Source organism: Streptomyces sp. DT224 (assembly GCF_049844595.1).
In the GTDB taxonomy this organism is placed as follows: domain Bacteria; phylum Actinomycetota; class Actinomycetes; order Streptomycetales; family Streptomycetaceae; genus Streptomyces.
The window spans coordinates 279,931-336,258 of record NZ_JBNCLI010000005.1; the positions used below are offsets into that span (position 1 = coordinate 279,931).

The window sequence follows — 56,328 nt, forward strand, 5'->3', positions numbered from 1 at the left end:
TCCGGCGGCCGTGACATCCGTACCGCCCGACCCCACTCCCCCCACCCCCGAGGATCTCCGCCGTGACCCCGCTCGACCTCGCCGGCTATCTCATAGCGGGCCTGATGACAGCCGTCGCCCTGTGGCGCATGCCGGCCGCCCTGTGGGGTGACGAGGAGGACCGGCGCCGCCGGGCGCTGTGGGGGTGTTACGCGGGATTCGCGCTGGCGCTCTGGACGAAGACCCGGTTCGTGCGCGTGGGACTCAACGACAGCCCGGTGACCGACCTGTCGGTCCTCATCAAGCACTACACCGCGACCATCGCGATTCTGGCCATTCTCAGCTACATCGTGGCGATCTACGGCCGGTACGCGGACGAGGGCGACATCCCCCGGCACGTGCGGTTCGCCCGGCTCATCCAGCAGGTCGCGGCCAAGGCGTCGGCCGCCACGCTGGTGCTGCTCACCGTGCTGTTCTTCACCGTGGTCGACCGCTCCACGCCCTCGGACCGCTTCGTCGCGGACCACGCCGGGCAGTGGGGCGCCACGCTGTACATGAGCGTCTTCTACCTCTACCTCGGCGCCGCGTCCGCCGTCTGTGCGTACCAGTGGGCGCTGGCCACCGGGAGCGCCCGGATGCGCCATCTGCGCGTCGGGCTCGGGATGATGACGTTCGCCATGTTCATCGGCGTCGGGTACACCGTCAGCCGGACGCTGTTCCTCTGGGTCAGCGTCGTGGACCGGCCGAGCGAGTCCTTCGCGCTGGACTTCGACGAGGTCACCGAGGCCGCCCAGGTCGTGCTGTTCCTCTTCTTCGCGGTCGGCGCCTCCATCCCGGCCCTGAGCAACGTCCGCCGCCGGGCCAAGCTCTGGCGGGCGCAGGCCAAGCTGCACGGCCTCTGGTACGAGCTGATGACCGCCTTCCCCGACCAGCCCTTCGAGCCCCCGCGCCCGCTGCGGCGCGAGCTGGCCCGCTTCGACACGCCCGCCGACCTGCGCGTCGACCGCTGGGCGGCGGACATCGCGGACGCGGTCGAGAAGCTGCGCCACTACGTGCCGGACACCCTGCTGCCCGCCGCCGAGGCCGCCGCCGGGGCCGGTTCCGGGTCGCCGCTCGCCGACGCGTACTGGATCAAGGCGGCGCTGACCGCCCGGGACGCCGGGGCGAGCGCCGGGGAGGCGGCGGCCGTCTCCACCCAGCACGCCACCGACCAGGACGGCGAGGTCGCCTGGCTGGTCCGGGTCGCGGCCGCCTACCGCACGGTCACCCCGGAACAGGCGCGCCGGGTCCTGGAGACCGCATCCCCGACGGGCAAGGAGCAGCCGGCATGACCACCGACACCACCGATACCACCGACACCGCCGCCGCCCCCGACCACGCCCTCGCGCGGAGGGTGACCGACGTCCTCCAGCCCCGCAACCTGCTGCTCGTCGGCATGCTCGCCATCGGCCTCGCGGCGGCCGGGGACTGGACCGGCGTGCCCTGGGGACTGCTCGGCGCGCTGTGCGCCGGAATCGTGCCCGCCGGGTACATCGAGTGGGAGCGGGGGCGCGGCACCTGGGGTGACCGCCATGTCGTGGACCGCACCAAGCGGGCGCCCATCTTCCTCGTGATCCTGGGTTCCATCGGCGCCGGTTCCGCGGTCATGGTGCTGGGCGGGGCCCCCACCGGCATCCTGGTCGCGATGCTCGCGCTGTGGGCGATGACGGTCGTGCTGCTGGCGGTCAACACGGTGTGGAAGATCTCCGTGGACGCCTCCGTGGCCTCGGCCGTGGTCGCCCTGCTCGCCGCCGTCCACTCGCCGTGGTGGCTCCTCGGATACGCGATGGCGGCCGCCGTCTCCTGGTCGCGGGTAGCGCTCGGCTACCACACGGTCGGCCAGGTCATGGCGGGGACGGCGCTGGGCGCGGCGACGGCGGGGGCGTTCCTGTTCGGGTGACGACGGGGCCTGCTCAGGGCGCCGGGTCCACGGAGTCCGCCGGGTCCTCCCGGTTCCGCGAGGCCATGACGGCGATGTCGTCCTCGGCGTTGGGTCCGAAGCGTTCGAGCACCCGGTCCAGGAAGGTCTCCAGATCGCCGTTTTCCGGCAGGGTCAGCTCCCCCAGCCGGGCGACGCAGGTGTCGATGTCCTCGCCGCGCCGTTCCACGAGCCCGTCGGTGTACATGAACAGAACCGTCCCCGGCCCGGACTCAAGCACCGTGGACCGGTAGCCGCCGAACCCGGTGCCGAGCGGCGGGGCCGCCGGTACGTCGCAGATCCGGGCGCGGTCCGCGCCCGGGTCGAGGGCCACCGGCGGCAGGTGGCCCGCGCTCGCCACCTCGCACCTCTCCCCGCTCCGGTCCACGACAGCCAGCAGGCAGGTCGCGGCCCGGTCGATCCCGGACCGCTCCACCATCCGGTCCAGCTGTTCCAGGATGCGGTGCGGGGGCAGTTCCTCGTCGGCCAGGAGGCGCAGCAGCGAGCGGTAGTGGCTCATCGCGACGGCCGCCTCCACGCCGTGCCCCATGACGTCGCCCATCGCCTTCAGGTGCCGCCCGTCGGGCAGCGGGATGACGTCGAACCAGTCGCCGCCCACCAGGACGCTGCGGTCGGCCGGCAGATAGCGGGTGGCGATCTCGATGTGCGGGTGGGGCGGCCGGGGCTCGGAGAGCAGGGAGCGCTGGAGCTCCAGGGCGATGGTGTGCTCGTGGGTGAAGCGGCGCGCGTGGTCGAGATGGACGGCGGCCCGCCCGGCGAGCTCCCGGGCCACCACCACGTCGTCGTCCGAGAAGACGGGCGAGCCGCCGGCCCTGAGCAGTCCGAGCACGCCGATCGGGGCGCCGCGCACCGCGATCGGCACGGCGACCGCCGAGTGCAGCCCGAGCTCCCGGTAGGCGGCGACGCGCTCCGGGCTGGGCGCGGCGCGGCTCAGCCGCTCGGTGTCGGTGAGGTCCTCGACGACGGGCTGGTTGGTCGCCAGGCAGCGCGGTACGGCGGCCTCCTCCTGGTAGTCGATGTAGTCGCCGGCCACCCCGAACCGGGCGACGCCCCGGCTCAGTCCGCGTACCGCCGACATGGCCGCACGGCGCAGCCGGACCACGTCGGGGGGTGCCGGGCGCACCGGCGGGGCGACGTCCGGCGGGAAGACCTCGACGGTGGCGACGTCGGCGAGGCCGGGGACGACGAGGTCGGTCAGCTCGGCGCAGGTGGTGTCCATGTCGAGGGTGGTGCCGATGCGGGTGTTCGCGCTGTCGAGGAGGGAGAGGTGGCGCTGGGCCTGGGCGAGCCGGCGCTGTTCGTCGTCGGCCATGACCTCCAGCACGATCCCGACGACGCCGGCGACCCGGCCGTCCACCTCCAGGCGGTGGTAGGCCCCGTGCCAGTAGACCCGGGCGGTCCCGGACTCGGCGGGCAGCCGGCCGCTGGAGGTGACCTCGCGGGCCCGGCCGTCCGCGAGCACGGCGCGCATCAGGTCCTCGCGGGCGTCGATGTCGGGCATGACCTCGCCGGGGCGACGGCCGATGTGGGCGGCGGGCGGGATGCCGTTGTGGCGTACGAGGGACGGGTTGACGTACACATAGCGGAGCTCGGTGTCGAACACGGCCACGCCCGCCGTCGTGCCGTCGAGCACGGCGGCGAGCGCCGTCACGTCGATGGACGGCGGATGGTCGGCGTGCACCGGCAAGACGAACCTCCTCGGGCAGGGCGCGGGCCGCCTGCTGCCCGGCCCTTCATCCTCGGTCGCCCCGCCCGCTCCCGCATCCGCAGCACCGCCGGGTGGCGGGTGTCAGGGCGTGCCCGACGCGCAGGGCCTGCACGGAGTTCCCCGTCTGCGCCCCGGCGCTGGGTGCGGCGGCGCAGGCGTACGGACCGCAGGGCGTGTTCACCGTCCTGTGCGCCGTCCCCGTACCGGCCGTGCTCCTCGGGCTGTTCCTCACCGGACCGGAACCGTCCACGGGTGACTGACCGTCCCCTGTGACGGAGGCATGCTGTACGCGACACGGGCGGCACCACCGCCGTCCGGGCGCAGCACACCGAAGGGCACCCCATGGGATCGTCACCGCGACTCGGCTCACCCGTCCCGGACTTCACCCTCTCGGGCGGCGTCCTCGCCGGGGACGCCTTCGAGCGGCGCGCGTACTCGCTCGCGGACGCGCGCGGGCGGGCCCTGGTCCTCGCCTTCTACCCGGGCGACAACACCACCGTGTGCACGAAGCAGTTGTGCTCGTACTCCTCGGGCATGGAGACCTTCGACGCACTGGACGCGGAGGTGTGGGGGATCAGCCCGCAGGGTGTGGACAGCCACGAGTCGTTCGCCCTCGCCCATGGACTGCGCATGCCGCTGCTGGCGGACCCGGGCCGGGAGACCGCCCGGGCCTTCGGCGTCGCGGCGCCCGGGATCGGGGTGCGGCGCGCGGTCTTCCTGATCGACGGCGAGGGGGTGCTGCGGTGGAAGCACGTGGCGCTGCTGGGGGCCACCTTCCAGTCCCTGGACTCCCTGGCCGACCGTCTCTCCGGCATCAACAACACGTAGAAGATTGCCGGGTTCCGGCAATGTTGCCTCGGGGGTGCGTATGGGACCATCCAGCCAGTTCGACGGAAAAGCAGCACAGGGACCGAGGGGGCCGGGAGGGGTGACCAGATGACCCTGTTTCTCGGTCTCGGCATCGCGGGGGTCGCTCTGCTCGCCCTGTCGCTGATCTTCGACGGGATCCTGGAGGGCCTTTTCGGGGGCCTGCTGGAGGGCCTGTTCGGCGGGCTCGTCTCCCTTCCGGTGATCGCGGGCTTCGTGTCGATGCTCGGCTTCGGCGGCGCCATCGTGCTCGGCACCACCGGTGCGGGCACCCTCCTCGCCACTGTGGCGGGGATCGCGGCCGGCCTGGTCGCCGCCCTGCTGACCTGGAAGTTCAGCCGCGCCCTGATGCGGGATCAGACCGACGCGACGCCGCGCGACGAGGACCTGGTCGGCACGTCGGGGTCGGTGGTCACCGCGATCCCGGCCGACGGCTACGGCGAGGTCCTGCTCCGCCTCGGCGGCCAGCTCGTGAAGCTGTCCGCGAAGAGCACGGTGCCGGTCGCGCGCGGCGCCGAGGTCTGGGTCGAGGCGTCGCTCTCCAGCACCTCGGTGTCGGTCCGTCCCGTCGAACGCTGACCGGTACGCCCGGCCCCATCACCGCTCGTCTCACGACTGCCCCCGTCAGGAGGCAGAGGGGGAAACCGCATGAGTCCCGTAATGATCGCGATCGCCGGAGTCGTCGTACTCCTCTTCCTGCTCGCCCTCGCCGTGATCACCCGCTACAAGGTGGCCGGCCCCAGCCAGGCGTTCATCATCACCGGCCGCCGGGGCAAGAAGTCCGTCGACCCGGTGACCGGCCGGACCAGCATCGACAACAGCGGCCAGAAGGTCGTCGTCGGCGGCGGCGTCTTCGTCGTGCCGTTCGTCCAGCAGAAGTTCACCCTGGACCTGTCCAGCCGGCACATCCCGGTCGCCGTGCGCGGCGCCGTCACCCTGCGCGGCGTCAAGGCGCACCTCGAAGGCGTCGCGATCGTCAAGGTCGGCGGCAGCGAGGACGCCATCCGGGCCGCCGCCCAGCGCTTCCTGCGCCAGCAGGACGGCATCGTCGGCTTCACCCAGGAGGTGCTGTCCGGCGCACTGCGTGCCATCGTCGGCCGGATGTCCGTGGAGGACATCATCCGCGACCGCGCCGCGTTCGCCGGCCAGGTGGCGGAGGAGGCCGAGGCGAGCCTGTCCGGCCAGGGCCTGATCCTGGACGCCTTCCAGATCCAGGACATCACCACCGAGGGCTCCTACCTGGAGGACCTGGGCCGCCCCGAGGCCGCCCGCGCCAAGCAGGAGGCCGACATCGCGGAGGCCATCGCCCGCCGCGCCTCGGAGCAGGCCCGGCTGAAGGCGGCCGAGGAGATCGCGATCGCCGAGCGGACGTTCTACCTGAAGCAGGCCGAGATCAAGGCGGAGACGGAGGCGGCCGCCGCCAAGGCCAACGCCGCCGGTCCGCTCGCCGAGGCCGCCCGCCAGCAGGAGGTCCTCACCGAGCAGGAGAAGGTCGCCGAGCGCCAGGCCGCGCTGACCGACCGCGAGCTCGACACCAAGGTCCGCAAGCCCGCCGACGCCGCCCGCTACCAGGCCGAGCAGGAGGCGGAGGCCCGCCGCATCGCCCAGGTCAAGGAGGCCGAGGCGGCCGCCGAGCGCGCCCGGCTCACCGGTCAGGGCGAGAAGCTGCACCGCACCGCGCTCGCCGAGGCGGTCCGCATCGAGGGTGAGGCGGAGGCCGCCGCCATCGCGGCGCGCGGGTCGGCCGAGGCCGAGGCCATGCGGAAGAAGGCCGACGCCTTCGCGCAGTACGGCGACGCGGCCGTGCTCCAGATGCTCGTCGAGGTGCTGCCCCAGGTCGTCGCCAAGGCCGCCGAGCCGATGAGCGCGATCGACAAGATGACCGTCATCTCCACGGACGGCGCGAGCCGGCTGTCCCGTACGGTCACGGACAACGTCGCCCAGGGCATGGAACTGCTCAGCTCCACCACCGGGGTCGACCTCGCCGCGCTGCTCCAGAACCTCAGGGGCGCCGTGCCGAAGCCGGCCGCCGCCGAACCGGTGGCCGGGGCCCCGGCGGCCTTGCCGGAGAAGAACGGGAAGATCGAGATCAGCGACTGATCCGTCCCACGACCAGACCCGCGTGCCCGGCCGGTTGCGCAACCGGCCGGGCACGCGTGCGCCGGGGCGCGGGACGGTGGCCGGAAAGCGCCCCTCGGGGATGGCGCATACCCCCGGATAAGGTAATGCGAGTCTAAAGAGATCACCAAGTGCCTCGCGCGTACCGCGCTCCTCGGGAGGAAGCCATGGGAACCCACCGCACCACGCTGCCCGGAGTCGGCGTCCAGTACGACTACACGACCGAGTCGGGACAGCACATCTCCGTGGTGGTCCACCACGACGGGCGGCGGTTCATCGGCTTCTACGACCAGGACGACCCTGATTCGTGCCGGCTCTCCGTCCCCCTGACCCCACAGGAGGCGACCGGCCTCGCGCACCTCATCGACGCGGCGCCCATCGACGCCGTACGGACCGAGGGAATCGACCTGGTCACCGAGCACATCCCGCTCGGCACCCGTTCGCCGTACGGCGGCCGGCTGCTCGGCGACACCAAGGCGCGGACCCGAACCGGCGCCTCGATCGTGGCGGTGCTGCGCACCCACAGCGCGCACCCGTCACCCGGGCCGGACTTCCGGCTCGCCATCGGCGACACGCTCGTCGCCGTCGGAACGCGCGAGGGCGTCGACACGCTCTCCGAGATCATCGCGGAGGGCTGACCGTGCACGACACGACCGCACTGCTGGTGGAGCTCGGCTCCGTCATTCTGGGACTCGGCATCATCGGGCGGTTCGCCGGCCGGATAGGACTCTCGCCGATCCCGCTCTACCTGCTGGCCGGGCTGGCCTTCGGCGAGGGCGGGCTGCTGCCGCTCGGGGCCAGCGAGGAGTTCACCGCCGTCGGCGCCGAGATCGGCGTCATCCTGCTGCTGCTCCTGCTCGGCCTCGAATACAGCGCGTCCGAGCTGGTCACCAGCCTGAAGACGCAGTACCCGTCCGGGGCCGTGGACTTCGTGCTCAACGCGACCCCGGGCGCGGTCGCCGCGCTGCTGCTCGGCTGGGGCCCGGTCGGGGCCGTCGCGCTCGCCGGTGTCACCTGGATCTCCTCGTCCGGGGTGATCGCGAAGGTCCTCGCGGACCTGGGGCGCCTCGGCAACCGGGAGACCCCGGTCATCCTCGGGGTGCTGGTCATCGAGGACCTGTCGATGGCCGTCTACCTGCCGCTGCTCACCGCGATGCTCGCGGGCGTCGGCCTCGCCGGCGGCAGCATCGCCCTGCTGATCGCGCTCGGCACGGTCGGCCTGGTGCTCTACCTGGCGCTGCGGCACGGCCGACTGATCAGCCGCGCGGTCTCCTCCGACAATCCGGAGATGCTGCTGCTCGTCGTGCTGGGCCTGACCGTCCTGGTCGCCGGGGTGGCCCAGCAGCTCCAGGTGTCGGCCGCCGTGGGCGCGTTCCTCGTCGGCATCGCGCTCTCCGGTGAGGTCGCGGAGGGCGCGCGCAAGCTGCTGACCCCGCTGCGGGACCTGTTCGCCGCCGTCTTCTTCGTGTTCTTCGGGCTCTCCACCGACCCGGCCGAGATCCCGCCGGTGCTGCTGCCGGCCGCGCTGCTCGCCGTCGTCACCGTCCTCACGAAGATCGGCACCGGCTGGTACGCGGCCCGGCGCGCCGGTATCGGACCGCGCGGGCGCTGGCGGGCGGGCGGCACGCTCGTCGCGCGCGGCGAGTTCTCCATCGTCATCGCCGGTCTGGCCGTGGCGACGGAGCCCCGCATCGGCCCCATCGCCACGGCGTACGTCCTGATCCTGGTCATCGTCGGCCCGCTCACCGCGCGCTGGACCCAGCCGGTGGTCGAACGCGTCCAGAAGTGGCGCGGCAAGGACGGGGGCGCTCCGGCGCCGGCCGCGGCGAGCGGTGAAGCGGTCCCCGCGGCCCGGGAAGAGGTCTCGGCGTCGACCGAGTGACCCCGTGGCGGCACGGGGCGGGCGGCAGGCCCGCCCCTCAGGCCCCCGCCGGCAGGTCCGGCGTCCAGCCCAGCGGGTAGGCGTCGGTGCCCTCCGCGGGGGCCGCCGCCTCGCCGCCCGCGTCGGTGAACGCCCGCAGCGCGTCGATCAGCGCGGCCCGCTGCTCGGGCGCGATGCGCTCCACGATCGAGGCGACCTCCCGGCGGCGGCCGGCCGTGACCTCCTCGACCAGCCGGTGGCCCTCGGGCGTCACCCGCAGCACCGTCTCGCGGCGGTTGGCCGGGTTGACCTGACGTTCCGCGAGGCCCGCCGCGATCAGCCGGTCGAGCATCCGCATCGCGGTCGAGGGGTTTACGCCGAGGCGCTCGGCGAGGGTGACGAGCTTGGCCTCCCCGTGCGTGGAAAGCACCACGAGCAGCCGGAACTGGGGCAGCGTCACCCGGTCCTCGACCGCCGCGAGCGACCGGGCGGACACCGCGACCAGCAGTCTCGACGCGGTCAGCACCGCGCGCGTCACCGCGTCGACGTCGTCCCGGTCCGGGGCGGTCGGGGGGTCAGCGGGTGCCTGTCCGTGCGCGGCCATGCCCCTTTCTACCGCGCCCGGCGTGCTGACTCGAACCGGCGGTCACTCGATACGGAAACGCCGCCCAACCGGTACCGGAACGACGACGGCGCGCACTGGCCCCGACCTTTGGATTGTGCAACGTTTGCATAGTGACGCATGAATCCGCGGGTTCGCCCGCTCCCCGGCGCCCGGCCCCGCCGACCGGCTGGCGGCGCACCGCCTTCCGGCTGCCCGTCCACATGTTCCGCATGGGGCTCGGGCCGCTCTTCGGGGGCCGGCTGCTGCTGCTCGTCCACACCGGCCGCGTCTCGGGCCTCCCCCGCCGGACCGCCATCGAGGTCGTGGAGGCGGGCACCCACGAGGGCCGGGCCTGCTGGACCGTCGCCTCGGGCTTCGGGCCCGGCGCGGACTGGTTCCGCAACCTGGAGCGCACCCCGCACGCCACGGTGCAGGCCGGCCGCCGGTTCCACGCGGTGACCGCGCACGTGCTGACCTCCGAGGAGGGCGGTGAGCTGATGGTGCGGTACGCGCCCCGCCATCCCCGGGTCGCCCGCCGGCTCTGCGCGTACATGGGCTTCGAAGTGGACGGCAGCCCGGAGGACTACCGGCGGGTGGGCGAGTCGATCCCGTTCGTCCGGCTCACCGAGGGCGCGAAGCGCTGACCCTCAGGCTCGCGCCGGTTCCTCCGCGAGGTGCGGGCGGGGTGCGCCGGGCCGGTACAGGAACAGGGTGACGACGAGCCCGAGGGCGAAGAAGCCCGCGGACCACCAGTACGCGGTGGCGTAGCTCTCCAGCTGGGCCTGGGCGACGGCGGGCGGGGTCGGCCTGCGGCCCACCAGGTAGTTCGTGGCGGCGCTGGTGGCGAGGGTGTTCAGCAGGGCCGTACCGATGGAGCCGCCGACCTGCTGGCTGGTGTTGACCATCGCCGAGGCCACCCCGGCGTCCCGCGCCCCGACGCCCGCGGTGGCCAGGTTCATCGCCGTGGCGAAGACGGCGCCGAGGCCGATGCCCAGGCAGAGCAGCGGCGGCAGCACATGGGCGGCGTAGCTGCTGTCCAGGTCCAGGGCGGTCAGCCACACCATGGCGACCGCCGCGATGCCCATCCCGGTCGGCACGATCGGTTTCGGGCCCAGCCGGGGCACCAGCACGTTCGTCGTGGTCATGGAGGAGGCGATCATGCAGGCGACCATGGGGATGAAGGCCAGCCCGGTGGAGACCGGCGAATAGCCCAGGCTCTTCTGCAAGTAGTACGTGAGGAAGAGGAAGACGCCGAACATCCCGCCGCCGGAGATGAACATCGCGAGGAACGACGCCGCCCGGTCCCGGTCCAGCACCACCCGCATCGGCAGCAGCGGATGCGCCGCCCTCGTCTGCCACCACGCGAACGCCGCCACCAGCACCGCGCCCGCCATCAGGAACCCCCAGGTCAGCGGCGAACTCCAGGCATGCGACTCGGCCTGGGAGAACCCGTAGACGATGCAGAAGAGACCGGCCGAGACCAGCAGCGTCCCCGGGATGTCGAGCCGGGGCCGGTCCGCCGGCGCCCCCGCGGTCAGCAGCCGCCAGCCGCCCGCGAACGCGAGGAACGCGAAGACCAGGTTGACGTAGAGGCACCAGCGCCAGTCCAGGTACTCCGTGAGCACCCCGCCGAGCAGCAGCCCCACCGCACCGCCCGCCCCCGCGATGGCGCCGTAGATCCCGAACGCCTTGGCCCGCTCCCTGGGCACGGTGAACGTCGTCGTGAGCAGGGACAGCGCCGCCGGGGCGAGCAGCGCGCCGAACAGGCCCTGGAGGGCGCGGGCCAGCACCAGGATCTCGAAGCTCGGGGCGGCACCGCCGATCGCGGAGGCGACCGCGAAGCCGACGAGCCCGGTCAGGAAGACCACCCGGCGGCCCACGAGGTCGGCGATGCGTCCGCCGAGCAGCAGCAGCGAGCCGAAGGCCAGGGCGTACGCCGTGACGATCCACTGCCGGTCGCCGTCGCTGAAGCCGAGATCCTGCTGGGCGGAGGGCAGCGCGATGTTCACGATCGTCGCGTCGAGCACCACCATCAGCTGGGCCAGACCGATCACCCCGAGCACCCACCAGCGGTGGGAGGGGTGCGCCTCACGGGGGTTCGCCCTGCGGGTTCCTGCTTCTCGGGGACCTGCTTCACGGGCCATGGGGCGGATCTCCCTCACTGCGCACACCGCCGGAATCCCCCGGCTGATCACGCTAGGCGGAGCCCGCCCGTCCCGCATGTGGAGCCGGGCCCTGCCGGCCCGGGCTCAGATCTCCTTGGCGGGCCAGTCGAGGAGCCGGGCGCCGATCACCGCGGTCTGGAGCGTGTAGCGGTGCTGGGGGTCCGCCGGGTCGGAGCCGGTCAGCTGGTGGATGCGTTCCAGCCGGTACGTGAGGGCCCGGACGCTCAGCGAGAGGCGGCGGGCGGTCTCGGCGGCGACACAGCCCGCGTCGAAGTACACCGACAGCGTCCTGAGGAGCGGTTCGGCGCCGCCCCGGGCCTTCTGGAGCGGTCCCAGCTCACTGCGCACGAGATCGGCCATGGCCTGCCGGTCCCGGGTCAGCACGGGGTAGACCAGCAGGTCGGCGGCGTAGAGCACGGGGTCGTCCAGGTCCATCCGGTCCGCAAGGTCCAGCGCGTCCAGCGCCTCGTCGTACGACTGGACGACGCCGCCGGGGCCCCGGTGGGGGCGGCCGACGGCGACCCGGCCGCCGTCCGTCGCCGCGTGTGCCTGCTTCGCGAAGTAGCGCAGGACGTCGGGCTGGCTGCCGGGCGCGACGCACACCATGCGCCCGTCCTTCGTGGTGAGCAGGATCTTGCGCCCGCCGAACCGGGCGAGCATCGCCGACTCCACGTGCCGGGGCACCGCCTCGGTCTCGGTGTACGCCTCCGGGCCCGTCGCCACCGCCACCGCGTGGGCGCGCGAGAGGCGCAGCCCGAAGCGGGTGGCCCGCTCGGCGAGCCGGCCCAGATCGCTGCGCCCGTACAGGAGGTCGTCGATGAACTCGCGCCTGGCGGCCTCCTCGCGGCGCACGGTGAGACGCTGGGCGCGCTCGAAGCCGTCGGCGAAGGCGTCGACCGCCTGCTCCATCGCGGCCAGCGCGCTGTCGGCGGAGGCCGCCGCGGCGGCGGGGGCCGCGCCGGGGGCGAGGGTGGGCCAGGCGGCGCGGGTCTCGGCCAGATGCATGCGGACCAGGGCCCGGAGCTGGTGGCCTGCCTCGGCGGCCTCCCGGCCCAGGGCGCGGCGGGACTCCAGCTCCTCACGGGTGAGCCGGCGGCCCGAGACGGCCGCCTCGCCGAGTATCCGCGCGTAATCCTCCAGAAAGCTTTCGGGAATCACCGGTTCCGCCACGCGTCCGCCTCCGTTCCTGTTTCGCACACGTACCCGGCCCAACGCGCGGGGGCCGGTGCCGGTGCCCGGCACCGGGGACCGGCGAACGTTGCCGTGTTCCGGCAATGCGACCGGGCGCCCCCGGATGACACGATCCTGTCAGCACCAACCGGGGGACCACGGGGGAAAACGGGGGAATCGCGGGGGTGCACGGGGGATCGGGGGAAGACCCGGATGCCGCGGTGTCGTCGAGGGTGACACCGCGGCACCGGGGTCACCGACCGGTCCGCGCGGACACCGGCGGCACCGCCGGCGGAACGGACGGGGGTCGGGATCGATGCGGGAATTCACGGACGCGACGCTGTCCTTCCCGGCCGTACTCTTCGCCGCCGCGCTCGTCGTCGTCATCGCCTTCTGGCTGCTCGTCCTGGTCGGCGCGGCCGACCACCACTCCTTCGACGCCGACCTGGACGCCGATCTCGCGGGCGTCGGAGGCGTCCCGGTCACCGTCTCGGTGTCCCTGATGATCGCCGTCGGCTGGTTCTCCGCCCTGACCGGTTCGGTCCTGGTGCACCGCTCGGGCGCCACCGGAGCGCTGCGCGCCGTGCTGGCCTGCGCGGTCCTCGCCGGGGCGCTGCTGCTCGCCTGGGGTGCGGTGCGGCTGCTCGTCCACCACTTCCGGCGCTTGTTCCCCGACCAGCCTCCGCCATCGCGCCAGGACTTCCTGGGCCGCGTCTGCACGATCCGTACCGGCTCGGTCTCCACGGACTTCGGCCAGGCCGAGGTCACCGCCGACGACGGGACCACCGCCACCGTCCAGGTGCGCCAGCTGGGGCCCGTAGACGCGGAGCTGACCTCCGGACGCTCCGGACTGCTGTACGCCTACGACGAGGCCGGGGAGTTCTTCTGGGTCTCGGCCTACGACAAGGCGCTCGACCCGGGCCCACCGCACGGCCGTACGGCCTCCGGCCCCGCCGTCTGAGCCACCGCCGCTATGGGCGCGGTGTGCCCGTCCGGGCTGCCCGGACGCCGTGTGCCACCCCGCCGTGTTTCACGTGAAACCGCTCACTTCCGTTATCCCAGCCGCCAAGGACTGTCATGGATGCCATCTCCTTGGGCCTCGGCCTGCTCGTCGCCGTGGTCCTGCTCATCGCCGTAGCCGTGCTGCTGATCATCACCCGGCTCTTCCGCAAGGTGGAGCAGGGCAAGGCCCTGATCATCTCCAAGACCAAGAAGGTCGACGTGACCTTCACCGGTGCCGTCGTCCTGCCGGTGCTGCACAAGGCCGAGTCCATGGATATCTCGGTCAAGACCATCGAGATCCGGCGCACCGGGCGCGAGGGCCTGATCTGCCAGGACAACATCCGCGCCGACATCCACATCACGTTCTTCGTGCGGGTCAACAAGACCGTCGAGGACGTCAAGAAGGTCGCCCAGTCGATCGGCACCGAGCGTGCCAGCGACAAGGTCGCCATCCAGGAGTTCTTCGCGGCGAAGTTCTCCGAGGCGCTGAAGACCGTCGGCAAGCAGCTGGACTTCGTGGACCTGTACACGAAGCGCGAGGAGTTCCGCGACCGGATCATCCGGGTCATCGGTACCGACCTGAACGGCTACCACCTGGACGACGCGGCGATCGACTTCCTGGAGCAGACCCCGATGGCGCAGCTCGACAGCGCCAACATCCTGGACGCCCAGGGCATCCGGAAGATCACCGAGCTGACCGCGATCGAACACGTCCGCACCAACGAGTTCCAGCGCACCGAGCAGAAGGAGATCACCCGGCAGGACGTCGACGCCCGGGAGACCATCCTGGAGCTGGAGCGCCGGCAGGCGGAGGCGGAGATCAAGCAGCGCCGCGAGGTCGAGACGCTGCGGGCCCGCGAGGAGGCCGTGACCGCGCGGGTCCAGGAGGAGGAACGCCTGGGCGCGCAGGCCGCGTTCATCAGGACCGAGGAGCAGCTCGGCATCCAGCGGGAGAACCAGGCCCGGGAGATCGCCGTCGCGCAGAAGAACCGCGAGCGGGTCATCGCCGTCGAGAACGAGCGCATCGAGAAGGACCGGCTGCTGGAGGTCATCGGGCGCGAGCGCGAGACCGAGCTGAACCGCATCGCCGCGACGAAGGAGGTCGAGGCGGAGCGCCGCGAGGTCGCCGACGTCATCCGCGAGCGGATCGCGGTGGACCGTACGGTCGCCGAGCAGGAGGAGTCCATCAGGACGCTCCGGTCCGTCGAGGAGGCCGAGCGCACCCGCAAGTCGGTCATCATCGCCGCCGAGGCGGAGGCGCAGGAGCGGCTGGTCAAGGACATCAAGGCGGCCGAGGCGGCGGAGGCGGCGGCCATCCACCGGGCGGCCGAGCAACTGACGCTCGCGGAGGCCCGGCTGAAGACCGCCGACCTGGACGCGCAGGCCAAGCTGCGGCTGGCCGAGGGCGTCCAGGCGGAGACGGCGGCACCCGGCCTCGCGGACGTCCAGGTGCGGGACGCGGAGGCGGAGGTCATCGAGAAAACGGGGCTCGCCGAGGCCGGGGCCACGTCCGCGCGGCTCAAGGCCGAGGCCGAGGGCGCCCGTCTCAAGGCCCTCGCGGACGCGGAGGGTACGCAGGCGCAGGCGTCGGCCGACGCGGCGATGATCGGCGAGAAGCTGAAGGCGGAGGCGGCGGGGCTCACGGAGAAGGCGGCCGCGATGGCGGCGCTGGACGACGCCTCGCGCGGGCACGAGGAGTACCGGCTGCGGCTGGCCGCCGAGAAGGAGATCCGGCTCGCGGGGCTCGACGTCCAGCGGCAGGTCGCCGAAGCGCAGGCGACGGTGCTCGCCACGGGTCTGGAGAACGCGGACATCGACATCGTCGGCGGCGATTCGGTGTTCTTCGACCGGCTGGTGTCGTCCATCTCGATGGGCAAGAGCCTGGACGGCTTCGTCTCGAACTCGGACACGGCGAAGACCCTGGCCGGCCCGTGGCTGAACGGCGACTCCTCCTTCACGGAGGACCTGACACGGGTGCTGTCGTCGGTGTCCACGGGCGACGTGCAGAACCTCACGGTGTCGGCACTGCTGATGCGGATGATGGCCGCGCCGTCGTCCGGGGTCGGCGCGGACCAGGTCCGCGCGCTGCTGGACCACGCGCGCTCGCTGGGGCTCGCGGACGTCCCGGTGAGCGGCCCGGCCCCGGCGGGCCTGAACGGTACGCCGGTGGCCTGAACCGGAGCCAGTGCCGCGCGCCTCACCCCGGCCCCGTCCGTCCTCCATCGCCGGACGGGCCGGGTGGGGCGGGCCCCCGAGCCCGTCCGGCGGCGATCGAGGACACCACCGCAAGGACCACCAAGGAGCACCCCGTGGACAACGTGACCGCCCCCGCCGCCGGGGACTACGACGTCCTGCGCCGCCGCCTGCGCGCCCACGCCACCGAGCTCACCCGCAGGGCCACCGCCCTCAACGCCCGCCGCACCGAGGCGTTCGGCGCCACCGGCCTCCAGCTCCTCGCCAGCGAGCAGATCCGGACGGAACGCCCGTCCACCCCCCGCGACCTCGTCGCGCTCGGCGGCGAGCTGCTGTTCGGCTTCGAACGCGGCCCGGGCCGGCAGAGCCGGCCCGCCGTGGAGGACGTCCTCGCGCTGTACACCGTCGACCTCGCCCCCGGCACCGGCACCCCGCTCGCCGACGCCTCCTTCGTCCGTGAATTCGACGGCCTGCACCGCTACTTCCGCGACGCACGCCTGCTGCGGCTGCGCCGGACCGAGGGCCGCCTCCTGGCGGTCTTCCGTACCGGCGACACCGCCGACGACATCCGGGTCCTGCGCTGGGCACTGAACCCGGACGGCTCCCCCGGCGCGTTCATCGACGCGCGCGGCGAGCGCGACCACGTCTTCCCGCCGTCGCACGACTTCGCCTGGACGGCGGCGGGCCGTGAGGCCCACGTCGCGGGGCGCCACCCGCACATCGCCATCGGCTGTGCGGCCGAGCTGTATGTGGACACGCTCGGCGGCACCCTCACGGTGAAGACCGAGGACGACACGGAGACCCCGGACGGGATCTACGAGGAGCCGGTCACCGAACCCCTCCAGTCGCTCGCGGACGCCGAGGTCGAGTACGCGGAGCTGGGCCCGCTCGTGCTGCTGCGGGTGCGCCCGTACAAGGAGGAGGCGTGGCGCCACCTCGTCTTCAACGCGCTCCTCGGGACCGTCACCCGCCTCGACGGCATCGGCCCGGCCTGCCAACGGCTCCCCGAGGACCAGGGGATCATCTTCCCGGGCGGGTTCTACCTGACGACCGGCGAGGCCCGGACGTTCGACATCGCGCGTCCGCTCACCGACCCGGTCTTCGAGGAAGCCGTGCGCTCCCCGAACGGCGAGGACGTGCTGTACGTCTTCCGGTCCCGGCAGGACGGCCGCAGCCTGCTGCTGCCGTACAACGTGATCCGCCAGGAGGTGGCGACCCCGCTCCAGGGCCGGGGCCACGCGCTGCTGGACGACGGCACGCTCGTCGTGCTGCGCGACCCGGTGGAGGGCGGCGAGGGCGGCGCGGCGCGCGTCCACCCGCTGCAGCGCTGGCGGACGCCCTACGTCTCCGACACGTACGCGGCGTCCCGTCCGGCCGGTGAAGGCCCGCTGGCCCGGGTCGGCAACGCCGACCTCGTGCGCGGGATCTCCGACTGCCTGGCCCTCGCGCACGCCGCGTCCGGGACGACGCCGACCGCCGCCGTGTACGACCGGCTGGTCGCCGACTGCGTACGGGCGGGCGACCGCTACCACTGGCTGGACGACGCGGAACTGGGCGCGCTCGCCGAGCCGCTGGGCGAGCTGGGCGAGACCGCGCGCCAGGTCGTCGCGGAGTTCGAGGCGGTCCGGGCGCTGACCCGGCAGGCCGCCGACGCGCTCACCGAGACGGCCGACCGCATCACCGCCCTGGTCCGCCGGGTCCGCGGCGAAGCCCCGCGCACGGCCGCCGTGTGGGTGGACCGGCTCACCGAACTGCGCCGCGCGCACGGCCGCTTGGCCACCCTCGCGGAGATGCGGTACGCGGACACCGAGCGCATCGAGGAGCTGGCCGCCGCCACCGCCGAGGACATCGAGGCGGCCGCCCGCCGCGCGGTCGCCTTCCTGGCCGGGGACGACGCGTTCACCGGCTACCACGAGGACATCGCCCGCCTCACCGAGGAGGCCGCCGGGCTCGCCACGGTCACCGACGCCACCGCGCTCGGCGACCGGCTGGCCGGCATGACGGACGGGCTGAGCACGGTCACGGACGTCGTCGCCGGACTGGACATCGGCGACGGGGTGGTCCGTACGTCGATCCTGGAGCGCATCGCGGAGGTCCTGGGCGCCGTCAACCGGGCCCGCGCCACGCTCGACGCCCGCCGGCGCGCGCTGGCGGACCACGAGGGCCGGGCCGAGTTCGCCGCCGAGTCCGCGCTGCTCGGGCAGGCCGTCACGGCCGCGCTGGCCGCCGCCGGGACGCCGGACTCCTGTGACGAGCAGCTGGCCAGGCTGCTGCTCCGGCTGGAGAACCTGGAGGCGCGGTTCGCGGAGTACGACGACTTCCTGGCGGAGCTGGGCGAGCGTCGGACGGAGGTGTACGAGGCGTTCTCGGCGCGCAAGCAGGGCCTCCAGGACGAGGTGGCCCGCCGCACCGAGCGCCTCGCGGACTCGGCGGCGCGCGTCCTGGAGACGGTCGCCCGGCGCAGCGCCGCCCTGCCCGACGCGGACGCCGTCCACACCTTCTTCGCCTCCGACCCGATGGTCGCCAAGGTCCGCCGGAGCGCCGAGGAGCTGCGGGCGCTCGGGGACACCGTGCGCGCCGAGGAGCTGGACGGGCAGCTGCTCGCCGCCCGCCAGGAGGCGGGCCGGGCCCTGCGCGACCGGGACGAGCTGTACGCGGACGGCGGGGCCGTGATCCGCCTCGGCCGGCACCGGTTCGCGGTGAACACCCAGCCGTTCGAGCTGACCCTCGTACCGCAGGACGGCACGCTCGCGTTCGCCGTCACGGGGACCGACTACCGGAGGCCGGTGACCGACCCGGAGTTCGCCGCGACCCGGCCGTACTGGGACCGGACGCTCCCCTCCGAGTCCCCGGCCGTCTACCGGGGCGAGCATCTGGCCGCCCGCCTCCTGGAAGAACACGGCGCGGACCGGCTGGCCTCCCTGGACGACGGCGGACTCGCCGCGCTCGTACGGGAGTCCGCTGCCGCCGCGTACGACGAGGGGTACCAGCGCGGGGTCCACGACGAGGACGCGACCGCGATCCTGTCCGCTCTGCTGCGGCTGCACGCGGGCGCCGGGCTGCTGCGCTTCCCGCCCGCCGTCCGGGCCGCCGCCCAGCTGTTCTGGGCCCATGAGGCGGACGAGGCCCGCCGGGTCTCCTGGACGTGCCGGGCCCGCTCGCTGGCCCGCGCCCGGGAGACGTTCGGGCTCGCCCCGGCGGTCGCCGCGCTCCAGGAGGAGTGGGCGTCGGCGATCGGCGGCGAGAGCCCCCGTACCGTCGCCGTGTACCTCTTCGAGGAGCTGGCCGGCGGCCCCGACGGCTTCGTGACGGGCGCCCGCGTCGTCACGTTCCTGGACAAGTTCCGCCGCGCCACCGGGACGTCGGCGTACGACGACGACCTCGCCGCCCTCGCCGACGACCTGCCGGCCCGGCGCCAGCTCGTGGAGGGCTGGCTCACCTCGTACGCCGAGGCGAGCGGCACCGGCATCGACGCGGGCGACCTCGCGGAGGCCGTCGCCGTGGAGCTGTGTCCCGAGCCCCTGCTCGCCCGGTACGAGGCCGACGCGCCGCTCACCGAGACCGTCGACGGGCTCCTCGGCGTCCACCCGCGCATCGAGCGCGGCCGGCTCACCGTCCGCATCGACGAACTCCTGGCCCGGACCGAGGAGTTCCGCGCCGTCGCCGTACCGGGATTCCGCGCCTACCAGCGCCGGCGCGCCGCCCTGGTGGCCGCCGAGCGCAGCCGGCTGCGCCTTGACGACCACCGGCCGCGCGTGATGTCGGCGTTCGTACGCAATCGGCTGCTCGACGAGGTCTATCTGCCGCTCATCGGCGACAGCCTCGCCAAGCAGCTGGGCACGGCCGACGCCGACCGCCGCACCGACTCACAGGGCCTGCTGCTGCTCGTCTCGCCGCCCGGCTACGGCAAGACGACGCTCATGGAGTACGTCGCCGACCGGCTCGGGCTCGTCCTCGTCAAGGTCAGCGGCCCCAACCTGGGCCACGACGTGACCTCGCTCGACCCCGCGCAGGCGGGCAGCGCCACCGCGCGCCAGGAGATCGAGAAGATCAACTTCGCCCTGGAGGCGGGCAACAACACGCTGCTCTACCTGGACGACATCCAGCACACCTCGCCCGAGCTCCTCCAGAAGTTCATCCCGCTCTGCGACGCCACGCGCCGCGTCGAGGGGGTGCGGGACGGTGAGCCGCGCACGTACGACCTGCGGGGCAAGCGGTTCGCGGTGTGCATGGCGGGCAACCCGTACACCGAGTCCGGCGCACGCTTCCAGGTGCCCGACATGCTCGCCAACCGGGCGGACGTGTGGAACCTGGGCGAGGTGCTGTCGGGCCGCGAGGACACCTTCGCGCTGAGTTTCGTGGAGAACGCGCTGACCGCGAATCCGGTGCTGGCTCCGCTCGCCGGCCGCTCCCGCGAGGACCTGGCGCTGCTGCTGCGGCTCGCCTCCGACGATCCCACGGCGCGTCCGGAACAGCTCGAGCACCCCTGCGCGCCCGCCGAGGTGGACCGGATCGCCGCCGTTCTGCGGCATCTGCTGCGGGCCCGCGACACGGTGCTCGCGGTCAACGCCGCGTACATCGCCTCGGCAGCGCAGACCGACGCCACGCGCACCGAACCGCCGTTCCGGCTCCAGGGTTCGTATCGCAACATGAACCGGATCGCGGAGCGGATCGCGCCCGTGATGAACGACGCCGAGCTGTCCGCCGTCGTGGAAGACCACTACGCGGGCGAGGCGCAGACCCTGACCAGTGGCGCGGAGGCCGCGCTCCTGAAGCTCGCGGCGCTGCGGAACACGCTCACACCCGCGCAGGCCGAACGGTGGGCGGCGCTCTGCGCCACGTACGTCCGCACACAGGCGCTCGGCGGGCCCGGCGGCGATCCGATGACCCGTGCGGTGGCCGCCCTGGGGCTGCTCGCGGACCGGATCGCGGCCGTCGAGACGGCGATCGGGCGCGCCGCCGACCCCCGCCGTCTGCCGGCCGGGCCGCACGGCGACCGCTGACCGTCCCAAGGGCTGTCCCGTAGATCACCGGAAGGGAGCAAGGCATGCTGGGACACGTGTCCTCCTTCCCCCAGCAACCCCAACTTTCCCCGTTCTCCGGCCACATGGTCGTCTGCGGAGACGACGCGCTCGCCCAGCGGCTCGCCGTGGAGCTGCGGTACGTCTACGGGGAACGGGTCACCCTCGTCGTGCCGCCGGAGCCGGGCGCGGTCAGGCCGGACGAGCCGCTGAGCGGGCGCGGGCGGGCCGCCGCGCTGTTCGGGCGGATGGCGTCCGCGATGAACCGCAACGGCGGCGGGCTGCCGCACGGTTCGGACGGGGACACCAACGCCGGCGTCGAGGCGGTGCGCATCCTCCAGGCGGCCGAGCCGTCCGACGAGTCGCTGGCGGAGGCGGGCATCGCACAGGCCTCCGCGGTCGCCCTCGTCTACGACGACGACGAGCGCAACATCCGGGCCGCGCTCACCGCCCGGCGGCTCAACCCCCGTGTGCGGCTGGTGATCCGGCTCTACAACCGCAAGCTGGGCCAGCATCTGGAGACCCTGCTCGACCAGGCGGCGGCCGTCGCGTCCCCCGGGCTCGACCCGGCCGCGATCGACGCCTCCACCACGGTGCTGTCCGACGCCGACACCGCCGCGCCCGCGCTCGCGGCCACCGCGCTCGCCGGGTCGACCCGGGTGATCCGGGCCGAGGGCCTGTTCCTGCGCGCCGCCGAACGCATCCCGCCCCGGGGCGGCCAGATCGCCGACCCCGGCCTATGCACCCTGGCCCTGCTCTCCTCCACCACCCACGACCCGGCGGGCGCGGAGGGCTCCGACAGCAGCGGCGCGGAGGGGCCGCAGCTGCTGCCCGGGCCGGCGGAGATCGCCTCGGCGACCGGGCGCGGCACGGTCGTCCTGGAGGCCGTCACCCAGTCCGGTCCGGCCGCCCCGAAGCCCCGGATGAGCGGCCGGAGCGCGCCGCTGAGCCAGTTCTTCTCGCGGCGGCTGCGGTGGTCGGCGCTGGGCGTGGGGCTCGCGGTGCTCGGGCTGGCGGTGGCGTCCTCGTTCACCACCGGCGACCATCCGCTGCACGCGGCCTACCTCACCCTGCTCGACCTGTTCGCGATGGGCGACCCGGCGATCGGTGAGCCCACCGCCCGCCAGGTGATCCAGATTCTCTCCGGCATCGCGGGCCTGATGCTCCTGCCGCTGCTGGTGGCGGGGGTCCTGGAGGCGTTCGGTTCACTGCGCAGCGCCTCATCGCTGCGGCGGCCGCCGCGCGGGCTGTCCGGGCACGTGGTGCTGCTCGGCCTCGGCAAGATCGGCACCCGGGTCCTGGTGCACCTGCGGGAGCTGGGCATCCCGGTGGTCTGCGTGGAGGAGGACCCGGAGGCGCGGGGCATCCCCCTCGCCCGGCGGCTGCACGTGCCGGTGGTGCTCGGTGACGTCACGGACGAGGGGGTGCTCGAAGCGGCCAAGATCGGCCGCTCGCGCGGGCTCCTCGCGCTGACCAGCGCCGACACCACGAACCTGGAGGCGGCGCTGTACGCGCGCTCGTTGAAGCCGAACCTGCGGGTGACGGTCCGCCTGTTCGACGACGAGTTCGCCACGGCGGTCTACCGCACGCTGCGCACGGCGCACCCGCAGGCGATCACCCGCTCCCGCTCGGTCTCCCATCTGGCGGGCCCCTCCTTCGCGGTCGCGATGATGGGCCGCCAGATCCTGGGCGCGATCCCGGTCGAACGCAAGGTGCTCCTGTTCGCGGCGGTGGAGGTCGGCGGCCACCCCCAGCTGGAGGGCCGCACGGTCGACCAGGCGTTCCGCGAGGGCGCCTGGCGCGTCCTGGCCCTGGACGTGGCCCCGGGCTCCCTCGTCTGGAACATCCACCCGGGCTACGTGCTCCGCCCGACGGATCGCGTGATCATCGCCGCGACCCGGCGGGGGCTGGCGGAACTGCTGGGACGGCGGGCGCTCACCCGCCGCTGAGGGACGCCCCGTCCTACGGCCGCCAACTCCGCCGGCAGAGCACCAGCCGGTACCCGTCCGGGTCCTCCACCGTCACCCCCCACTCGTTCCAGTACGGGTTCGGTGAGCCGACCCTCGTACCGCCGCGGGCGAGCAGCCGGGCCACCAGGGCGTCCGGAACCGGGCCGTCCAAATACAGGACGAGCAGGTCCTCCTCGGTGGGCCGGGGGTCCACCGGTCCCCTCGTGAGCTCCAGATGCCAGGAGGCGCCGGGATGCCCCACCATGAGGAGGTCATGTGTTCCGGGCTCCCGTTCCGCGTCCGCGCGGAAGAGGACCGTCAGCCCCAGCCCGTCCACCCAGAACCGCTCGGCGGCGGCGAGATCCCGGGAGGGCCGGGCGAGGCGGACATGCGTTTCGGCGGTGAACGACACGGGTGCCCCTTCGTCGGGCGGCACGCTCGGCCGCACACGGAGCCGCAGGCTATGCGGCGGGCCGGCCGGCGCACATCGGACATCGGTCCTGGTCCCCGGGACCGATGCCGGGGAGCACGGCCGGGAAGGAATACCCCGCCTCCGCCCCCCGTTGTACGATGCGTCCAGCTAGTTCAACGTTCAACCATCACCGACCAGGAGGCGGACGCCATGCAGTTCGGGATCTTCACCGTCGGGGACGTCACCACCGACCCCACCACCGGTACGACGCCGAGCGAGCACGAGCGGATCAAGGCCACCGTCGCCATCGCGCGCAAGGCCGAGGAGGTCGGGCTCGACGTCTTCGCGACCGGTGAGCACCACAACCCGCCGTTCGTCCCCTCGTCGCCGACCACCACGCTCGGCTACATCGCGGCGCAGACGAAGAGCATCGTCCTGTCGACCTCGACCACGCTGATCACCACCAACGACCCGGTGAAGATCGCCGAGGACTACGCAACGCTCCAGCACCTCGCGGACGGCCGCGTGGACCTGATGATGGGGCGCGGGAACACCGGCCCGGTCTACCCGTGGTTCGGCAAGGACATCCGCCAGGGCATCCCGCTCGCCATCGAGAACTACGCCCTGCTGCACAAGCTGTGGCGGGAGGACGTCGTGGACTGGGAGGGCACGTTCCGTACGCCGCTCCAGTCGTTCACCGCGACCCCTCGCCCCCTGGACGGCGTGCCGCCGTTCGTCTGGCACGGCTCCATCCGCTCGCCGGAGATCGCCGAGCAGGCCGCGTACTACGGCGACGGCTTCTTCCACAACAACATCTTCTGGCCCATGGAGCACACGAAGAAGATGGTGCAGCTGTACCGCCGGCGGTACGCGCACTACGGCCACGGCACCGCCGAGCAGGCGATCGTCGGCCTCGGCGGCCAGGTGTTCATGCGGAAGAACTCCCAGGACGCGGTACGCGAGTTCCGCCCGTACTTCGACAACGCGCCGGTCTACGGCCACGGGCCGTCGATGGAGGACTTCACCCGGCAGACCCCGCTGACCGTGGGCTCCCCGCAGGAGGTCATCGAACGGACGCTGACCTTCCGGGACGCGGTCGGCGACTACCAGCGCCAGCTGTTCCTGATGGACCACGCGGGACTGCCGCTGAAGACGGTCCTCGAACAACTCGACATCCTCGGCGAGGAGGTCGTCCCCGTCCTGCGCAAGGAGTTCGCCGCCCTGCGCCCGGCCGGTGTCCCCGAGACCGCGCCGCTGCACCCCGCCCACGCCGCCATGAAGGAGAGCTGACCGTGTTCGCCACCGAACCCGTGAGGATCGTCGCCGTATCGGCCGGGCTCAGCAACCCGTCCTCGACCCGGCTGCTGGCCGACCGCCTGGCCGCCGCCGCCCGGGAGCGGACCGAGGCCGCGCAGGACCGCCCGGTCGACGTCCGGGTGTTCGAGCTGCGCGACCTGGCCGCGGACATCGCGAGCCACCTGGTGTCCGGCTTCCCGCCGCCCGCCCTGGAGGACGCGCTCGCCGCGGTCACGGGCGCCGACGGGCTGATCGCGGTCACGCCGGTGTTCACCGCCTCGTACAGCGGCCTGTTCAAGTCGTTCTTCGACCTGGTCGAGAACACCGCACTGACCGGCAAGCCCGTACTCATCGCCGCGACCGGCGGCACGCCCCGGCACTCGCTGGTCCTGGAACACGCGATGCGCCCGCTCTTCGCCTACCTGCGCGCCGTCACCCTGCCGACCTCGGTCTACGCGGCGTCGGAGGACTGGGGCGCGTCCGGCGATGAGTACACCGAGGGCCTGCCCGCCCGCATCCGGCGCGCGGGCGGGGAGCTGGCCGACGCCGTCACGGGCGGCCGCGTAGTCTCCGGCGCGGCCAGGACCCCGGGTCTTGACGACGCGGTGGTCCCGTTCGAACAGCAGCTCGCGGCCCTGCGCCCGGCCTGACCGCCCGGGCCCACAAAATCGCCGTTTCGCCCGTTTTGACTAGAGTCGTACGGGAAGACGTGTGCGAGCGGGACTGAGCACAGCACCGAGCACAGCCGCAGAACCCAGCTGGAGGCAGAGATGGGCAGGATCGTGGTGGGCGTCGACGGCTCCGAGTCGTCGGTCAAGGCACTGCACTGGGCCGTGCGCCAGGCGGAGCTGACCGGTGACACGGTGGAGGCCGTCAACAGCTGGGAGTACCCCGCCACCAGCTGGGCATCGATGATGCCGGGCCTCCCCGAGGACTTCGACCCCCAGGCCATGGCCACCGTGTCGCTCACCGAGACGCTGGAGGAGGCCCTGGGCGCGCAGGGCGCCGCCGCCGTCGACAAGGTCGTCGTGATCGGCAACCCGGCACAGGCCCTGCTCGACCGGGCCGAGGGCGCGAACCTGCTGGTCGTGGGCGCGCGCGGGTACAGCGGCTTCAAGGCGACCCTGCTCGGCTCGGTCAGCCTGCACGTCACCCAGCACGCCTCGTGCCCGGTGACCGTCGTCCGCGCCTGACCCGGTACAAGGGTGGGCCCCGCACCACGCGTGGTGCGGGGCCCACTCGCGTCCTCACAGCTCCACGACGTCCGCCACCGCACACGCCACGTTGTCCGGCGCGCCGGCCGCCTCCGCGAGCTCGATCAACGCGCCCACGGCGGTGGAGGGCCCGTCCGCCGCGGCCAGCACCCGCGCCAGCTCCCCGCCGTCGACGACCGCCGAGAGCCCGTCCGAGCAGAGCAGGTAGCGGTCGCCGGGCAGCGCGTCCCGGACGTCCACATCGGGCCCGGAGCCGTACGGGCCGTCACCGCCGAGCACCTTGAGGAGCATCGCCCGCTGCGGGTGCGAGAACGCCTCCTCCTCCGTCAGCGAACCGTCGTCGATCATCGACTGGACCAGGCTGTGGTCGTGCGTGATCCGGAACAGCTCGCCCCCGCGCAGCAGATAGGCCCGCGAGTCCCCGATGTGCACCAGGCCCAGCCGCGAGCCCGTCCACATCACCGCCGTGAGCGTCGTCCCCGACTCCGCCGGCGACCCGCTTCCGCTCCCCGCGACCGCGTCCCGCACCGCGAGCGCCGCCCGCTCCGCCGCGTCGTGCAGGCTGTTCAGCAGCTCCGCCGCCGGCACCGCGCCCGGTGCGAACGGTTTCAGGGCCTCGATCGCGGCCGTGCTGGCCCCCGCCCCGCCCGCGCCGAATCCGTCGGCGACCGCGAGCAGCCGGGCCCCGGCGTAGACCGCGTCCTGGTTGGTCTCGCGCACCGCACCCGTGTCGGTGCGGGCCGCGTAGCGGAATCCGAGTGTGCCCACCGATGTCATGACGTCCTCCGTCGACAGCTGGTCGATGAGGAAGGCCGCGAGGTCACGGCGGGCCGCCGTCTCCGCCTCGACGCGCGCCCAGTACGCCCGGATCGCCGCGGCGGCCGCACCGGACTCCAGCGCGATCACCTCCCTGATCCGGGCGAGCGGCATCCCGATCCGGCGCAGCCAGGCCACCAGCCGGGCCGCCCGCACCTGCGCCGGGTCGTAGTACCGGTAGCCGTTCACCGGGTCGACCAGGGCCGGTGGGAGCAGGCCGAGCTCGTCGTAACGGCGCAGCGCCTTGGCGGACAGCCGGGACAGCCGGGCGAACGCCCCGATCGTCACCAGCTCCGCGCCGGGGCCCCGCCCCTGCCCGTCCTCCGTCACCGCACGCCTCCTCATACCGGGCGGACTCCCCGCCCCGGCACACTCGATCCTTGGCCTTCCCCCAGGGAGAAGGTCAAGGATCGCTGTCGTGCGGGTCGGCGCGGGCGTCACTCCCGCGTGTAGAAGTAGTAGTACGCGGCGAGCAGTCCACCGAGTCCGAGGATCAGCCCGATCACCGACGCCGACAGGATGCTCGCGCCGGACAGGCTGTAGAGGAAGCCGATCGAACCGCCGGTCAGCACCCCGTACGCGGCGGCCCGCAGCTCGCGCGGCAGCCGGTTCTGGATCCGGCCGAGGCCGAAGCAGAGCACCGCGAGCACGGCGCCGGAGACGAGTCCGAGGGCGAGCCGGGTGCCCGTGAGCACCCCGCCGCCACGGACGATGGCGGTCGCGTAGCAGCCCATGATCAGGCCGAGCGCGGCCGGGATCGCCCAGCTGAGGACCGGGCGGTGCCGGGCGGGCGTCGCGTGCCTCCCGCGTACCGGCACCGAAGCGTGTGCGGCCATGGCAGAGAGCTCCTTCCGTCACCCCCGCGTTCCCTCCAGAGCACACCTGGTCGGGCCGCCCGGCAACTCGGATGGCCCACGGCCCGGGGCGCCCCGGCACCATCCGGGATTCCCTGGAGGGGTGCGGACGTATTTCTCGGTGGCCCTGTCGGCGGTACTGCTGGTGCTGCTGGCCGTCCTGGTGCCGCTGAGCGCGCTGTCCGCCTGGGTCGACCTGGAGATCGACGACACGGACCGGTACGTGTCCGCCGTCGCCCCGCTCGCCGACGACCCGGAGGTGCAGAACACCGTCGCCGACCTGATCACCGACAGCGCGATGAAGCAGATCGACGTCGGGCCGCTCCAGAGCACCGTGCGCCGGTTCCTGCACCAGGCCGTGGAGTCCTTCACCACCACGGAAGCCTTCCAGGACGCCTGGACCGCCGCCAACCGCACCGCGCACGAGACGGTCACCGCCGCGCTGGACGGGCAGAGCGGCGAGAGCGTCACGATCGATCTGGCGCCCGTCACGGAGCAGGTGAAGCGGAACCTGGTGGACAACGGGGTGCCGTTCGCCGACCAGATCCCCGTCCAGCACACCGACATCCGGCTGGTCTCCGCCGACCGCGCGGACCAGCTGCGGCAGAGCTTCCAGTGGCTGCGGACCGCGAGCGTGTGGCCGGCCGTGGGCACGCTCGCCTTCGCGCTGCTCGCCGTCGCGCTCGCCTGGATGGGCGGCGGACCCGGCCGCCGGGGCCGCGCCCTGGCCGGCCTGGCCGGCACCGCCGTGACGGGCGCGGGCTTCGCGCTCGGCGCGCTGGTGCTGCGCGCCGCGCTGGCGCTGGCCCGCGACCGGGTGCTCGACGAGGTCCCGGACAGCGACACCGGCGCCGCCGCGGCCGTCTACGACGCGCTGACCTCCTCGCTGCGCACCACAGTGTGGATCGTCTTCGGCCTGGGCCTGGCCGTCGCGGTATGCGCGGTGGCGGCCAGGATCTGGGCCCAGCGGGTGCTGCCGGCGCCGGCGGAATGACGCGGCCGCTCCGCCGGAGCGGCCCGACTGGGAGGTGTACGGATGCGAGCCATCGCCGTCAGCGCGCTGCGGGCCGACCCGGTGCTGGTCGAGCTGCCCAAGCCGGAGCCACGGCCCGGCGAGGTCCGGGTGCGGGTCGAATACGCCTCGCTCAACCCGCTGGACTGGCAGGTCACGGACGGCTCCACCGGTGAACCCGCCCCGGCGCCCCTGACCTTCCCGTTCGTCGTCGGCGTGGACTACGCGGGCCGGGTCGACATGATCGGCGGCGGCGAGAACCGCTTCCGGGTGGGGGACCCGGTCTTCGGACGGGCGGCCGTGACCGACGCGTGCGGCTCGTACGGGGAGTACCTGTGCGTGCGGCAGGACTCCGCCATCACCCTCGTCCCGCGCGGTCTCGACGCCCGGGCCGCCGCCGCCCTGCCGTCCGCCGGGATGGCCGCCGCACAGATCCTGGAGGCGGTCGCGCTGCGCGGCCACGAGACCCTGCTGGTCGTCGGGGCGGCGGGCGGGGTCGGCTGCTTCCTCACCCAGCTCGCCCGGGCCCGCGATGTCCGCGTGATCGCGGCGGTGCGCGGTGACGAGCGGTCCAGGATGGGGTCGTTGGGCGCCGCCGCATCGGTGGACCTCGCGGACGGTCCGCCCGCCGACGGGCTGCGGAGCGCCTGTCCGGACGGCATCGACGCGCTGGCCGACCTGGCGTCGGCGGCGCCGGACGCGTTCGCGGCGCACGCGGCGGCGGTCCGGCCGGGCGGCATCGCGCTCTCCACCCGGGGCGCCGCCGCCGGGGCCCGGCTGCCCGAAGGCGTCAGGGGCGTCGACTTCCGTCTCGACCCGAGCCCGGTCCTGCTCGACGTACTGGCGGCGGGCGCCGCGGACGGCATCCTGCGCGTGCCCGTCGACGCCGAACTGCCGTTGGCGCAGGCGCCGTCGGCCCTGGCGCGCAACCGGGCGGGCGGGGCGCGCGGCAAGACCGTGATCGTGCTGCACCGCTGACGCGCGGGGCGCCGGCTACTCCGTCGGGCCGGGGCCCATTCCGCGCAGCCGGTCCATCTCGCGGCGGTCCCGTTTCGTGGGCCTCCCCGCGCCCCGGTCGCGCACCGGGACCTGGATCGCGGTCTCGCGCGGCGGCGGGGGCGGGCTGTTGTCGATGAAGCACTCGGCGGCCACGGGCGGGCCCACCCGCTTCTTCACCAGCTTCGACACGACGACGACCCGGTCCCGGCCCGCGTGGCGGAGCCGCACCTCGTCGCCGACCCGCACCGACTGCGCGGGCTTGGCACGTTCGCCCGCGACCTTCACATGACCCGCACGGCAGGCGGCAGCGGCCTGCGCCCGGGTCTTCGTGAGCCGGACCGACCAGATCCAGACATCGACCCGAACACTGCCCTCCGTCTGCGGAGCCTCACCCGAAACCATGCGTCCGACTGTAAGCGGTGGGCCCATGCGGTACGTTCCCGCGTCAACTCGACGCCTACGCGGTGCAGGTGAAGCGGGAGCGCGGTGAACGCCCGTACGGGGCCCCAGGACTCGGTCCGGGCTCGGTTCGCTCTCGGTTGTCCCACATGCCAGCCGTGCCGCCGGACGGCCTTATCCGGCCGCTAACCTTACGTATCCGCCCTGGCCAGGGATCAATTCCCGCAGTACGGACATTCATCGCACCCAACTCACGCGAAAGGCTCGCCCATGGGCATTCGGAGCTTGCTGCGCAAGGTGTTCGGCCGTGACCGCACGGACCAGGACGACCCGACGACGGCCACGGTCCCGCCCCAGGGCGAGCACGCGGGTGCCACGGCGCCGGAGCCGGCCGAGGCACCCGTCACGGTCTCGGTGCCCGCCCCCGCGTCGTCGGACGAGGACACGAAGGCGTCCGGCGAGGCCACGAAGGCGCGGGACGAGGACGCCAAGGCGTCGGACCTGGTGGCTGCGGCCTTCGACAACCCGTCCGCCCCCACGGTCCCGGCCCAGGGCAAGGGCCCGGTCGCGGAGACCGAGACGCCGGTGGCGGCCGAGGCGCCCGAGGCGGAGGCCTCCGAGCCCGTGGCGGAGCCGGAGACGGTCGCGGAGGCCGCCGCCCCCGAGGCGGAGCCGGAAGCACCCGAACCGGCCGCCGAAGCCAAGGCACCCGAGCCCGTCGCGGAGCCCGAGGCGCCGGAGACCGAGGCGGCTGAGCCGGCCGCCGAGGCCATCGCGGCCCCCGAGCCGGTCGCGGCCACGGAGACCCCCGAGCCCGAGCCGGTGGCGGCGAGCGAGACCCCGCAGCCGGAGCCGGTGGCCGAGCCGGAGCCCGTCGCGGCGCCCGAGCCGCAGGCATCCGCCGAGCCGGAGCCCGTCGCGGCGCCCGAGCCGGCCGCCGAGGCACCGGCGCCGATCGTCATCGACATGGACCCGGAGCCCGAGGCGGCCACGGCCGCCCCCGCCGCCCCGGGCAAGCCCGCGCTCACCCTCGCCAAGGTCAAGGCGCGGGCGCCCGAGCTCGCGGGGGCGTACAAGGCGGCGCAGGCCGGGCTGAAGGCGCACGGGCTGACCGGGCTGCGCGCCACCGTCTACCTGGTCCTGGACCGCTCCGGCTCCATGCGCCCGTTCTACAAGGACGGCAGTGCCCAGCACCTGGGCGACCGCACGCTCGCGCTCGCCGCGCACCTGGACGAGAGCGCCACCGTGCAGGTCGTGTTCTTCTCGACCGACATCGACGGCACCGGCACGGTGGAACTGGACGGCCACGAGGGCCGGATCGACGAACTGAACGCGGGCCTCGGCCGGCTCGGCCGGACGAACTATCACCGCGCGGTCGAGGAGGTCGTCGCGCACTACGAGAAGTCCGGGTCGACCGGCCCCGCGCTGGTGGTCTTCCAGACGGACGGACCCCCGGACGTCCGGCAGGCCGCCCGCCAGGCGCTCGACGCGGCGGCCCGCCTGCCGCTGTTCTTCCAGTTCGTCGCGTTCGGCGAGAAGGACGCCAAGGGCTTCGACTTCCTGCGGAAGCTGGACACCCCGAACACCGGCTTCTTCCATGCCGGCCCCGCCCCCCGCGAGGTGCCGGACACCACGTTCTACCGCGAGCTGCTGGCGGCGCTTCCCGCGTGGGTGGCCGCGCGTTCCTGAGACGCCGGCAGGCGTACGGTCACGGCGAGCCCGGCCCCGGGGGCCGGCACCGCCGTGACCGTGCCGTCGTGGGCCGGCGCGATGGACCGCACGATCGACAGGCCGAGGCCGGAGCCCGGCCCCGTCCGGTCCTTGCCCTCGCCCCGGCGGAACGGCTCGAACAGCTTCCCGCGCACCGGGCAGGGCCGGGTGTCGAGCCGGACGCCCGGGTGCCGGACCGCCTCCTCCACCACCACCCGGGCCAGGTCCACCGGTTCCCGCTCGCTCTCGTCGAGCCCCCGCTCGCTGCGGGCCAGGACGAGCCCGCGCGCCACGCCGGTTTCGCAAAGCTCTCCGGCCGGGGCGGCTCAGCGGCCCAGCGACTCCGCGTCCCCCATCACGATGACGGGCTCCATGGCCGGGTCGAGGGCGCCCAGAAGTTCCTTCATCCGGTCCTCGGTGACTGACACACAGCCCTGGGTCGGCCCTCCGTGGTCCACGTGCACCCAGATCCCGCCCCCGCGCTCCTCGCCGAGAGGGCGGGTGTGGTCGAGCGGGGAGGCGCCGGGGAGGCGGTTGTAGTCGATGGCGACGACGTAGTCGAAGGAGCCCTCCAGCGGCTCTCCGTGGAACCCCTCGCCGGTCACGGCGAAGTCCGGGCTCAGGTCGTACGGGAGCGCGGTGTCCGGGGGCGCGAGGCGTCCGCCCGCCGCGGTCAGGGTGAAGACCCCGACGGGTGAGCGCAGATCGCCCTCCCAGTGCTCACCGGTCCAGCCGTTGAGGGCGTTGTGGGCGGGCCAGGGGCCCAGCGTGGCCCGCCAGCCCGGCCCGGCGGGTCCGTCCCGGGTGTAGAGGACGGCGGTCGAGCGGTTGGAGTCCGCCGAGTCCCCGGTCACCACGAACGCCTGCCGCGACGTGGCCGGAACCGCCGCCCGGGTCTTCGGTCCGAGGCCGGGCAGCTCCGTGGGCTGCGGGGAGGCCGCCGGAGCCGGCGGCACGGGCGTCGTCCCTCGCGACGGCACCCCTGCGGCGGACGCGGCGGCGTCGGGCGGTCCCGGTACGCCGTTGATCCGTACCTGCTCGGTGGTGGCACCGCTCATGTCCGTACCGGCGAAGCCACCCGCACCGCAGCCGGCGAGCAGCGCGAGCAGGACCAGGGAGCAGACGACGTGCGGCAGACGCAGGGGTGCGCGCGAAGGGGGCACGGGCACGGAGGGCTCCTCAGCAGTGGATGCGCCGGTGTCGGCCCACCCAGTCATTGCCGCCCACGTCGCCGCCCAATCCGGGGCGGAGCCCATCCGGCCGTAACCGTTCAGGTGATTCGTGTGCCTATTCGGCACCGACCGCGGCCCGTCACGCGAACAGCCCCCGGCCAGTGGCGGCCAGGGGCTGTTTCACGTGAAACAGGCGGAATTACTTCTGCGCGTCCTTCGCCGGCGCGGCCGGCTTGCGGAGCTGGATGTTGAGCTCGCGGAGGCGGGCCTCCTCCAGGACGGTGGGCGCGCCCATCATCAGGTCCTGGGCGTTGCCGTTCAGCGGGAAGGCGATCGTCTCGCGGATGTTCGGCTCGTCGGCGAGCAGCATCACGATGCGGTCGACGCCCGGGGCGATGCCACCGTGCGGCGGGGCGCCGAGGCGGAACGCCTTGAGCATGCCCGCGAACTCCTTCTCGACCGTCTCACGGTCGTATCCGGCGATCTCGAACGCCTTGATCATCAGCTCGGGCTCGTGGTTCCGGATGGCGCCGGAGGACAGCTCGATGCCGTTGCAGACGATGTCGTACTGCCAGGCGAGGATGTCCAGCGGGTCCTTCTCCTCCAGGTCCTTCAGGCCGCCCTGGGGCATCGAGAAGGGGTTGTGGGAGAAGTCGATCTTCCCGGTCTCCTCGTCCTTCTCGTACATCGGGAAGTCGACGACCCAGCAGAACCGGAAGACGCCCTCCTCGAAGTGGCCGGCCCGCTTGGCGGCCTCGACACGGACGGCGGACATGATCTTGGAGACCTCGTCGAACTCGCCCGCGCCGAAGAAGACGGCGTGCCCCGGAACGAGCGAGAGCCGCTCGGTGAGGGTCTTGACGTCGTTCTCGGTGAGGAACTTGGCGATCGGCCCGGCCAGCGTGCCGTCCTCGCCGACGCGGACCCAGGCGAGGCCCTTGGCGCCGTGCTCCACGGCGTACTCGCCGAGACCGTCGAAGAACTTGCGGGACTGGCCCGCCGTGTCCGGCACCGGAAGGGCACGGACGTGCTTGCCGGCGAACGCCTTGAACTCCGAGTCCGCGAAGACGTCGGAGATGTCGACCAGCTCCAGCTTGGCACGCAGGTCAGGCTTGTCGTTGCCGTACTTCAGCATCGACTCGCGGAACGGGATGCGCGGGAACGGCGAGGTGACGTGGCGGCCGTTGCCGAACTCCTCGAAGAGCTCGGTCATCAGCTTCTCGATCGGCTGGAAGACGTCCTCCTGCTCCACGAAGGACATCTCGACGTCGAGCTGGTAGAACTCGCCCGGCGAGCGGTCGGCGCGGGCGTCCTCGTCGCGGAAGCAGGGCGCGATCTGGAAGTAGCGGTCGAAGCCCGAGATCATCAGCAGCTGCTTGAACTGCTGCGGGGCCTGCGGCAGCGCGTAGAACTTGCCGGGGTTCAGCCGGGACGGGACGACGAAGTCGCGGGCGCCCTCGGGGGAGGTCGCGGTGAGGATCGGCGTCGCCATCTCGTTGAAGCCGAGGGCGACCATCTTGGACCGGATCGAGGCGATCACGGCGGAGCGCAGCATGATGTTGCGGTGCATGCGCTCGCGGCGCAGGTCCAGGAAGCGGTACTCCAGGCGCCGCTCCTCGTTCACGCCGTCCTCGGCGTTGATCGTGAAGGGCAGCGGGCCGGCCTCGCCCAGCACCTCGACCTCGGAGACCTCGATCTCGATCTCACCGGTCGGCAGGTCCGGGTTGACGTTCTCGGCGCCGCGCGCCGAGACCGTGCCGTCGATCCGGACGACGGTCTCCTTGGTGAGCTTCGCCAGGGCCTCGTTGCCCGGCGTGCCGGGCCGGGCGACGAGCTGCACGAGACCGTAGTGGTCGCGCAGATCGATGAAGAGGATGCCGCCCAGGTCTCGGCGATTGTGCAGCCAGCCGCTCAGCCGGACGTCGGTGCCGACGTCAGAGGCGCGGAGCTCGCCGCAGGTGTGGGACCTGTACCGATGCATCGTCGTTCATCCAGTCTTCGCGGTTGGGGGCAATTCAGCCCTCCCAGGCTACCGCCCGCGACCGGAGCGTTTCATTGCCATTGGCCGCACCAAGATCGTCCGCGAGGCCGCACCCGCGCCCTTGCCGCGCATGCCGGTTTAAAGTGGGGCAATGCGCACCGAGGACGTGCTGGCCGCGACCGCGACCGGGCTGTGGCGCTGGGACAACGGAGCCGGGACGGTCACGCTGGACGCGGAGGCCGCCCGTCTGCTGGAGCTGCCCGCCGAGCCCGGCGACTTCCGCGAGTCGGAGGTCCGCTCCCGTTTCCACCCCGTCGACTGGAACGAGATCGCCGGGGTGATCAACGTCGCCGTGGCCGAGGGCACCCTGGCGGAGGCCCGGCTGCGCATCGTGGACGGCAGCGGCCGGGTCCTGCGTACCGTGCGCAGCCGCTCCAAGCCCGTCCCGGCCGGCGAGGGCCGCCAGGACTACGTGCTCATCGGCACGCTCCAGGAGGTCGCCGAGCCCCCTCCGGGCACCGTCGGGACGCACACCGCCATCACGGGCGACTGGCGGCGCTCCCGCGAGGCGTTCCTGCTCGACGCGGGGCGGGCCCTGGCGGAGGCCGGGTCCACCACGGAGGTGCTGCGGGTCGCCTACTCGCTCTCCATGCCCGGGTTCTCGCCGGACGGCCTCGCGGTCTTCGGCGTCGAGGGCGAGCGCCTGACCGTCGTCGGGCAGCACGGACACTCCCTCAGCGACGAGGGGCCCTTCACCGACATGCCGCTGGACACGGACTACCCGGCCACCGAGGTCGTCCGGACCGGCCGGGCGATCTATCTGCCGACGCCCGAGGACTACCGCGCCCGCTACCCCGCCACCTGGCCGCTGGCCCGGCGGTTCGGACGCCGTTCCTGGGCCTTCCTGCCGCTGACCGTGTCCGGGCGCACGATGGGCGCCTGGATGGCCGGCTTCCGGCACCCGGTGGCGTTCTCGCCGGACGAACGGTCGGTGCTGACGACCGTGGCCCGGATGCTCGCCCAGGCCCTGGCCCGGGCGAGCGCCGCCGACACCGAGCGGGAGCTGTCGCTGGACCTCCAGCGCACGATGATGCCCTCGCTCGGCCCGGACATCCCCGGGATGACCGTGGCGGCGCGCTATGTGCCGACGGGCGGCGGCCTCCAGGTCGGCGGCGACTGGTACGACCTGATCCCGCTGCCCAGCGGCCGCATCGCCCTCGTGATCGGCGACGTCCAGGGCCATGACGTGCGGGCGGCGGGCCTCATGGGCCAGCTCAGGATCGCGCTGCGCGCGTACGCCTCCGAGGGGCACCGCCCCGACGCGGTGCTGGCGCGCGCCTCGCGCTTCCTCTCCGGCCTCACCGACCCCGGCGAGGACGACGAGGCCACGGCCGCACGGTTCGCGACCTGCCTGTACGCGGAGGCCGACCCGGAGACCGGGGTGCTGGACATCGCGCGGGCCGGCCACCCCGACCCCGTGGTGATGACCGCCGACGGCACCGCCGTCATCCGTCAGACCGAGGGCGGCCTCCCCTTGGGCGTCGAGGCGGACGCGGACTATCCGACGACGCGGATCGTCCTGGAGGCCGGGGAGACGATCATGCTCTGCACGGACGGGCTGATCGAGACCGGCGGCCACGACCTCGCCTCCGGCTGGGTCCGGCTCCGGCCGATCCTGGAGCGGCACACCGGCGACCTGGAGAAGCTGGCGGACGCGCTGGTGCAAGCGGTGCACGGGCCCGGCTCGCACTACACGACCGGGCCGCTCCCGGACCGGCGCGAGGACGACGTCGCGGTCCTGCTGCTCCGCCGCGAGGGCACCGGCACGTCCCCGGCGGCGCCCCGGCGGACCGCGCTCTCCATCGCCCAGGCCGAACCGGAGCGGATCTCGACGGCCCGGCAGCTGCTGCGGGAACTGCTGCACGACTGGGCGGACCCCGACCAGGTCGACGCGGCGGTGCTGCTGCTCTCCGAGGTCGCCACGAACGTCCTGGTGCACACGGACGGGGACGCGCTGATGGTCGCCCAGGCGACCGGGACGCCGGGGGAACGGTGTCTGCGCGTGGACGTGTCCGACGGCAGCGACGAGCTGCCGCACAAGCGGCGGCCCGGCGAGATGGCCTCCAGCGGCCGGGGCCTGGTGCTGATGGAGATGCTCGCGCACAAGTGGGGGGTCGACCCGCGCGGTGCCGGCAAGTCGATCTGGTTCGAGCTGAACGAGGCCGAGCACCCGGAACCGGCGTTCCCCGGCCTGGACCTGGACTAAGGGCTGCCCTCCTGAGCGTCCGGCGCGACGCGGCCACCGTTGCGGAGCTCGCCGATGATGCCGAAGGCCGCCGCGCAGAGCGGGACGGCGAGCAGCATCCCGAGGATGCCCGCGACGCTCGCGCCCGCCGTCAGCGCGATGAGGATCATCGCGGGGTGCATCTGGACCGTACGGCTCTGGATCATCGGCTGCAGGATGTGGCCCTCCAGCACCTGGACGGCGAGGACCACGCCGAGCGCCCAGAGCGCGATCGCGAACCCCCGGTCCGCGAGGGCCACCAGGACGGCGACCGCGCCGGAGATGAACGCGCCGAGGTACGGGATGTAGGCGCCGACGAGCACCAGCGCGCCGAGCCCCACCGCGCCCGGCACCCGCAGGATCAGCAGCCCGACCGTGATGCAGACGGCGTCGATCAGGGCGATGAGCGTCGTCCCGCGCATGAAGCCCTCGACGGCCTCGAAGGCCCTCCGGCCCATCGCCTCGACCATGTCGCCGGTGCCGCGCGGGGCGATGGTGTGGGCGAGGTTCGCGGCCCGGTCCGCGTCGCGCAGGAAGAAGAAGGTGAGCAGCAGGGCCAGGACGCTGGTCGCGACGAGGGAGCCGACGACGCTGATACCGGTGAGGAGTCCGCCCGCCGCGGTGGCGCCGAACTTCTCGACCAGCTTGCGGCCACTGGCCTCCAGGTCGTTCAGGTCGATGTCGTCCGCGACCTGGAAGTGGTCGGCCACCCACTGCCCGGCGTCCTTCAGCGACTGGACGATCTGGTCACCGGTCTCCACGAGCGCGGCGACGACGATGTAGCCCGCACCGCCGACCACGGCGAGCAGCACGGCACAGGTGATCGCGGCGGCCAGCGAACGGTTCACCCCGTGGGCGGTCATCCGGCGGTGGACGGGCCCGAGCAGCGCCGTACCGAGCAGGGCGAGCAGCACGGGGGTGACGGCGGTCTTGAGGATGATGCACAGCCAGACGGCGACGGCGGCGACACCGGTGACCAGCAGGACGACACCGCACCAGGCGGCGGTCCGCCGGGCGCCGTCGGGCAGGAGTGGCTTCGGGGTCTGCACCCTTCCAGCCGATCACGGCCCGGCAGCGGTGTCCCGCCCGCGCCGCCGTACGAGTGACGGGGCGTCACACGCCGACGACGGGAGCGGGAGGGCGGGTCACATGCCGTGGACGGCGGGCACGGTACCGAGGCGGCCGGCCTGGAAGTCCTCGAACGCCTGCTTCAGTTCGGCCTGGCTGTTCATCACGAACGGCCCGTAGTGCGCCATCGGCTCGCGGATGGGGCGGCCGCCGAGCAGGACGACCTCCAGGTCCGGGGTGTGCCCGTCCTGCTTCTCGTCGGCACGCACGGTCAGCGAGGAGCCGGCGCCGAAGACGGCGGTCTGGCCCATGTGGACCGGCCGGCGCTCCGCACCGGCGGAGCCGCGCCCGGCGAGCACGTACGCGAGGCCGTTGAAGTCCTCGCGCCAGGGCAGCGTCACCTCGGCGCCGGGGCGCACGGTGGCGTGGATCATCGTGATCGGGGTGTGCGTGATGCCGGGGCCCTCGTGACCGTCCAGCTCACCGGCGATCACGCGGAGCAGCGCGCCGCCGTCCGGGGAGGCGAGCAGCTGGACCTGGCCGCCGCGGATGTCCTGGTAGCGGGGGGCCATCATCTTGTCGGCCTTCGGCAGGTTCACCCAGAGCTGGAGGCCGTGGAAGAGGCCGCCGGACATGACCAGGGACTCCGGCGGCGCCTCGATGTGGAGGAGCCCGGATCCGGCGGTCATCCACTGGGTGTCGCCGTTGCCGATGGTGCCACCGCCACCGTGGGAGTCCTGGTGGATGAAGCTGCCGTCGATCAGGTAGGTCACGGTCTCGAAGCCGCGGTGCGGGTGCCAGGGCGTGCCCTTCGGCTCGCCCGCCGCGTACTCCACCTCACCCATCTGGTCCATCATGATGAACGGGTCGAGGTACTTGTAGTTGATGCCCGCGAAGGCGCGGCGGACGGGGAAACCCTCGCCCTCGAAGCCGCTCGGCGCCGTGGTCACGGCGAGCACGGGGCGGGCCGCGGCGTCGCCGGAAGCGGCCACCTTGGGCAGGGTCAGCGGGTTCTCGACGGTCACTGCGGGCATGGGAGCCACCTCCGGGGGACTGTTCTGCCATCAATTTAGTTGAACGGTGAACATCTTGCAAGGCGCCCCCATTCCCGCGCACCCCCGGACAGCCGGAAGGGGTCCGTACCGAGAGCGGTACGGACCCCTTCCGGAAGCCTTCGGCCGGTGGATCAGCCGTACATACGGCGCATCGCGAAGTCGACCATCTGCTCGACGGCCTTCGCGTCGAAGACCATCCGGTGCTCGCCCTCCATGTCCAGGACGAAGCCGTAGCCGGTGGGCAGCAGGTCGATCACCTCGGCGCCGGTGATCACGAAGTACTTGGAGTCCTTGCCCGCGTACAGCCGCAGTTCCTTGAGCGTGGTGAACATCGGGATCACGGGCTGCTGGGTGTTGTGCAGCGCGAGGAAGCCCGGATTGTCGCCCCGCGGGCAGTAGACCTTCGAGGTCGCGAAGATCTGCTGGAAGTCCTCGGCGGCCAGCGAGCCGGTCGTGAAGGCCCGTACCGCGTCACCCAGCGACGGCGGCGAGGGTTCGGGGTACAGCGGCTGCTCGCCGTAGCCGCCCCCCATCGGCTGCTGCGCGCCCTGGTTCTGGTCGTAGCCGTACATGGGACAAAGAGTAATCGGCCACATCGGGGGCTCGGGGGGTTGCGTCTTATTACTGACGGGTAGCATCATCGTAGAGGTCACCTGATACGTCCGGGCCACCCCTCCACGGGGCGCTGCGCGCCACTGCTATTGATTACGGAGCCTTCCCATGGGGCACTACAAGTCGAATCTCCGCGACATCGAGTTCAACCTCTTCGAGGTCCTCGGGCGCGACAAGCTGTACGGCACCGGACCGTTCACGGAGATGGACGTCGACACGGCGAAGAGCATCCTCGAGGAGGTCGCCCGCCTCGCCGAGAACGAGCTCGCCGACTCCTACGCGGACGCCGACCGCAACCCGCCGGTCTTCGACCCGGAGACCAGCACGGCCCCGGTCCCCGACACGTTCAAGAAGTCGTACCAGGCATTCATGGACTCCGAGTACTGGCGCCTGGGCCTGCCGGAGGAGATCGGCGGCACCACCTCGCCCCGCTCCCTGATCTGGGGTTACGCGGAGCTGCTGCTCGGCTCCAACCCGGCCGTCTGGATGTACTCCTCGGGCCCCGCGTTCGCCGGCATCCTCTTCGAGGAGGGCAACGAGGCCCAGAAGAAGATCGCCGAGATCGCCGTCGAGAAGCAGTGGGGCTCGACGATGGTGCTGACCGAGCCGGACGCCGGCTCCGACGTCGGCGCCGGGCGCACCAAGGCCGTCGAGCAGGAGGACGGCTCCTGGCACATCGAGGGCGTGAAGCGCTTCATCACCTCGGGCGAGCACGACATGTCGGAGAACATCCTCCACTACGTGCTGGCGCGTCCCGAGGGCGCGGGCCCGGGCACCAAGGGCCTCTCCCTCTTCCTGGTCCCGAAGTACCACTTCGACTGGACCACCGGCGAGCTGGGCGAGCGCAACGGCGTCTACGCGACGAACGTCGAGCACAAGATGGGCCTCAAGGCGTCCAACACCTGCGAAATGACGTTCGGCGACCGCCACCCCGCCAAGGGCTGGCTCATCGGCGACAAGCACGACGGCATCCGCCAGATGTTCCGCATCATCGAGTTCGCCCGCATGATGGTCGGCACGAAGGCCATCGCCACCCTCTCCACGGGCTACCTGAACGCGCTGGAGTACGCCAAGGAGCGCGTCCAGGGCACCGACCTCTCGCAGTTCATGGACAAGGCCGCGCCGAAGGTCACCATCACGCACCACCCCGACGTGCGCCGCTCGCTGATGACGCAGAAGGCATACGCGGAGGGCATGCGCGCCCTCGTCCTCTACACCGCCTCCGTCCAGGACGCGATCCAGGAGAAGGAGGCCGCGGGCGAGGACGCCAAGGCGCTGCACGGCCTCAACGACCTGCTCCTCCCGATCGTCAAGGGCTACGGATCCGAGAAGTCGTACGAGCAGCTGGCGCAGTCGCTCCAGACGTTCGGCGGTTCCGGGTACCTCCAGGAGTACCCGGTCGAGCAGTACATCCGCGACGCCAAGATCGACACCCTGTACGAGGGCACGACGGCCATCCAGGGCCAGGACTTCTTCTTCCGGAAGATCGTCCGCGACCAGGGCGCCTCGCTCAACGCGCTTTCCGAGGAGATCAAGAAGTTCCTCGCGGGCGCCCAGGACAACGAGGAGCTGTCCGGTGCGCTGGACAGCCTCGCGAAGGCCGCGGTGGATCTGGAGGCGATCGTCGGCACGATGATCAACGACCTCACCGCGACCGGCGAGGACGTCAAGAACATCTACAAGGTGGGCCTCAACACCACCCGCCTGCTGCTGGCCTCCGGCGATGTCGTCGTCGGCTACCTGCTGCTCAAGGGCGCGGCCGTGGCCGCCGAGAAGCTGCCGACGGCCTCCGCGAAGGACGCCGCCTTCTACCAGGGCAAAATCGCCGCCGCGAAGTTCTTCGCCGCGAACGTCCTCCCGGGGGTCGGCGCCGAGCGCGCGCTCGCCGAGTCCGTCGACAACTCCCTGATGGAGCTGGACGAGTCGGCCTTCTAGGACGTGTTTCGCACATCCACCGGCCGCCGCCCCCGGATCCGTTTCCGGGGGCGGCGGCCGCACGATGCCCGCGGTGACCGGGGGGCGACGGGGAATCCTTTCGGCCACGTCTGGCTACAGTGAAGAACATGAGTTCCTCCCCCCGCTTCGACCGCGGGCACACCGACGATCTGATGGCCTTCCTGATGGCCTCCCCCTCCCCGTACCACGCCGTGGCGACCGCCGCGGCGCGCCTGGAGAAGGCCGGATTCCGGCAGGTGGAGGAGACCGCGGCCTGGGACGGAACCACGGGCGGCAAGTACGTTCTGCGCGGTGGCGCGATCGTCGCCTGGTACGTGCCGGAGGGCGCCGGGGCGCACACCCCGTTCCGGATCGTCGGCGCGCACACCGACTCGCCGAACCTCCGGGTCAAGCCGCTTCCGGACAGCGGGGCGTACGGCTGGCGCCAGGTCGCCGTGGAGATCTACGGCGGCACCCTCCTCAACACCTGGCTGGATCGCGACCTCGGTCTCGCCGGCCGGATCTCGCTCCGCGATGGCACGGACCGGCTGGTCTGCGTCGACCGCCCGCTGCTGCGCGTGCCGCAGCTCGCCGTGCACCTGGACCGGTCGGCCAACACCGACGGGCTCAAGCTGGACCGGCAGAAGCACATGCAGCCGATCTGGGGGCTCGGGGACGTCGAGGAGGGCGACCTCATCCGGTTCGTCGCCGAGGAGGCGGGCGTCGACGCCGAGGACATCACCGGCTGGGACCTGATGCCGCACCCCGTCGAGCCGCCGTCCTACCTGGGCCGCGACCGCGAGCTGGTGGCCGGTCCGCGCATGGACAACCTTCTCTCGGTGCACGCGGCGACCGCCGCGCTCGCCGCCGTCGCCGGACAGCCCGACGCCGAGCTGCCGTACATCCCGGTGATGGCCGCCTTCGACCACGAGGAGAACGGCTCGCAGTCGGACACCGGAGCGGACGGGCCGCTGCTCGGCACGGTCCTGGAACGCTCGGTGTTCGCCCGCGGCGGCGGTTACGAGGACCGCGCCCGCGCCTTCGCCGGCACGGTCTGCCTCTCCTCCGACACCGGCCACGCGATCCACCCGAACTACGCGGAGCGCCACGACCCCACGCACCACCCGGTGGTCAACGGCGGACCGATCCTCAAGGTCAACGTCAACATGCGGTACGCCACCGACGGCGGCGGCCGGTCCGTGTTCGCCGCGGCCTGCGAGAAGGCGGGCGTGCCGTGGCAGACGTTCGTCTCCAACAACGCGATGCCCTGCGGCACGACGATCGGCCCGATCACCGCCGCCCGGCACGGCATCAAGACCGTCGACATCGGCGTCGCCATCCTGTCCATGCACAGCGCCCGCGAACTGTGCGGCGCGGACGACCCGTACCTCCTCGCGAACGCGCTGGCCGCGTTCCTGGCCGGCTGACCGCCGGGGTTTTAAGAGCCGGCGGGAGGCCCCCGAGCCTCCCGCCGGCGCATGCTCGTCACCGGGCCGGGTACGCGCTCCGTACACGGCCCGGAGGTCCCGGGCCGCCTGGGAGGCGGAACACATGGGACTCGGCGGATGCATTCTCCTCATCGGCGCGGGAGCGATCCTCGCCTTCGCGACCGACTGGCAGCTGGACACCGTCAACGTCGACCTGGTCGGCTGGATCATGATGATCGTCGGCGTCATCGGCGTCTTCGTCTACGCGAGCGTCATCCGACGCCGCCGCATGGTCGTGCCGCCCACCACGACGGTCGTCTCCGACGACGAACGGCGCCTGTGACCGGGGGCGATCCGGCCACACCCCCGGGACACCGCGGCGGAATCCCCGATATTCTGGGCGCTTGTCCGTGACCCGGAACCGGGCGCGTCAGACCCGGAAGGGGAGCCGCTCGTGGAGTTCCGGCTGCTCGGCACCGTCTGCGTCGACACGCTGACCGGGCCGCTGCCCCTCGGCCCCGCCAAGCGCCGCAGCCTGCTCGCGGCCCTGCTGCTGCACGCCAACACGCCCGTGTCCATGGCACGGCTGACCGACTGCCTGTGGGACGACGAGCCTCCGCTCCACGCCCGCACGGTCATCCAGGGCCACGTCTCCCGCCTGCGCGCCCTGCTGGTCGGCGCGGACGCGCAGGCGTACGGGGTGGAACTGGCGACACTCGGCGACGCGTATGTGCTCCGGGCGCCCGAAACCCTGCTGGACTCCCAGCGGTTCGAGGAACTGCTGATGCTGGCCCGGGAGCAGCGGGGCCCCGCCGACACGGTGCTGATGCTGAAGGAGGCCCTGTCGCTCTGGCAGGGCCCCGCCCTCACCGGCACCTTCGCGAGCGCCCCGCTCCAGGCGGCCGCCCACGCGCTGGAGGAGTCCCGCCTCTCGACGGTCGAGCAACTGGCCCGCGCCTACGGGAAGCTGGGCGAACACCACCGCGCCGCGGCGGCCCTCCGCGCGGAGGCCGTCGCCCACCCCATGCGCGAATCCCTGGCGGCGGCCCTGATGACCGCCCTCCACCGCTCGGGCCGCCAGTCGGAGGCGCTGGACTGCTTCCACCGCACCCGCCGCCTGCTCGCGGACGAACTGGGCGTCGACCCGGGCCGCGAGCTGGCGGACGCGTACGCGCGCATCCTGCGCGGGGAGGGGAGCACGGGCGCGCCCGGCACGTTCGCGTACGCCTCCGGCAAGGCCCCGGCCGATGAGGCCGGCACGGCGGCCCCCGGAACCGGCGGGCCCGGCGCGCCGCAGGCCGTCGCTCCCCGGGGGCCCGTCGCGCCGACGCAGGTCCCGCCCTCCCCGTACACCGCCCAAGGCGCACCCGCGGCCGTCGCCGATCTGCTGCCCCGCGCGCCGCGCGGGTTCCACGGGCGGGGGGCCGAGCTGACCGCGCTGTCGCGGGCGGCGGCCGGGGAGGCGCCCGTCTGTCTGGTCACCGGACCGGCCGGGGTCGGCAAGACCGCGCTGGCGCTGCACTGGGCGCGCCGGTCCCCGGCCGCCTTCCCGGACGGGCGGCTCTTCGCGGATCTGCGCGGATTCGGGGAGACCGCCGAGCCGACCCCGCTCGAAGTGCTGAGGGAGTTCCTGCTCGCGCTCGGTGTCGCGCCCCGGCGGGTGCCGGAGTCCGTGGCCGGGGCGGCGGCGCTGTTCCGCTCGCTCACCGACCGGCTCAGCCTCCTCGTCGTGCTGGACAACGCCCGCGACTCCGCACAGGTCAGGCCGTTGCTGCCGGGCGGCGCGGACTGCGTCACGCTGGTCACCAGCCGGCACCGGCTCGACGGGCTGATCGCCTCGGAGGCCGCCGTGCCGGTCCCGGTGGACGTACTCGAACCGCCGGACGGCACCGCGCTGCTGGCCGGGGTGCTCGGCGAGGAACGGGTCCTCGCGGAACCGGTGGCGGCCCGGCGGCTCGCCGATCTGTGCGGCGGGCTGCCCCTCGCGCTGCGGGTGACGGCGGCCCGGCTGGCGGGCCGCCCGCAGTGGACGCTGGCCGCCATGGCCGACGAACTCGCGGACGAGCGCAGCCGGCTGTCCTATCTGGACGTGGAGGACACCGGTGTGTCCGCCTCCCTGCGGCTCACCGTGCAGCAGCTGCCGCCGGACGCCGTCCACCATCTGGGCCGGCTCGGCCACCACCCGGGCAGCCACTTCGACCCGTACACCGCTGCCGCGCTCGCCGGCAGCGACCCGGTCACCGCCGGGGCCGCGCTGGAACGCCTCGCCGCCGCCCATCTGGTCACGGAGGCGGGCCCCGGGCGCTGGATACTGCACGACCTGGTGCGGCTGTACGCACGGGGACTCGACCCGTCGGCGGCGCCGAACGCGCTCATCGGCGTGCTGGACCACTACATCGCCACCGCGCTCGCCGCCGCCGACACGGCGGAACCGGGCGGCGAGCCCTGCTTCGTGCTGCCCGACGACTTCCACGCGCCCGTCGCCACCCGGGACTTCACGGACCGCGCGGAGGCGATGAGCTGGCTGACCGCCGAGCGCGAGGACCTGGCCCTGGCAGCCGCCGCGGCCCGGGCGGCCGGGCTCGACGACCGCGCGTGGCGGATCATCCTGCTCCAGTGGCCTCATGTGGTGTGGCGGGTGCGGGACGGCTGGGCCCCGGTGCTGGAAGTGGCCCTGGCGGCGGCCGTCGCCCGCGAGGACCCGTACGCCGAGTCCCGGGTCCGCAATCTGCTCGGCTGGGTGCTCACGGAGGAGGGCAGGACCGGTGAGGCCGTCGCCATGCTCGAACCCTCGCCCGGTCTCGCCCGGCTGGCCGACGACCGGCTCGGCGAGGCGACGGCGCTCATCAACCTGGCCCTCGTGCAGGCCGAGCAGGGCGGCCTGGACATGGCGATGGAGGGCTGCGCACGGGCCCTCCGTCTGGCCCGGGAGGAGCCCGACGCGCACACGGAGATGCTCGCGCTCCAGCACCTGGCCCGGATGCAGCTGTCGGCGGGCCGCCCGCAGGACGCCCTGGACTCCGCCCGGACCGCCTTCGACCTGGGCCCCGAGCACGAGGAGACGGCCCGCCGGGTGCTGCTGCTGACCGTCAGCGGCGAGGCCCGCCTCGCCCTGGGAGTGGAGGAGGAGGGCGTCCGGCTCCTGGACGAGGCGGCCACGGAGGCGGAGCGCGCCGGCTACGACGAGGGCGCGCTCCGGGCCCTGGAGGCGTTGCTGCGGGTGACGGCGAGCCCGGACCACGTACGCCGCCACACCGAGGCGGCCCGCCGCCTGACGGCGGACGGCTGACCCGAGGGAAGGGCGCTACGCGTCCATCCCCGCGAGCACCAGCGGCAGCCGGGCCGTTCCGCCCTCCGTGACGCGGAGGGGGACGCCCCAGTCCTGCTGGTGGACGTGGCAGGCCGGGTACTCGTTGGCGGGGTCGTCGTCGCAGGACGCGGCCATCGCGGAGACGTGCAGGACGCCCTCGGTGACGCCGTCCGCGAGGACGAGGGCGCGGAAGAGGTCGGTGCCGGCGCCCTCGCCCTCGGCCAGCAGCCCGGGCGGGGTCGAGGAGACCAGCAGCCGGGTCGAAGGACCGTAGCGGGTGTCCAGCTTCTGCCCGGCCGGCGCCTGGAAGACGACGTCGAGCCGGAGCGCGCCGGGGGCGACCTCGGTGGCGGCCCGCTGCGTGCGGTGCGCCTGTTCGGCGACGCGGACCGCCTCCTCGGGCAGCCGCAGCCGGGTCAACCGGTGCCGGGCGGACTCCACGACGACGAGGTCGCCGTCCACCAGCACGGCGTCACTGGGCTCCCGCAGGTCCGTGGCCAGGGTGGTGACCTCACCGCTCGCCGGGTCGTACCGGCGCAGGGCGTGGTTGTACGTGTCGCAGACGGCGACGGACCCGTCGGGCAGGGCGGTGACGCCGAGGGGGTGCTGGAGCAGGGCCTGCTCAGCGGCGCCGTCCCGGTGGCCGAAGTCGAAGAGGCCGGTGCCGACGGCGGTGTGCACGGCGCCCTCGCGGTCGACCCAGCGCAGTGCGGACGTCTCCGAGTCGGCGATCCACAGCCGCTCCTCGGTCGCCGCGAGCCCGGACGGCTGGGCGAACCACGCCTCCGCGCCGGGGCCGTCGACCAGGCCCTCGTTGGTGGTCCCGGCGGCGACGCGCACGGTGCCGTCCTCGGGGTCGTACGTCCACAGCTGGTGCACGCCGGCCATGGCGATCCAGAGCCGGCCCTCGAACCAGGCGACGTCCCACGGCGAGGAGAGGTCCACCTCGCGGGCCGGGCCGCTGGTGGGCGCCCCCTGCCACCACTGGCGGCCGGTGCCGGCGAGGGTGGTCGTCTCCCCGGTCGCGAGGTCGAGGGCGCGGAGGGCGTGGTTGACGGTGTCGGCGACCGCGATCCGCCCGTCGGGCAGCGGGGCGAGCCCCTGCGGCTCACTGAACCGGACCTCGTCCGGCCCGCCGTCCGCGAAGCCGCGGTCGCCCGTCCCGAAGTGCCGGCGCACGGTCTCCCCGTCCGGGTCCAGCTCGACCAGCCGGTGCCGGGTGGTGTCGGAGACCAGGAAGCCGCCGTCCGCGAGCAGCAGGGCCTTGCCCGGGAACCGCAGATGCGTGGCCACCGGCTCCGGCGCCACGTACGGCCCGTCCCCGCGCCGCAGGGTGCCCTTCGCCGCGTGCTCCGCCTCCAGCTCCTCGACCAGCTTCTCGATGGCGTGTGCGTGGCCCTCGCCGGCGTGCTGGGCGACGACATAGCCCTCGGGGTCGATGACGACGAGCGTGGGCCAGGCGCGTACCGCGTACTGCTTCCAGGTGGCCAGCTCGGGGTCGTCGAGGACCGGGTGGTGGACCTCGTACCGCTCGACCGCGTCCACGACCGCCTGGTGCTCCGCCTCGTGCACGAACTTCGGCGAGTGCACACCGATGATCACGACGGTGTCGCGGTGCTTCTCCTCCAGCTCGCGCAGCTCGTCGAGGACATGCAGGCAGTTCACACAGCAGAAGGTCCAGAAGTCGAGGATGACGATGCGTCCTCGCAGGTCAGTGAGGGTGTACTGCCGGTCGCCTGTATTGAGCCAGCCGCCCTTGCCGATGAGTTCGGGGGCCCTGACGCGTGCACGTGTTGCCATGAGACCAGTCAACAGCACCGTGGCGTTCCCGCATTCCGCAGGTGGCTCAGGGAACCTGTGAGCCATGAGACTTCTCGTGCGTGAGCGGCTGTTCGGCATCGGTGACGACTACTGGATCGAGGACACGGAGGGCCGCAAGGTCTTCCTGGTCGACGGCAAGGCCATGCGGGTGCGGGACACCTTCGAGCTGAAGGACGCGCAGGGCCGCATCCTCGTGGAGATCCGCCAGAAGCTCCTGAGCCTGCGCGACACGATGCTGATCGAGCGGGGCGGCGAGCAGCTCGCCAAGGTCAAGAAGAAGCACCTTTCGCTGCTGCGGAACCACTACCGCGTGACCCTCGCGGACGGCACGGAGCTCGACGTCAGCGGCAAGATCCTGGACCGCGAGTTCGCCGTGGACTACGACGGCGAACTGCTGGCCCAGATCTCCCGCCGCTGGCTGACCGTCCGGGACACGTACGGCATCGACATCGTGCGGGACGACGCCGACGCGTCGCTGCTGATCGCGGTGGCGGTCTGCGTGATCGTGCTCGCGGAGAAGGAGCACGACGACTGAGCGGCATGCCGGCACGCGAAGGGCCCTGTTTCACGTGAAACCGTGAAACAGGGCCCTTCGCGTGTCAGACGGTCGGCGCGGCCAGCCCGAGCCGTCGGTCTTTCAGCGCCGGGAACTGCTCCCGGGTCGCGGCGGCCGTGGCCGGGTCGAACTCGACGGTCAGCACCTCCTCGTCCGCGCCCGCCTCCGCGAGCACCTCGCCCCACGGGTCCACGGCGAGGGAGTGGCCGGCCTGCTGGATGCCCGCGTGGGTGCCGGCGGTGCCGACGGCCAGGACGTACGACTGGTTCTCGACGGCGCGGGCCTGCGCGAGCAGGGTCCAGTGGGCGCGGCGGCGCTCCGGCCAGCCGGCCGCGACGACCAGGGTTTCGGCACCGGCGTCGACCAGGCCCCGGAAGAGCTCCGGGAAGCGGAGGTCGTAGCAGGTCGCCAGGCCGAGCGTGGTCGCCGGGAGGGGGACGGTGACCAGGTCCTCGCCCGCGCCCATCATGACCGCCTCACCCCGGTCGAAGCCGAAGCGGTGGATCTTGCGGTAGGCGGCGGCCCGCTCGCCCTCGGGGGTGAAGACGAGCGTGGTGTTGTAGAGGGTGCCGTCCTCGGCCCGTTCCACGAAGGAGCCGGCGTGCAGCCAGACCCCGGCTTCAGCGGCGGCCTTGGCCATCACCTCGTGCGTCGGGCCCGTCAGCGGCTCGGCCTCGTCCTCGAAGGCCGTGTAGGCGAAGGCTCCGACCGGCCACAGTTCGGGGAGGACCACCAGGTCCGCGCCCCGCTGCGAGGCGACCAGGGAAGCGGCGCGTTCCCTGCGGGAATCAGCCGGTTCGTCCGGGTCTACTGCGATCTGGATGAGGGAGGCGCGCACACTACCACCGTCCTGGCATTCGAGCCGTCAACACCGGCCTACGATCGTCACACGAAAGCACTGCCGGGGTGCCTGCTCGCAGCGTAACTTAGCCACCGAACCTCATCGCCGCCCGCAGCCCGCAGCCCGACCGTCCGCGCCCAGTTGCCCATGCACCGCAGAACCGCACGAGGGGTCCCGTGACCGTCCATCCCAGCCTCCAGACCTACGCCGACGCCTGGACCCACTCCATCGAGTCGATAGCCGAGCTGGTGAGCCCGCTCGCCGAGGGGGAGTGGAACGGCCGCACACCCTGCCCCAACTGGTCCGTGCGCGACATCGTGTCGCACATCATCGGGATGGAGTGCGAACAGCTCGGCGACCCGCGTCCGATCCACACCCTGCCGCGCGACCTGTTCCACGTGCAGAGCGAGTTCGCCCGCTACATGGAGATGCAGGTCGACGTCCGGCGCCACCACACCGCGCCGGAGATGACCTCCGAGCTGGAGTACACGGTCATCCGCCGCTCCCGGCAGCTGCGGAACGAGACGCGGGACCCGGAGACCATGGTGCGGGCGCCGCTGGGCGCCGAGCAGACCCTGGAGACGGCGCTGCGGATGCGCGCGTTCGACGTCTGGGTGCACGAGCAGGACCTGCGGACGGCCCTGGGCAGGCCCGGCAACCTGGACTCCCCCGGCGCGCTCGTCGCCCGCGACGTCCTGCTGCAAGGGCTGCCGAAGGTGGTGGCCAAGAGCGCCGGCGCACCGGCCGACTCCGCCGTGGTGCTGGACGTACACGGGCCGCTGGAGTTCATGCGCACCGTGCGGGTCGACGCCGAGGGGCGCGGTTCGCTGGACGTCGCCCCGTCGCTCGGGCCCGTCGTGACGCTGTCCATGGACTGGGAGACATACGTACGGCTGGCCTGCGGCCGGGTGCGGCCCGCCGCCGTCGCGGACCGGATCAAGGCCGAGGGCGATCAGGAGCTGGCCGACGCCATCCTCCAGCACTTCGCCGTCACCCCGTAGCCCCGCAGGAGCCCCGGCACACAGCGGCGCCCGCCCCCGCGACGGGGGACGGGCGCGCCGCCGTTCAGGGGCCGGATCACGCCGGCACGTGCACCGCCTCCACCCGGCTGACCACATGGTGGTCGCGCTCGCGGCGCGCGGCCCTCGCGCGCAGCCGCAGGATCTGCGTGACGCCCAGCGCCTCCAGGACGAAGACCGACGAGAACGCCACCCGGTAGTTGTCACCGGTCGCGTCCAGCAGCACGCCGACCGCCAGCAGCGTGGTCATCGAGGCGACGAAGCCGCCCATGTTGACGATGCCGGACGCGGTGCCCTGGCGCTCCGGCGGGTTGGCCGGGCGGGAGAAGTCGAAGCCGATCATCGAGGCCGGGCCGCACGCCCCGAGCACCAGGCACAGGACGACCAGCAGCCACATCGGCGCATGGTCCCCGGGGTGGAAGATCGTCGCCGCCCACAGCGCGGCCGTCGTGCCGACCGTGCCGAGGGCGAGCGGGACGCGGGCCGCGTGGTGACGGGCGATCACCTGCCCGTAGACGAGCCCCAGCGTCATGTTCGAGAGCACCACCAGGGTCAGCAGCTCACCGGCCGTCCCGCGGCCGAGCCCCTGGTCCTCGACCAGGAAGGGCATGCCCCACAGCAGCAGGAACACCATCGCCGGGAACTGCGTGGTGAAGTGCACCCACATCCCGAGCCGGGTCCCGGGCTCGCGCCAGGAGGCGGCGATCTGCCTGCGCACGTACGCCCCGGCGGCGTGCTGCGCGGGCGGAGGCTCGTAGCCCTCGGGGTGGTCCTTGAGGAAGAGGAGGAGCAGCACCAGCACCACGACCCCGGCCAGCGAGCTGCCCACGAAGGTGGTCGTCCAGCCGAAGCCGTGCAGGGCGCGGGCGATCACCAGCGTGGAGATCAGGTTGCCCGCCATCCCGAAGAGGGCGGCGACCTGGCTGATCAGCGGCCCGCGCCGGGCGGGGAACCAGCGCGTGCCCAGCCGGAGCACGCTGATGAACGTCATCGCGTCGCCGCAGCCCAGCAGCGCCCGGGACGCGAGCGCCGTGCCGTACGTGGGGGAGAGCGCGAAGCCGAGCTGGCCGAGGGTGAACAGGACGGCCCCGAGGGCGAGGACCTTCTTGGTGCCGAGCCGGTCGACCATCAGGCCGACGGGTATCTGCATGCCCGCGTACACGAGCAGCTGGAGGATCGAGAAGGTGGAGAGCGCCGAGGCGTTGACGTCGAACCGGTCGGCGGCGTCGAGGCCGGCGACGCCGAGGCTGGTCCGGAAGATGATGGCGACGAAGTAGACGGCGACGCCGATGCCCCAGATCCTGACGGCACGCCGGCCGCCAGGCGGGTCACCGGGCAGGGGCAGGGTGGGTGCGGCGGCGGAACTCACCGGTCATCACCCCGGACCAGCACCTTGACCCGGCCGACGTGGCGGCGCACGACCTGGGCGGCGAACTCCGCGTCCCCGGACCTGATCGCCTCCAGCAGCTCGCTGTGCTCCGCGATGTTGGCGGCGATCCTGTCCGGGTGGGCCTCCATCACGGCGACGCCCATCCGCAGCTGGCGGTCGCGCAGCTGGTCGTAGAGACGGGACAGGATCTCGTTGCCCGCGTGGCGGACGATCTCGGCGTGGAAGCAGCGGTCCTTGACGGAGACGGTGGCCAGGTCGCCGGCGTCGGAGTAGTGCCGCTGCTCCTCCAGGAGCGCTTCCAGCCGGCTGATCAGCTGCGGGGACGCGGGCACCGCCTTGCGGGCGGCGAACTCCTCGACCAGCAGGCGGGTCTCCACCACGTCCGCGATCTCCTGGGCGGAGACGGCGAGCACCAGGGCGCCCTTCTTCGGGTAGAGCTTGATGAGCCCTTCGACCTCAAGGCGCAGCAGTGCCTCGCGCACCGGCGTGCGCGAGACCCCCACGGCCTCGGCGAGGCCGCCCTCGGTGAGCAGGGTGCCGCCCTCGTAGCGGCGGTCCAGGACGGCGTCCTTGACGTGCGTGTAGACGCGGTCGGCAGCCGGCGGCTGCTTCGCGGGCGGGGTGAGGGGGGCGGGGCCGGGGGATGTGGAGGGTGCGGGGGCTGGCATGCGTACAGCATAGATACAACATGCACGCAAGCGTCCCGCCGTCCACGATGCGGGCGAGGGGCCGGGCCGCCGGCTACCGCTCGCACGCCAGCAGCAGCGTCGTGCCGCCGTCCTCCTCGGCGATGTCCCTGACGTGCTGGAACCCCACCTTCCGCAGGGCCGCCAGCGAGGCCGCATTCGGCTCGGCCACGGTCGCGTACACCTGGTCCAGGCCCAGCACCTCGAAGCCGTACGCGACGACCGTCCGCGCCAGTTCGGTACCGAGGCCCTGGCCCCACGCCTCGGGTGCGAGGCCGTAGACCAGCTCGTATCCCTCGACGGCCTGGGCCGGTTTGATCTCCGCGTGGCCGATCGTCCGGCCGCCTCGGCGCACGGCCCAGACGTCGAAGCCCTCGCTGCCGTAGGCGTGCGTGAAGATGCGGGAGAACGTGGTCCTGTACCGCTCCTCGGGCCAGGGTCCGTCACCCATCCACCGGGAGACGCGGGGGTCCAGGAAGAGGGCGACGAACGCCTCCTCGTCGGCGGGCGCATACGGTTCGAGGACCAGGCGTTCACTGCGCAGGGAAGGCGTCATGCCCGGGGACGCTATCCCAGCCGCTACGCGGTCGGCCCGTCGTTTTCCACCAGCCGCAGCGTCGGGCGCTGGGGCGCGAACTCGCCGAGGCCGAGCGCCGCCTCGCGCCAGTGCGCGGCCAGTTCGAGCAGGCGCTCCTCGTCCTGCCGACAGTCCGGCTCCGGCACGGCCGGCACGGTCCGCCACAGGATCGTCGCGGCGAAGCGGACCGCGTGCAGTGCGGCCGTCGTATGCGCCTCGACCCCGTCCTCGCCCAGCTGCCGCAACGCCTCCAGGCGCTCGGCGAGGGCGAGGAGCTCGCCGTATGCCCTGACGGACTCCTGCGCACGCACGACATCGTCCACGGTTGCCTCCGGCCTCTGGGGCGCTCGGATGTGACGCCGATCGTAGTCCCTGGCCACCGCGCGCCATCGCCGCGCGAACGCTCCGCCGCCCCTGGATGTCGTAAAAAATCACCCGCGCACGGGCCCAACCAAGCGGTGCGGTCGTTCGTCTTATCAGCGCGGCGGCACCCTCATGTGGCCGCCTTCCAGGGGCATTTGGAGCGTTCAACTTGAAACTCGGCATTAAGGGCATAAGGCGCGGTTCGGCGACCGTCACGGTGGCCCTCACCACGGGCGCCCTGATCGCGGGCGGCGCGTTCGCCTCCACGGCGCAGGCCGCCGCTCCTAGGGCGCCCTACTTCGCCAAGGCACGGGCCGCCGCGCCCAAGGCGCCCTCGATCGTCGCCAAGGGCGGCTTCGTGATGAACAACGGCACCGGAAAGACGCTGTTCACCAAGGCCGCGGACACCCGCCGCTCCACCGGCTCGACGACGAAGATCATGACCGCGCGCGTGGTGCTGGCCCAGAAGGGCCTGAACCTGGATTCCAAGGTCACGATCCAGAAGGCGTACAGCGACTACATCGTCTCCAAGGGCGCGTCCTCGGCGCGTCTCATCGTGGGCGACAAGGTCACCGTGCGCCAGCTGCTCTACGGCCTCATGCTGCCGTCGGGCTGCGACGCCGCGTACGCGCTGGCCGACAAGTTCGGCTCCGGCACGACGCGCGCGGCGCGCGTGAAGTCGTTCATCGGCAAGATGAACAGCACCGCCAAGGCCCTCGGCCTGAAGAACACGCACTTCGACTCGTTCGACGGCATAGGGAACGGGTCCAACTACTCGACCCCGCGCGACCTGACGAAGCTCGCGAGCAGCGCGATGAAGTACTCCACGTTCCGCACGGTCGTGAAGACGAAGTCGACCAAGCAGAAGGTCACGACGAAGAGCGGCGGCTACCGCTACATGTCGTGGAGCAACACCAACAAGCTGCTGGGCACGTACAGCGGTGCGATCGGTGTGAAGACGGGCTCCGGCCCGGCGTCCAAGTACTGCCTGGTCTTCGCCGCGACCCGCAAGGGCAAGACGGTGATCGGCACGGTCCTGACCTCGTCGTCGGAGACGAACCGCATCTCGGACGCGAAGAAGCTGATGGACTACGGCTTCAAGAAGTAGGCCGCCCGGTACGCGTAGGGGCCCCGCACACCGCGGTGCGCGGGGCCCCTTCCGTCACCGCACGGCCGGGATGAACCGCGTCCCCTCCACGCCGCCGTACCGGTCGATCTCGATCGGCGCCGCGTTCGGCTCGGTCTCGCGGTCCTTGCCCGTGTTGCCGTCCAGGACGACCGGCCGCTCGCCCACCTCCCCGTACAGGGCGCCGTGCCAGAACCCGGTGACCTTCGGCACCGACCGGCCGGAGTGGTCGGGCAGCACCCACGTGTGCCGGAACGTGGTGGCGTCGAAGACCACGATCCCGCGGTCCGACGCGCGGTACCCGTGCTTGGAGCACGCGACCAGCGACCGCGCGTCGTCCAGGCACCGCCAGTCCCGGCTGTCGAAGCTCACCCGCGTCCCACCGGTCACCGCGTCCACGACGACCGTCCGGTCGTCGAGGTTCGCACTCAGCAACTTCGGCGCGGCGTGAGCGGGCTGCCGGGCGTCGGCCACGGTCCACCGCCGCTTCCCCGTCTCCGCGTCGACGCCCAGCAGCCGGCCCTTGGCGTAGCCGGTCTCCTCACCGCCGGCCACGACGCCCCCGGCGAGGTTCAGTGCGCGGTAGCCGCCCTTCTTCCAGCGGACGGCCCCGGTGGCGGGGTCGAGGGCGTACGTGGTGTCCGCGTCGGTGACGACCGCGGTGCCGGCGTCCACTCCGACGACCTGCGGCGCGAGGTTCCCGTCGGCGCCGATGGCGGTGGCGGCGAGCCCGGTGGAGCTGGGGTCGGAGGGGATCTCGGCCGACCAGGTCTTCTTGCCGGTGGCGGTGTCGACGGCCAGCAGCTCGATCACGTTTCGGGTCGGCATGGTCCCCTCGCCCGCGACCTCGCGGTTCCACGCGGCGTACGCGGTCCTCCCGTCCTCCGAGACGAGCGGCGGCACCCGCTCGACCCCGAAGCCGCCCCGGTCGGCCTCGTTCTTCGTGTCGACGTACCACTTGGTATCGCCGGTCAAGGTGTCGACCGCCTCCAGCCCGTCCCCGGCGGCGATGTACGCGACCCCGTCCACCAGCGTCACCGCGGGCCGCAAAGCCTCTCCGCTCGACGTGCTCGGCTGCCCGGCACCGGTCAGGTCGACCGCGTTCCCCTCGAAGCGCACGGGCGGGTCGAACGCGCGCCGCGCCGGCTTCCTCGCCTCCCCGCCGCCCTTGCGCCCCTCGGCCGCCTTCGCACCGGGCGCGCCGTCACCGCCGCCGCCCCCGCAGCCGGTCAGCGCCACCGCCGCCAGCACGGCCCCGGCCGTGACGACGCCCCAGCGGCGTGCCGTCCCTCTCCCGTCCATCGCTCCCCCTGGCCCACTCTTCGCGCTCTTTGCGATCACAACGACCCTAGCGGCTCGGGCACTTGGGCGCCGAGGCCGCCCGGCGAAATCCGGTGGCAGCCCCCCGGCCCACCCCGCTACCGTCCAGCCGGGCCCCCTGCCGTGCGCGGTGCGGCCCCGCATCCGCCGTCCCCTGGAAGGGCGTTCCGTTGTACATCGCGTGAGACCTCCCCACTGCTGATCTGTCGCGCGTCGCGCCTGTGCGCCGCGCTGCTTCCTGCTGCGGATTTCTCACCCGGAAACCGGTGTACACCTGTGCTCATCCATTGGGCCGTCATGCCCACACGCCTGCCCCTCGTCCTGCGCCGCTGCCACTCCTGCGCGTCCGGAACCTTCCGGCCGCACGGCACGTTCCGCGTCAACGCGAACCACAAGCTGCTGGACGCCTGGCTCCTCGCGCTCTGCACGGGGTGCGGGGACACCACCAAGGTCGCGGT

49 protein-coding genes and 1 pseudogene (2 of these 50 cut by a window edge) are annotated in these 56,328 nt (G+C 72.9%); 29 read left to right on the forward strand and 21 right to left on the reverse strand.

The annotated features are described in order from the left end of the window. The 3 genes in view from ACLQ2N_RS14450 to ACLQ2N_RS14460 are tightly spaced (at most 48 nt apart) and all read left to right on the forward strand, a layout consistent with a single transcriptional unit that may run on beyond the window. A protein-coding gene (locus ACLQ2N_RS14450; protein WP_425812798.1) for a toxin crosses the window boundary here: on the forward strand, window positions 1–14 show its end. The gene continues 547 nt to the left of window position 1, outside the view; only the last 14 of its 561 coding nucleotides appear in the window; the start codon falls outside the window, past its left edge; it ends in the stop codon at window positions 12–14. A gap of 48 nt (window positions 15–62) precedes the next feature. Beyond that, a complete protein-coding gene (locus ACLQ2N_RS14455; protein ID WP_425812800.1) occupies window positions 63–1,310 on the forward strand; it encodes an MAB_1171c family putative transporter in 1,248 nt (415 codons plus the stop codon). Continuing rightward, entirely contained in the window at window positions 1,307–1,918 is a 612-nt protein-coding gene (locus tag ACLQ2N_RS14460; protein WP_425812802.1) for a hypothetical protein, read from the forward strand. The genes ACLQ2N_RS14455 and ACLQ2N_RS14460 overlap by 4 nt, the downstream gene beginning before the upstream one ends. 13 nt (window positions 1,919–1,931) lie before the next feature. Here ACLQ2N_RS14460 and ACLQ2N_RS14465 read toward each other — a convergent pair whose 3' ends face one another. Further along, window positions 1,932–3,644 carry a SpoIIE family protein phosphatase gene (locus ACLQ2N_RS14465; RefSeq protein ID WP_425812804.1) on the reverse strand — a complete coding sequence of 571 codons (1,713 nt, stop codon included), beginning with the start codon at window positions 3,642–3,644 and terminating at the stop codon, window positions 1,932–1,934. Between the two features lie 92 nt (window positions 3,645–3,736). Here ACLQ2N_RS14465 and ACLQ2N_RS14470 point away from each other — a divergent pair, with 92 nt between their 5' ends. From ACLQ2N_RS14470 to ACLQ2N_RS14495, 6 genes are all read left to right on the forward strand, one after another. Beyond that, window positions 3,737–3,925, forward strand: a complete 189-nt coding sequence (locus tag ACLQ2N_RS14470) for a hypothetical protein (RefSeq protein ID WP_425812806.1) — start codon at window positions 3,737–3,739, stop codon at window positions 3,923–3,925. Between the two features lie 82 nt (window positions 3,926–4,007). Next, complete coding sequence (locus ACLQ2N_RS14475) at window positions 4,008–4,493, forward strand: peroxiredoxin (RefSeq protein ID WP_425812808.1); 486 nt, start codon at window positions 4,008–4,010, stop codon at window positions 4,491–4,493. Between the two features lie 108 nt (window positions 4,494–4,601). After that, window positions 4,602–5,111: an NfeD family protein gene (locus tag ACLQ2N_RS14480; protein WP_425812810.1), complete on the forward strand. Its 510-nt coding sequence runs from the start codon at window positions 4,602–4,604 to the stop codon at window positions 5,109–5,111. Between the two features lie 69 nt (window positions 5,112–5,180). Continuing rightward, a complete protein-coding gene (locus tag ACLQ2N_RS14485; RefSeq protein WP_425812812.1) occupies window positions 5,181–6,632 on the forward strand; it encodes a flotillin family protein in 1,452 nt (483 codons plus the stop codon). Window positions 6,633–6,817: 185 nt separating this feature from the next. Further along, window positions 6,818–7,288, forward strand: a complete 471-nt coding sequence (locus tag ACLQ2N_RS14490; RefSeq protein WP_072487793.1) for a cation:proton antiporter regulatory subunit — start codon at window positions 6,818–6,820, stop codon at window positions 7,286–7,288. 2 nt (window positions 7,289–7,290) lie between these two features. After that, window positions 7,291–8,532 (forward strand): cation:proton antiporter, encoded by a 1,242-nt coding sequence (locus ACLQ2N_RS14495; protein WP_425812814.1) that lies wholly within the window; start codon window positions 7,291–7,293, stop codon window positions 8,530–8,532. Window positions 8,533–8,569: 37 nt separating this feature from the next. On the opposite strand, the gene ACLQ2N_RS14500 is transcribed toward ACLQ2N_RS14495, so the two are convergent. Next, complete coding sequence (locus ACLQ2N_RS14500) at window positions 8,570–9,115, reverse strand: MarR family winged helix-turn-helix transcriptional regulator (RefSeq protein WP_425812816.1); 546 nt, start codon at window positions 9,113–9,115, stop codon at window positions 8,570–8,572. Between the two features lie 131 nt (window positions 9,116–9,246). Here ACLQ2N_RS14500 and ACLQ2N_RS14505 point away from each other — a divergent pair, with 131 nt between their 5' ends. Then, window positions 9,247–9,759, forward strand: a complete 513-nt coding sequence (locus tag ACLQ2N_RS14505; RefSeq protein ID WP_425812818.1) for a nitroreductase family deazaflavin-dependent oxidoreductase — start codon at window positions 9,247–9,249, stop codon at window positions 9,757–9,759. Between the two features lie 3 nt (window positions 9,760–9,762). Here ACLQ2N_RS14505 and ACLQ2N_RS14510 read toward each other — a convergent pair whose 3' ends face one another. Then, the gene (locus tag ACLQ2N_RS14510; RefSeq protein ID WP_425812820.1) at window positions 9,763–11,259 is read right to left on the reverse strand and encodes an MFS transporter; all 1,497 of its coding nucleotides are present in this window, start codon (window positions 11,257–11,259) and stop codon (window positions 9,763–9,765) included. Between the two features lie 105 nt (window positions 11,260–11,364). Next, the gene (locus ACLQ2N_RS14515; protein WP_425812822.1) at window positions 11,365–12,450 is read right to left on the reverse strand and encodes a PucR family transcriptional regulator; all 1,086 of its coding nucleotides are present in this window, start codon (window positions 12,448–12,450) and stop codon (window positions 11,365–11,367) included. 316 nt (window positions 12,451–12,766) lie between these two features. Here ACLQ2N_RS14515 and ACLQ2N_RS14520 point away from each other — a divergent pair, with 316 nt between their 5' ends. From ACLQ2N_RS14520 to ACLQ2N_RS14535, 4 genes are all read left to right on the forward strand, one after another. Then, window positions 12,767–13,411 (forward strand): hypothetical protein, encoded by a 645-nt coding sequence (locus tag ACLQ2N_RS14520; protein WP_425812824.1) that lies wholly within the window; start codon window positions 12,767–12,769, stop codon window positions 13,409–13,411. Between the two features lie 116 nt (window positions 13,412–13,527). Further along, entirely contained in the window at window positions 13,528–15,627 is a 2,100-nt protein-coding gene (locus ACLQ2N_RS14525) for a flotillin family protein (protein ID WP_425812826.1), read from the forward strand. A gap of 134 nt (window positions 15,628–15,761) precedes the next feature. Then, window positions 15,762–20,648 carry a DNA repair ATPase gene (locus ACLQ2N_RS14530; protein ID WP_425812828.1) on the forward strand — a complete coding sequence of 1,629 codons (4,887 nt, stop codon included), beginning with the start codon at window positions 15,762–15,764 and terminating at the stop codon, window positions 20,646–20,648. A gap of 44 nt (window positions 20,649–20,692) precedes the next feature. After that, complete coding sequence (locus tag ACLQ2N_RS14535; RefSeq protein ID WP_425812830.1) at window positions 20,693–22,615, forward strand: NAD-binding protein; 1,923 nt, start codon at window positions 20,693–20,695, stop codon at window positions 22,613–22,615. A 13-nt stretch (window positions 22,616–22,628) separates the two neighbouring features. On the opposite strand, the gene ACLQ2N_RS14540 is transcribed toward ACLQ2N_RS14535, so the two are convergent. Then, window positions 22,629–23,027: a VOC family protein gene (locus tag ACLQ2N_RS14540; RefSeq protein WP_425812832.1), complete on the reverse strand. Its 399-nt coding sequence runs from the start codon at window positions 23,025–23,027 to the stop codon at window positions 22,629–22,631. Between the two features lie 210 nt (window positions 23,028–23,237). Here ACLQ2N_RS14540 and ACLQ2N_RS14545 point away from each other — a divergent pair, with 210 nt between their 5' ends. The 3 genes from ACLQ2N_RS14545 to ACLQ2N_RS14555 all read left to right on the forward strand — a co-directional run bounded on the left by ACLQ2N_RS14545 (window position 23,238) and on the right by ACLQ2N_RS14555 (window position 25,516). After that, window positions 23,238–24,317, forward strand: coding sequence for an LLM class flavin-dependent oxidoreductase (locus ACLQ2N_RS14545; protein WP_425812834.1), 1,080 nt, complete (start codon window positions 23,238–23,240; stop codon window positions 24,315–24,317). A gap of 2 nt (window positions 24,318–24,319) precedes the next feature. Beyond that, window positions 24,320–24,973 (forward strand): CE1759 family FMN reductase, encoded by a 654-nt coding sequence (locus tag ACLQ2N_RS14550; RefSeq protein ID WP_425812836.1) that lies wholly within the window; start codon window positions 24,320–24,322, stop codon window positions 24,971–24,973. Window positions 24,974–25,093: 120 nt separating this feature from the next. Beyond that, a complete protein-coding gene (locus ACLQ2N_RS14555; protein WP_425812838.1) occupies window positions 25,094–25,516 on the forward strand; it encodes a universal stress protein in 423 nt (140 codons plus the stop codon). Between the two features lie 54 nt (window positions 25,517–25,570). On the opposite strand, the gene ACLQ2N_RS14560 is transcribed toward ACLQ2N_RS14555, so the two are convergent. After that, a complete protein-coding gene (locus ACLQ2N_RS14560; RefSeq protein WP_425812840.1) occupies window positions 25,571–26,698 on the reverse strand; it encodes a MerR family transcriptional regulator in 1,128 nt (375 codons plus the stop codon). A gap of 92 nt (window positions 26,699–26,790) precedes the next feature. Then, the gene (locus ACLQ2N_RS14565) at window positions 26,791–27,189 is read right to left on the reverse strand and encodes a hypothetical protein (protein ID WP_425812842.1); all 399 of its coding nucleotides are present in this window, start codon (window positions 27,187–27,189) and stop codon (window positions 26,791–26,793) included. Between the two features lie 121 nt (window positions 27,190–27,310). Here ACLQ2N_RS14565 and ACLQ2N_RS14570 point away from each other — a divergent pair, with 121 nt between their 5' ends. After that, window positions 27,311–28,201, forward strand: coding sequence for a hypothetical protein (locus tag ACLQ2N_RS14570; RefSeq protein WP_425812844.1), 891 nt, complete (start codon window positions 27,311–27,313; stop codon window positions 28,199–28,201). A 42-nt stretch (window positions 28,202–28,243) separates the two neighbouring features. After that, the gene (locus tag ACLQ2N_RS14575; RefSeq protein WP_425812846.1) at window positions 28,244–29,197 is read left to right on the forward strand and encodes an NADP-dependent oxidoreductase; all 954 of its coding nucleotides are present in this window, start codon (window positions 28,244–28,246) and stop codon (window positions 29,195–29,197) included. 15 nt (window positions 29,198–29,212) lie between these two features. Here ACLQ2N_RS14575 and ACLQ2N_RS14580 read toward each other — a convergent pair whose 3' ends face one another. Beyond that, on the reverse strand, window positions 29,213–29,620 hold the full coding sequence (locus ACLQ2N_RS14580) for an RNA-binding S4 domain-containing protein (protein WP_425812848.1): 408 nt from the start codon (window positions 29,618–29,620) through the stop codon (window positions 29,213–29,215). Window positions 29,621–29,887: 267 nt separating this feature from the next. On the opposite strand from ACLQ2N_RS14580, the gene ACLQ2N_RS14585 reads away from it, so the two are divergent. Then, entirely contained in the window at window positions 29,888–31,306 is a 1,419-nt protein-coding gene (locus tag ACLQ2N_RS14585) for a VWA domain-containing protein (protein ID WP_425812850.1), read from the forward strand. On the opposite strand, the pseudogene ACLQ2N_RS14590 reads toward ACLQ2N_RS14585, so the two are convergent. The 3 genes and pseudogenes from ACLQ2N_RS14590 to aspS form a co-directional block, all read right to left on the reverse strand. After that, window positions 31,255–31,608, reverse strand: a pseudogene (locus ACLQ2N_RS14590) (ATP-binding protein); the annotation flags it as partial. The gene ACLQ2N_RS14585 and the pseudogene ACLQ2N_RS14590 overlap by 52 nt on opposite strands. Window positions 31,609–31,653: 45 nt before the next feature. Further along, on the reverse strand, window positions 31,654–32,496 hold the full coding sequence (locus tag ACLQ2N_RS14595; RefSeq protein WP_425812852.1) for a L,D-transpeptidase family protein: 843 nt from the start codon (window positions 32,494–32,496) through the stop codon (window positions 31,654–31,656). A gap of 202 nt (window positions 32,497–32,698) precedes the next feature. Then, a complete protein-coding gene (aspS, locus tag ACLQ2N_RS14600; protein WP_425812854.1) occupies window positions 32,699–34,480 on the reverse strand; it encodes an aspartate--tRNA ligase in 1,782 nt (593 codons plus the stop codon). Between the two features lie 151 nt (window positions 34,481–34,631). Between aspS and ACLQ2N_RS14605 the strand changes: the two genes are divergently transcribed. Further along, the gene (locus ACLQ2N_RS14605; protein ID WP_425812856.1) at window positions 34,632–36,746 is read left to right on the forward strand and encodes an ATP-binding SpoIIE family protein phosphatase; all 2,115 of its coding nucleotides are present in this window, start codon (window positions 34,632–34,634) and stop codon (window positions 36,744–36,746) included. On the opposite strand, the gene ACLQ2N_RS14610 is transcribed toward ACLQ2N_RS14605, so the two are convergent. The 3 genes from ACLQ2N_RS14610 to ACLQ2N_RS14620 form a co-directional block, all read right to left on the reverse strand. Then, window positions 36,743–37,813: an AI-2E family transporter gene (locus ACLQ2N_RS14610; protein ID WP_425812858.1), complete on the reverse strand. Its 1,071-nt coding sequence runs from the start codon at window positions 37,811–37,813 to the stop codon at window positions 36,743–36,745. The genes ACLQ2N_RS14605 and ACLQ2N_RS14610 overlap by 4 nt on opposite strands. A gap of 96 nt (window positions 37,814–37,909) precedes the next feature. Beyond that, window positions 37,910–38,866, reverse strand: a complete 957-nt coding sequence (locus tag ACLQ2N_RS14615) for a pirin family protein (RefSeq protein WP_164402146.1) — start codon at window positions 38,864–38,866, stop codon at window positions 37,910–37,912. A 152-nt stretch (window positions 38,867–39,018) separates the two neighbouring features. Then, window positions 39,019–39,459 (reverse strand): SseB family protein, encoded by a 441-nt coding sequence (locus ACLQ2N_RS14620; protein WP_164402147.1) that lies wholly within the window; start codon window positions 39,457–39,459, stop codon window positions 39,019–39,021. A gap of 148 nt (window positions 39,460–39,607) precedes the next feature. Here ACLQ2N_RS14620 and ACLQ2N_RS14625 point away from each other — a divergent pair, with 148 nt between their 5' ends. From ACLQ2N_RS14625 to ACLQ2N_RS14640, 4 genes are all read left to right on the forward strand, one after another. Continuing rightward, a complete protein-coding gene (locus ACLQ2N_RS14625; protein ID WP_425812861.1) occupies window positions 39,608–41,434 on the forward strand; it encodes an acyl-CoA dehydrogenase in 1,827 nt (608 codons plus the stop codon). Between the two features lie 128 nt (window positions 41,435–41,562). Next, window positions 41,563–42,861 carry a M18 family aminopeptidase gene (locus ACLQ2N_RS14630; protein ID WP_425812863.1) on the forward strand — a complete coding sequence of 433 codons (1,299 nt, stop codon included), beginning with the start codon at window positions 41,563–41,565 and terminating at the stop codon, window positions 42,859–42,861. Window positions 42,862–42,985: 124 nt separating this feature from the next. Next, on the forward strand, window positions 42,986–43,204 hold the full coding sequence (locus ACLQ2N_RS14635) for a DUF6458 family protein (RefSeq protein WP_425812865.1): 219 nt from the start codon (window positions 42,986–42,988) through the stop codon (window positions 43,202–43,204). Window positions 43,205–43,315: 111 nt separating this feature from the next. Continuing rightward, window positions 43,316–46,150 carry a BTAD domain-containing putative transcriptional regulator gene (locus tag ACLQ2N_RS14640; protein WP_425812867.1) on the forward strand — a complete coding sequence of 945 codons (2,835 nt, stop codon included), beginning with the start codon at window positions 43,316–43,318 and terminating at the stop codon, window positions 46,148–46,150. A 15-nt stretch (window positions 46,151–46,165) separates the two neighbouring features. Here ACLQ2N_RS14640 and ACLQ2N_RS14645 read toward each other — a convergent pair whose 3' ends face one another. After that, a complete protein-coding gene (locus tag ACLQ2N_RS14645; RefSeq protein ID WP_425812869.1) occupies window positions 46,166–47,971 on the reverse strand; it encodes an NHL domain-containing thioredoxin family protein in 1,806 nt (601 codons plus the stop codon). Window positions 47,972–48,035: 64 nt separating this feature from the next. Between ACLQ2N_RS14645 and ACLQ2N_RS14650 the strand changes: the two genes are divergently transcribed. Beyond that, a complete protein-coding gene (locus ACLQ2N_RS14650; RefSeq protein ID WP_425812871.1) occupies window positions 48,036–48,527 on the forward strand; it encodes an LURP-one-related/scramblase family protein in 492 nt (163 codons plus the stop codon). Between the two features lie 64 nt (window positions 48,528–48,591). Here ACLQ2N_RS14650 and ACLQ2N_RS14655 read toward each other — a convergent pair whose 3' ends face one another. After that, entirely contained in the window at window positions 48,592–49,386 is a 795-nt protein-coding gene (locus ACLQ2N_RS14655; RefSeq protein ID WP_425812873.1) for a carbon-nitrogen family hydrolase, read from the reverse strand. A 179-nt stretch (window positions 49,387–49,565) separates the two neighbouring features. Here ACLQ2N_RS14655 and ACLQ2N_RS14660 point away from each other — a divergent pair, with 179 nt between their 5' ends. Next, a complete protein-coding gene (locus ACLQ2N_RS14660; RefSeq protein ID WP_425812875.1) occupies window positions 49,566–50,390 on the forward strand; it encodes a maleylpyruvate isomerase family mycothiol-dependent enzyme in 825 nt (274 codons plus the stop codon). 76 nt (window positions 50,391–50,466) lie between these two features. Here ACLQ2N_RS14660 and ACLQ2N_RS14665 read toward each other — a convergent pair whose 3' ends face one another. The 4 genes from ACLQ2N_RS14665 to ACLQ2N_RS14680 form a co-directional block, all read right to left on the reverse strand. Continuing rightward, a complete protein-coding gene (locus ACLQ2N_RS14665) occupies window positions 50,467–51,777 on the reverse strand; it encodes an MFS transporter (RefSeq protein WP_425812877.1) in 1,311 nt (436 codons plus the stop codon). After that, on the reverse strand, window positions 51,774–52,466 hold the full coding sequence (locus tag ACLQ2N_RS14670) for a GntR family transcriptional regulator (protein ID WP_425812879.1): 693 nt from the start codon (window positions 52,464–52,466) through the stop codon (window positions 51,774–51,776). Before ACLQ2N_RS14670 ends, ACLQ2N_RS14665 begins: the two co-directional genes overlap by 4 nt. Before the next feature lie 73 nt (window positions 52,467–52,539). After that, on the reverse strand, window positions 52,540–53,040 hold the full coding sequence (locus tag ACLQ2N_RS14675; RefSeq protein ID WP_425812881.1) for a GNAT family N-acetyltransferase: 501 nt from the start codon (window positions 53,038–53,040) through the stop codon (window positions 52,540–52,542). 23 nt (window positions 53,041–53,063) lie between these two features. Beyond that, the gene (locus ACLQ2N_RS14680) at window positions 53,064–53,384 is read right to left on the reverse strand and encodes a hypothetical protein (protein ID WP_425812883.1); all 321 of its coding nucleotides are present in this window, start codon (window positions 53,382–53,384) and stop codon (window positions 53,064–53,066) included. 209 nt (window positions 53,385–53,593) lie between these two features. Between ACLQ2N_RS14680 and ACLQ2N_RS14685 the strand changes: the two genes are divergently transcribed. Beyond that, entirely contained in the window at window positions 53,594–54,532 is a 939-nt protein-coding gene (locus ACLQ2N_RS14685) for a D-alanyl-D-alanine carboxypeptidase family protein (protein ID WP_425812885.1), read from the forward strand. Between the two features lie 54 nt (window positions 54,533–54,586). On the opposite strand, the gene ACLQ2N_RS14690 is transcribed toward ACLQ2N_RS14685, so the two are convergent. After that, window positions 54,587–55,852 (reverse strand): PQQ-binding-like beta-propeller repeat protein, encoded by a 1,266-nt coding sequence (locus tag ACLQ2N_RS14690; protein WP_425812887.1) that lies wholly within the window; start codon window positions 55,850–55,852, stop codon window positions 54,587–54,589. A gap of 294 nt (window positions 55,853–56,146) precedes the next feature. Between ACLQ2N_RS14690 and ACLQ2N_RS14695 the strand changes: the two genes are divergently transcribed. Then, window positions 56,147–56,328, forward strand: the 5' end (the start) of a protein-coding gene (locus ACLQ2N_RS14695; RefSeq protein WP_425812889.1) for a DUF1062 domain-containing protein. The gene runs 367 nt beyond the window's last position; the window shows 182 of its 549 coding nt (coding positions 1–182); its start codon is at window positions 56,147–56,149; its stop codon lies beyond the right edge, outside the window.

What these genes read in the sequence shown, in the direction of transcription:
- ACLQ2N_RS14460 (WP_425812802.1), top strand. Translation starts at nt 1,307, where the DNA reads ATGACCACCGACACCACCGATACCACCGACACCGCCGCCGCCCCCGAC.
- ACLQ2N_RS14475 (WP_425812808.1), top strand. Translation starts at nt 4,008, where the DNA reads ATGGGATCGTCACCGCGACTCGGCTCACCCGTCCCGGACTTCACCCTC.
- ACLQ2N_RS14480 (WP_425812810.1), top strand. Translation starts at nt 4,602, where the DNA reads ATGACCCTGTTTCTCGGTCTCGGCATCGCGGGGGTCGCTCTGCTCGCC.
- ACLQ2N_RS14485 (WP_425812812.1), top strand. Translation starts at nt 5,181, where the DNA reads ATGAGTCCCGTAATGATCGCGATCGCCGGAGTCGTCGTACTCCTCTTC.
- ACLQ2N_RS14490 (WP_072487793.1), top strand. Translation starts at nt 6,818, where the DNA reads ATGGGAACCCACCGCACCACGCTGCCCGGAGTCGGCGTCCAGTACGAC.
- ACLQ2N_RS14500 (WP_425812816.1), bottom strand. Translation starts at nt 9,115, where the DNA reads ATGGCCGCGCACGGACAGGCACCCGCTGACCCCCCGACCGCCCCGGAC.
- ACLQ2N_RS14510 (WP_425812820.1), bottom strand. Translation starts at nt 11,259, where the DNA reads ATGGCCCGTGAAGCAGGTCCCCGAGAAGCAGGAACCCGCAGGGCGAAC.
- ACLQ2N_RS14520 (WP_425812824.1), top strand. Translation starts at nt 12,767, where the DNA reads ATGCGGGAATTCACGGACGCGACGCTGTCCTTCCCGGCCGTACTCTTC.
- ACLQ2N_RS14525 (WP_425812826.1), top strand. Translation starts at nt 13,528, where the DNA reads ATGGATGCCATCTCCTTGGGCCTCGGCCTGCTCGTCGCCGTGGTCCTG.
- ACLQ2N_RS14535 (WP_425812830.1), top strand. Translation starts at nt 20,693, where the DNA reads ATGCTGGGACACGTGTCCTCCTTCCCCCAGCAACCCCAACTTTCCCCG.
- ACLQ2N_RS14545 (WP_425812834.1), top strand. Translation starts at nt 23,238, where the DNA reads ATGCAGTTCGGGATCTTCACCGTCGGGGACGTCACCACCGACCCCACC.
- ACLQ2N_RS14555 (WP_425812838.1), top strand. Translation starts at nt 25,094, where the DNA reads ATGGGCAGGATCGTGGTGGGCGTCGACGGCTCCGAGTCGTCGGTCAAG.
- ACLQ2N_RS14560 (WP_425812840.1), bottom strand. Translation starts at nt 26,698, where the DNA reads ATGAGGAGGCGTGCGGTGACGGAGGACGGGCAGGGGCGGGGCCCCGGC.
- ACLQ2N_RS14565 (WP_425812842.1), bottom strand. Translation starts at nt 27,189, where the DNA reads ATGGCCGCACACGCTTCGGTGCCGGTACGCGGGAGGCACGCGACGCCC.
- ACLQ2N_RS14575 (WP_425812846.1), top strand. Translation starts at nt 28,244, where the DNA reads ATGCGAGCCATCGCCGTCAGCGCGCTGCGGGCCGACCCGGTGCTGGTC.
- ACLQ2N_RS14580 (WP_425812848.1), bottom strand. Translation starts at nt 29,620, where the DNA reads ATGGTTTCGGGTGAGGCTCCGCAGACGGAGGGCAGTGTTCGGGTCGAT.
- ACLQ2N_RS14585 (WP_425812850.1), top strand. Translation starts at nt 29,888, where the DNA reads ATGGGCATTCGGAGCTTGCTGCGCAAGGTGTTCGGCCGTGACCGCACG.
- aspS (WP_425812854.1), bottom strand. Translation starts at nt 34,480, where the DNA reads ATGCATCGGTACAGGTCCCACACCTGCGGCGAGCTCCGCGCCTCTGAC.
- ACLQ2N_RS14605 (WP_425812856.1), top strand. Translation starts at nt 34,632, where the DNA reads ATGCGCACCGAGGACGTGCTGGCCGCGACCGCGACCGGGCTGTGGCGC.
- ACLQ2N_RS14615 (WP_164402146.1), bottom strand. Translation starts at nt 38,866, where the DNA reads ATGCCCGCAGTGACCGTCGAGAACCCGCTGACCCTGCCCAAGGTGGCC.
- ACLQ2N_RS14620 (WP_164402147.1), bottom strand. Translation starts at nt 39,459, where the DNA reads ATGTACGGCTACGACCAGAACCAGGGCGCGCAGCAGCCGATGGGGGGC.
- ACLQ2N_RS14625 (WP_425812861.1), top strand. Translation starts at nt 39,608, where the DNA reads ATGGGGCACTACAAGTCGAATCTCCGCGACATCGAGTTCAACCTCTTC.
- ACLQ2N_RS14630 (WP_425812863.1), top strand. Translation starts at nt 41,563, where the DNA reads ATGAGTTCCTCCCCCCGCTTCGACCGCGGGCACACCGACGATCTGATG.
- ACLQ2N_RS14635 (WP_425812865.1), top strand. Translation starts at nt 42,986, where the DNA reads ATGGGACTCGGCGGATGCATTCTCCTCATCGGCGCGGGAGCGATCCTC.
- ACLQ2N_RS14645 (WP_425812869.1), bottom strand. Translation starts at nt 47,971, where the DNA reads ATGGCAACACGTGCACGCGTCAGGGCCCCCGAACTCATCGGCAAGGGC.
- ACLQ2N_RS14650 (WP_425812871.1), top strand. Translation starts at nt 48,036, where the DNA reads ATGAGACTTCTCGTGCGTGAGCGGCTGTTCGGCATCGGTGACGACTAC.
- ACLQ2N_RS14670 (WP_425812879.1), bottom strand. Translation starts at nt 52,466, where the DNA reads ATGCCAGCCCCCGCACCCTCCACATCCCCCGGCCCCGCCCCCCTCACC.
- ACLQ2N_RS14675 (WP_425812881.1), bottom strand. Translation starts at nt 53,040, where the DNA reads ATGACGCCTTCCCTGCGCAGTGAACGCCTGGTCCTCGAACCGTATGCG.
- ACLQ2N_RS14690 (WP_425812887.1), bottom strand. Translation starts at nt 55,852, where the DNA reads ATGGACGGGAGAGGGACGGCACGCCGCTGGGGCGTCGTCACGGCCGGG.